The sequence below is a fragment of the Nocardia sp. NPDC050408 genome, assembly GCF_044458905.1.
Lineage (GTDB): Bacteria > Actinomycetota > Actinomycetes > Mycobacteriales > Mycobacteriaceae > Nocardia.
On record NZ_JBITIL010000003.1, the window covers coordinates 297,694 to 355,158 of the forward strand.

A 57,465-nucleotide genomic window follows, 5' to 3' on the forward strand; every position below is an offset into this window, starting at 1 on the left:
GCTTCGCCAATACACGCAATTAGGTGGCCGCGCATTGTTATAAAAATGTGGTTTATACCCATGCCTGGGGGCGCCACCCGCCTCATTTGCGGCGGTCCCCGCACCGAGTCAAACGGGTGGCTGACGGGACTCGAACCCGCGACAGCCAGGATCACAACCTGGTGCTCTACCAACTGAACTACAGCCACCATCGCCGGTGAATCACCAGCGCGGTCGATATTAGCGTGTCAACCCCTCGAGTCCCTAATCGGTTTCTGACGTGGCGTTTTGCGCGGTCTCCTTGTCGCCGCCGCTGAGTTCGTTCGCGACGGCGGTGATCTCCGCGGTCGACGGGCCCGGTGCGGCGACGAAGGCCGTGCGCCGGTAGTACTCCAGTTCGCGGATGGATTCCTTGATATCGGCCAGGGCGCGGTGGGTCAGGCCCTTCTCCGGCTGGCCGAAGTAGATGCGCGGGTACCAGCGTCGGCACAGCTCCTTGATGGAGCTCACATCGATCATCCGGTAGTGCAGATGCGCATCGAGTGCGGGCATATCGCGGGCGATGAAACCGCGGTCGGTTGCGATGGAATTGCCGGCCAGCGGAACCGTGCCCGCGGTCGGGGCGTATGCCCGGATGTAGTCGAGTACCTGCTGCTCGGCTTCGGCGAGGGTGACCGTGGAGCGGCGCACTTCCTCGGTCAGGCCCGAACGTGCGTGCATGTCGGCGACCACCTGCGGCATGGCGGCCAGGGCCGCATCGTCGGCGTGAATGACGATATCCACGCCGTCACCGAGAATATTGAGGTCGCTGTCGGTCACGAGCGCGGCCACCTCGATCAGCTTGTCGCTGTCGAGGCGCAGACCGGTCATCTCGCAATCCATCCACACCACGTATTTGTCGCTCACTGGACACACAGTAGCCGTTTGGTCGTGACCGACGGGGCTCACCCGGCTGCGTTGCCGCAGCGTAGGCCGTGTATCAAAAGCTCCGAATTCGACACCACGTATTTGTCGGACACCCCGGCAACATCAGCTGTATTTATTGGCGAGCCTTCGGCAGTGCATATCCCCACTGGGTCGAACCGTCTCAGTGGGAGTAGCGGCGATAGAGTTTGCGGAAGATCGGCGTATGCGTTTCGGCACGACAGCTAACACTGCGAAAGCAGTCAGGGTCAGACCAGACGGAGGACGCGATGGACGCAGGATCGCGAAGCGATTCGACGGGGGGCGGCGGTCGGGAGACGGGTGGGCCCACCCCTCAGGAGAAGGTGGTCGCGGCTCGGAAAGCAGCCGAGGAAGCGGCGCGCGTGGCCGAGGAAGCCGCCGCTGCGGCCGAGGCCGCCGAACGCGAGTTGGCCGAGCAGGAGGCCGCTGCCGCGAGCGCGGATCCGAATGCGGTGAATGCCGTGGCGCAGGCCGAGGCCGCGCAATCCAAGGTCGCCGCGACCGTGGAGACCGCGGCGGCCAGCGCTGCCGCGGCGGAATCCGCGCAGTTGGCGGCGAACAAGACCGCGCAGGACGCGCAGCAGTCGGTGGCGCAGCAGATCGCGGCCGGGTATGCGTTCGACGGGGCAGCACTGGAATTGGGCACTGTTGTCGTGGATGGCGCAGTGGATCCGACTGCGCGCGTGCGGATTCCGATGCGCACCATGAACCGGCACGGGTTGGTCGCAGGCGCGACCGGTACGGGTAAGACGAAGACACTGCAGGGCATTGCCGAACAGCTATCTCGGGCTGGGGTTCCGGTGGTGCTCGCCGATATCAAGGGTGACCTGTCGGGCCTCGCGCAGCAGGGGCGCGGTGGTGAAAAGCTCAGCGCCAGGGCCACCGAGACCGGTGCGCAGGACTGGGCGCCGAGCGGCTATCCGACCGAATTCGTCTCGCTCGGTACCGGTGGTGTCGGGGTGCCGATCCGCGCGACCATTACCGCATTCGGTCCGGTGCTGCTCAGTAAAGTGTTGGGGCTCAATGAAACTCAAGAGTCCACCCTCGGGCTGATTTTCCACTGGGCGGATAAGGCGGGCCTCGGTCTGCTGGATCTGAAAGATCTGCGCGCGGTCATCACCCATCTCACCAGCCCGGCGGGCAAGGAGGATCTCGAGGGCATCGGCGGGGTTTCGGGCGCGACGGCAGGTGTGATCCTGCGCGCGCTGGTGAATCTCGAGGCCGACGGCGGTGACACATTCTTCGGTGAGCCCGAACTGGATCCGGGCGATCTGTTGCGGACCGAGGGCGGTCAGGGCGTTATCACGCTGTTCGAACTCGGTGCGCAGGCGGCGCGGCCGGTGATGTTCTCGACCTTCCTGATGTGGGTGCTCGCCGATCTGTTCCAGACACTGCCCGAGGTCGGCGATGTCGAAAAGCCCGAGCTGGTCTTCATTTTCGACGAGGCGCATCTGTTGTTCGCGGATGCCTCGAAGGCATTCCTGGAGCAGGTGGAGCAGACGGTCAAGTTGATCCGGTCCAAGGGCGTGGGCGTCTTCTTCTGCACACAGCTGCCCACCGATATCCCGAATTCGGTGCTCTCCCAACTGGGTGCGCGCATTCAACACGCACTGCGTGCCTTCACTCCCGACGATCAGAAGGCGCTGTCCAAGACGGTGCGCACCTACCCGAAGACTGGTGTCTACGACCTGGAGCAGGCGCTCACCTCACTGGGGACGGGTGAGGCGATCGTGACGGTGCTCTCGGAGAAGGGTGCGCCAACTCCCGTGGCGTGGACCAGGATTCAGCCGCCGCGCTCGCTGATGGACACCATCGGCGAGGATCAGATCAAGTCACGGGCGCTATCCAGCGCGTTGGCGGCAAAGTACGGCCAGACCATCGATCGCGAGTCTGCCTATGAGATCATGGCCGCGAAAGCCGCTGCGGCACAGCAGGAACCGGAGGCAGCTCGGGCGCCGGGGCGCTCGAAGGCCGCCCCAGAGGAGGAATCCGCCGCCGAGCGCATTATGAAGAATCCGGCGGTGAAGAGCTTTCTGCGTTCGGCCGCAACCGCCGCGGGGCGCGAGATCAGCCGTAGCATTTTCGGTACCCGCAAGCGCTGAATACGAGTGATAGCCCCCGACTCACCGAACGGGCAATTGGTGGGTCCGATTGTTTTCGAGTAGTCGGTACTCGATACATCGTCGCAGGTCGGCGCTAATTTTGCGATGGTGTTCGGGCGGTCACAGATAAGGAGTCGTCATGCCTACCGCAAATTTCGGGACAAAGAATGATCCTGGTTTTGTGTTGGAACAAAGCCCGGACCTGATCGCGGTCCGAACCCAGGACAGACGTCCGCTGCCCCGCTCCATCGGATCGGTTCGCATCCCGCTGAGCGGTGAGCTGGATGACACGGCACTGGTGGTGTCCTATCCGGAGGCGGGCGTCGAGGTGTTTCGGGTGCCGCCCGATACGCGCTCGGTCGCCCAGCGCAAGTCCGTGCTCGCCGCCGCGCCGGAGGTGCGTTTCGCTGGTCATGTACTCGTGGATCCGGTGAGCGGCGAGCCCGTGCTGTACACGGAGAACGTCTTCGTGAAGTTCACCGATGACGCGGACCCCGAACGGTGTCGGGCGGTGCTCGGCGAGGCCGGTCTGCGGATCAAGGAGACGGTGGACTACGCCGTCAACGCGTACTTCACCGCCGCGCCCGAGGGGACCGGCCAGCAGGTATTCGATATCGCGAACGGGCTACTCAGCCGCGACGATGTCGAGTACTGCCATCCCGAGTTGATCCGGCGGCGTGCCCGCAAGACGATCTTCCCGCAGCAGTGGCATCTGAAGGCGACGACCATCGGCGGCGCCACGATCAATGCACACGCGAATGTCGAAGCGGCCCACGCGATTACGCGTGGCGGTGGAGCGACGATCGCGCTGATCGACGACGGTGTCGATATCGACCACCCCGAGTTCGGCGGGACAGGCAAGGTCGTCGCACCGCGCGATGCGACCCGACAGACCAACGATCCGCGTCCGCGCGATACGCACGGAACCGGCGCCGAAAGAGGAGATAATCACGGAACCGCATGCGCGGGTGTCGCCTGTGCCAATGGCACCCTCGGCGCCTCCGGAGTGGCTCCCGAGGCCCGGTTGATGCCGATTCGGCTCGCCTCCGATCTCGGATCGCAGGCAGAGGCGAGCGCCTTCAAGTGGGCCGCCGACCACGGCGCCGACGTCATATCGTGCAGTTGGGGTCCGGCCGACGGGCTCTGGTTCCAGCCGGGCGATCCGGCGCACAGTCAGGTTGTGCCGCTGCCGGCGAGCACCCGCCTGGCGATCGAGCACGCGGTGACGAACGGACGCAATGGCAAGGGGTGTGTCGTGCTCTTCGCGGCGGGCAATGGCAATGAGCCCGTCGACAACGACGGATACGCGAGTTTCTCGAAGGTCATCGCGGTCGCGGCCTGCAATGACACCGGAAAGCGCAGTGTCTACAGCGATTTCGGCAAGGCCGTCTGGTGCGCTTTCCCTAGTAACGACATCGGACATCCGGCGTTCCATCATCCCGATGCCCTGACCGCCGGCATCTGGACTGTCGATCGGCACGGTCGCGCCGGATACAACGTGGGCACGACCGATGACGGCGATGCCGCGGGCAATTTCACCAATAGCTTCGGTGGCACTTCGAGCGCCTGCCCAGGGGCGGCCGGTGTTGTGGCGTTGGTGTTGTCGGTGCATCCGGATCTCACGTCGAGCGAGGTCAAGGACTTGTTGAAGCAGTCGTGCGACATGATCGATCCGCAACACGGCGCGTACGGTGCGGACGGGCGCAGTGACAAGTACGGCTTCGGCCGTCTCAATGCGCTGACCGCGGTGCAGACGGCCAAGAAGCTGCGGGGGCCGCAGTGAAGTTCAGGTGACGCTGCGCAGCGAGCGTTCCACCATCGCGAAACCGTAATCGAGCATTTCGGTTTCGTAGGCATGCACCGCATCGCGCAGTGAACCGGTCCGCTCGGTAATGCGGCGACAGAGCAGGGCGGCATCCCGCAGGGCTGTCGCCGCGCTGCTCCCGGCGGGGATCATGGTGTGGATGGCGTCGCCCATCAGTGTGACCGGCCCGGTTTCCCAGTGCCGCAACGGTTTTGCGGTCCGGATGGTGGTGTTGTGGACGGATTCCGGATCGGCATGGCGCACGAGTGCGGCGAGATTGTCGGGCCAGTCGTCGATCAGCTCGGTGGCGATCTTCTGCAGTTGCTGCTTGTCCATTGCGGACAGGTCGCCCGGAATCAGTGTGGTCGGCGCGGCGACCACCCACATGACGTAGTCGTCGCCGTCGCCGGAGGCGAATTCGTGGGCGGCCAGCGACATGAATCGTCCGTCGGTACCGGAGACGACGCTGAATCCGTCCAGTGCTGCCTCCGGGGTGAGCGCGCGGATCTCGTCGGTCAGCGCTGTCTTGCCGTAGATCTCCGCTTGGCCGGTTTCGACTACCTCCGCCTCCGGCAGCCATTGGGCCCGGATACGGGAATGCGTGCCGTCGGCGGCGACGAGTAGATCCGCATCGGTGACCGTGCCGTCGTCGAAGTAGGCGCGGACCCGGCCGTCGTCGAGCAATTCGAAGCGTTGGAAGGATGCGCCGTGGTGGACATCGATGCCGGTGAGTAGGAGCTTGCGCAGCGTGAGTCGGTCGACGGTCAGGTGTCGCCCGTGCACATCCTCCTCCGCCGACGGCGGAACCAGTATTTCCCGGACGACGTGCAGTTGCGGGTCGAGGAACCGCACGCCCGTCCCGCGCTTGCCCGCGGTGGCGACGATTCGTTCGTAGCGGTCCGACGGCAGACACGCACGCAATGCGAGGTCTCCCTCCGGATCGAGGTGGATGCGATAGCCCTGGCTGTGGTGGCCCGCGGCTTCGCGTTCGTAGAGTTCGACGGTGATTCCGGCTCGGCGCAGGCCCTGTGCGAGCAGGGGGCCTGCCAGCCCGGCTCCCACAATAGCAATATTCATGAATCAAAACTATCTGAATTCAGACGATCTGTCATCGGTTATAGTTTTGTCTGTGGCGGACACTTCGGAGCAGCTCGGCGCCCAGATCGGTGGTCAGCTCTATCTGGCGCACCGCTATGCGCGCGCGGCGGCCAATCAAGCACTGCGGGAACAGCGGCTCGAGCTTCGTCATCTCGGGGTGCTCAGCTGTCTGGCCGCCGTAGGGCCGCTAAGTCAGCGCGCATTGGTCGATCGGCTGCAGCTGGACAAGTCGTCGATGGTCTACATCATCGATGAGCTGGAGCGGCAGGGGCTGGCGGAGCGCCGCAAGGACGAGCGGGATCGGCGTAGCTATGCCGTGCACATCACCTCTAGCGGGCGGGAGCGCCTAGCGGCCGCAAATCGCACCGCCGACGCGGTGGTGGTCGAATTGCTCGCGCCGTTCTCGGAGGCCGAACGCCGCCAGTTGCACGAACTGCTCGGCCGGTTCATCGAGCACGCCGCCGGACAAGCCTGAGATCGGCCCATCAGTTGCCGATATCGCGGGCGAGTAGATCGTCGGTGGTTTCGCGGCGGATCAGCTGGCGGGCGCGTCCGTCGCGGACCGCGATGACCGGTGGCCGACCGACGCTGTTGTAGGACGAAGCGAGGCTGTGGTGGTAGGCGCCGGTGCACGGCACCGCGAGCACCTCGCCGGGGCGCAGGTCTGCCGGGAGTCGGATATCGGTGGCCAGCACATCGCCCGCCTCGCAGTAGCGACCCGCCACCGTGGCGGTCATCTGTGGGCCGCAGGGATGCCGATTGGCAACGACCACTTCGTAATTCGCTCCGTATAGCGCGACGCGGGCGTTGTCGCCCATGCCGCCGTCGACTGTGACGTAGGTGCGTCCGCCGTCGATGTGCTTGACCGAGAGCACGCGATACAACGTCACGCCTGCGCGTGCGACGATGGCGCGCCCCGGCTCCAAGGCGATATTCGGGCGTGGGAAGTGGTTTCGCGCGCAGGCCGCGTCCAGGGCGTCGTCGATGATGTCGGCGAGTTCGGTCAGATTCATCTCGGCATCGCCGCTGCGGTAGGCAACCGAATGTCCGCCGCCGAGGTCGAGATCAGTGAGGATACGACCGTGTTCCGCACGGACCCTGGCCATTTCGCCGATCATCCGGCGCACCGCCTCGCCGTAGTGATCCGGATCGTGGATTTGCGAGCCCAGGTGGCAGTGGAAGCCGATCAATTCGAGGTTCGGTTGGCGCATGATGCGTTCGACCGCCTCGGCGGCCATAACGCTGCCGAGCGGAAAACCGAATTTCTGATCCAACACACCGGTTTTCACGGCCGGATGCCCGTGCACGTCGATGCCGGGCGAGAGTCGGAGCAGGACTTGCTGCGGTCGGGTAGCCAGGGCCGAGAGCAAAGTGATCTCGGTCGGTGAATCGACCACGATCCGGCCGACGCCGCATTTCAGGGCGGCTTCGAGTTCGTCGAAGGATTTGCCGTTGCCGTGCAATACGATTCGCTTCGGGTCGACACCGGCCGCGATGGCGATGGCGAGTTCACCCGCCGAGCATACGTCTACCGAAAGTCCTTCCTGGGTAACCCATTCCGCGACCGCGCGGATCATCAGCGCCTTGCCCGCGTAGATGATCTCGGCCTCCGGGAAGGCCTTCTTGTAGGCGCGGCAGCGGGTGCGGACCTCGTGCTCGTCGAGCACATAGGTGGCGGTGCCGTACTGGTCGGCAATATCGGCGAGGGCGACTCCGCCGAGGGTGATTCTGCCGTCGCCGTCGTAGTGGGTATCTCGCGGCCAGACCGCGGAGTCGAGGCGCGAAGGCATTCCCGATCGCAGCGACGGGAAGATTTCGAGCAGCGTCACGTGGTTCTCCTGGGTGCGCCCCCGCTTTCTCGGCATGCGGGGCCGATATCAGGACTACGCCGGTTCCTACTGCTCATGGGCGATGCTGACGGATCCTTGACGCACCCGAAACGTTTCCTGACGGGTTGCTGACCGACACTGTTTTGCGGTCCACGCTCGCGCTGAACCGGACCGATGCCGGCGTTTGTGGTCGATGGATGGTTCGGCCACCACGGTGCTGTGTGCCCGCGAGAATTGCGCGGCAACGGCCGAGTTCGCGCTTCTCAGCCGCCGAGCTTCTTGTAGAACGCACCGGCGACGGGGGCGGTGAGGGCGCGAGGGCCGTATTGGCCTGCCACGCTCATGCCCTTGCTGATGAGGCCGGGAACGACGCGCATCTTGTTGCGTGCCAAGGCGTCGATGGAGATTTTGGCTGTGTATTCGGAGGTGACCCACATGAAGTCGGGCACCATTCGGTCGACGATGGAGGCCTCGGCCGGATCGGGAGTTTCGGTGCGGACCGGGCCGGGGGCGAGCAGGGTGACGTGCACGCCGGAGCCCTTCAATTCGCCGCGCAGCGATTCGGAGAAGGTGTTGGCGAAGGCCTTGCTCGCCGCATAGGTCGCATTGTTCGGAATCGGCATGTTGCCCGCCGCCGAACCGCTGATCAGGATGCCACCGCCACCCCTTGCGATCATGCCGGGCAGCACGGCCAGGGTGAGATCGTGCACCGCAACGGCATTGAGCTCCATCTGGTCCCGCTCATAAGCCGGATCCAATTCGGCGACCGCACCGAACGTCGCGATACCGGCGTTATTGCAGAGTATCGAAATATCGCGCGCCGCCAACTCCTCGACCAGCGCTCCCCGCGCCGTCCGATCGGCCAGATCAACCGCCCGCACCTCCGCGGTAATCCCATGCGCCAACGTCAACCGCTGCGCAAGCTCGGTCAATACCTCCCCCCGCCGCGCAACCAGGATCAACGAATACCCGCGCGCAGCAAGCTCAGCAGCAAGTGCAGTCCCGATACCTGAAGAGGCACCAGTAACAACCGCACGGTTCTCAGACGTAGGAGAGGGCAAACTCACGAGAAGAGCCTAGGCGATCCACCCAACCTCAACCGCCCAGGCCACGCCGCACCTCCACCGAGTCGGATCGAGAATGCAACCCTGGAGGGGCGCTCTCGACGTTTGCCTCCCCACGCATGGCGTTCAACGGCCCAGGACCCGACCGCAGGGCACAGTGGGGAGGGACACGCTCGCTCGGCGCCTACGTCGGCACCTGCCGCTGCCTGGTCCGACACCTCGCCCCCGCCAAGCCCGCATTAGCCCTGGCGTCGAGAATGCGCTGGTGGAGGGGTGCCTTCGGGCGTCTGCCGCTACCAGCGCATGGTGATCAACGGTCCAGGTCTGCGTTACAGGCGGGCTGCTAGGCGGGTGCCCTGGTCGATGGCGCGCTTGGCGTCGAGTTCGGCGGCTAGGTCGGCGCCGCCGATCAGGTGGATGTTGGCCCCGGCGGCGCGTAGCGGTTCTTCGAGTTCGCGGACGGATTCCTGGCCTGCGCAGATGATGACGTTGTCGACCGGAATCAATTGGGGGCGTTGGCGTTTCTCGCCGAAGCTGATGTGTAGGCCGTTGTCGTCGATGCGTTCGTAGTTGACGCCGCCGACGTGCTCGACGCCCTTCGCCTGGAGTGCCGCGCGGTGCACCCAACCTGAAGTCTTGCCGAGATCCTTGCCGAATGAGGTCGACTTGCGTTGCAGCAGAACGACTTCGCGGGCTGCCGGTGCGGGCTTGGGTTTGGTGAGCTGGCCGCGGGCCTGTTCATCCGCCGAGTCGACGCCCCACTCTTCCTTCCACTCGTCGAGCTTGAGTGTGGGGTGTCCGTCGACGGTGAGGAATTCGCTTATGTCGTAGCCGATGCCGCCCGCGCCGATGACGGCGACGCGCTTGCCGACCGGCCGCTCCTCGCGCACCAGTTCGGCATAGGACAGCACCATCGGGTGGTCGATGCCAGGGATGTTCGGAATGCGCGGGCGCACGCCGGTGGCCAGCACGATCTCGTCGTAGCGCGCCTCGAGCAACTGTGCCGCGGTGACCCGCTTGTTCAGGTGCAGGGTCACACCGGTGACCTCCAGCATCCTGGTGTAGTAGCGGATCGACTCGTTGAACTCTTCCTTGCCCGGAATGCGGCGCGCGATATCGAACTGTCCGCCGATCTTGTCGTCGGCCTCGAAAAGATCGACTTGGTGCCCACGTTCGGCGAGATTCACCGCCGCCGACAGTCCGGCCGGGCCCGCCCCGACCACCGCGACGCGCTTGGTGCGCCGAGTCGGGAGCAGCTTCAGCTCGGTCTCGTGGCCGGCGCGCGGGTTCAGCAGGCAGGACACGGTCTTGCGCTGGAACGCGTGGTCCAGGCAGGCCTGGTTGCAGGCGATGCAGGTGTTGATCTCGTCGACCCGGTCGGCGGCAGCCTTGTTCACCCATTCCGGATCGGTGAGGAAAGGTCGCGCCAGCGAAACCAGTTGCGCGTCACCGCGGGTGAGGATCTCCTCGGCGATCTCGGGCATATTGATCCGGTTGGACGCGCAGACCGGAATGTTCACCTGCTCGGTGATCTTCGCGGTGAATTCGACGAAGGCGGCCCGCGGTACCGAGGTGACGATGGTTGGCACCCGCGCCTCGTGCCAGCCGATATCGGTATTCAGAATGCTGGCACCCGCGGCTTCGAGTTCCTTTGCCAGCGCGACGATTTCGTCGAAAGTCTGACCGTTCTCGACCAATTCGGCCATGGATAAACGGAATACGATGATGAAGTCGGGCCCGACCGCGGCGCGGGTGCGACGCACGATCTCCACCGCCAGCCGGCGTCGGTTCTCCGGCGTACCGCCCCACTTGTCGGTGCGCTTATTCGTGCGCGGCGCGAGGAACTGGTTGATGAAATAGCCTTCACCGCCCATGATTTCGCAACCGTCGTAGCCCGCGAACTGGGCCAGCTTCGCACAGCGGGCGTAGTCGTCGATGGTTTGCTCGACCCCCCGCGCGGAGAGCTTGCGCGGCCGGAACGGATTGATCGGTGCCTTGATCGAGGATGCCGAAACACTGCCTGGCATATAGGAATAACGGCCCGCGTGCAGGATCTGGATGGCGATCTTGCCGCCCTCTTTGTGTACGGCCTTGGTGATCACCCGGTGCCGGTAGGCCTCGGACTTATTGGTGAGTTTCGCGCCGAACGGCAGCAGCCAGCCGGTGCGGTTCGGGGCGTAGCCGCCGGTGATGATGAGACCTACACCGCCGCGGGCGCGCTCGGCGAAATAGGCGGCGAGCCGGTTGGTATCCCAGGCACGATCCTCCAGGCCGGTATGCATCGACCCCATGATCACGCGATTGCGCAGTGTGGTGAAGCCGAGATCGAGGGGCTCGAAAAGATGGGGGAACGAACTCATCGCTGAGTCTCACCTTTCTTCGGGTCCGCGTGCGGGGCTGTTGCACGAGGTTGCAGGGCTTGCAGTACTTCGTCGCACCATTCGACGAATCCGGACTCCACGCGGATGCCCGCGCGCAGCACGAGGTACTGGTGCAGTGGGGTACCGGAGAGCTGATCCCCAGCGGGGAAGTCACGTTTCTCGATGAGTCGGAACAGTTCGAGGCGCTGACTGTGCTGCTCGCGATGCCGGACGACCTCGTCGCAGAGCGCGCCGATATCGCCGTGCGCGGCGGCGCGAATCTTCACGCCGAGTTCGTTGCGCGGCATCGAGGTATCGGTCGGCGCGGCGATCCAGCGCGCCAGTTCTGTCCGGCCGGCCTCGTTCACCGAGTAGACCTTCTTATCCGGCCTGCCCTCCTGGGCCACCGCCTCGCTGCTGAGCCAGCCGGCTTCCTCCATGCGCTTGAGCACGCGATAGATCTGCTGATGGGTGGCCCGCCAGAAGAAGCCGATCGACTTGTCGAAGCGGCGCGCCAACTCATAACCCGAACCGGCGCGCTCGGTCAGCGATACCAGCAGCGCATGTTCGAGTGCCATGACGCCAGGTTATCGTTACACCCGGTACTATGCAACTGGGTGCATAGCCGAGGCGGTATCGAGTGTTGGCCCGCCCGCCGAGGAAATCCGCACTAGGCTGCGCCCATGAGCGCCGCATCGCGCAGCGATTCGATGAGGGTGGTGGCCGGGTGACGGGTGAGTCGGAAGTTGACGCGCGGGCGACTGTCGGGCAGTCAGCCGGGCGCGGACAAGTGGTGGCGTGGGGGTTGTGGGACTGGGGCTCCTCGGCATTCAATGCCGTCATCCTGACCTTCGTCTTCTCGGTGTACCTCACCGATAAGGTCGGCGACGATCTACCGGGTGGAGTTTCACCGAGCGCGTGGCTCGGCTGGGCTCTGGGCACCGCGGGTTTCGTGGTCGCGCTCACCGCGCCGATCAGCGGTCAGCGCTTCGATGCGAGCGCGAAACGTAAACGCTCACTTGGAATGTTGACCGCGCTGACCATCCTGACGATGGCGTTGATGTTTTTCGTGCACGACGACTACCACCACTTCTGGTTCGGTCTGGTCCTGCTCGGCTTCGGTTCCGCATTCTTCGAATTGGCGGGCGTGCCCTACAACGCCATGCTGCGCCAGGTCTCCACCCCGGCCGATGTCGGTCGGGTCTCCGGATTCGGTTGGGCCATGGGCTATTTCGGCGGGATATTCATCCTGCTGATCAGCTACTTCGGCTTCATCTCCGGCCACGGCGACAATCGCGGTCTACTCGGCGTACCCATCGATGACGGTACGAATATCCGATTGGTCGCGATGCTGGCCGCGGTCTGGTTCGCCGCCTTCGCGCTGCCGGTGCTGTTCGCCGTACCCGAATTACCGCATACCAATGCCGATCCCGGTGCGGACAAGGCTGGATTCTTCGGTTCGTACCGGGTGCTGTGGCGGGATCTGCGCGAGCTGTGGTCCGTGGACCGACGCACCGTCGGTTTCCTGATCGCCAGCGCTATCTTCCGCGACGGTCTTGCCGGGGTATTCACCTTCGGTGCCATCCTGGCGGTGCGGGTCTACGGCATCGCCGACTCCGATGTGCTGCTGTTCGGCATCGCCGCGAATGTTGTTGCGGCACTTGGTGCGATCACCGCTGGTCGATTCGACGATCGTCTCGGTCCGAAGATCGTGATCGTGATCTCGCTGGTCGCCATGGTGATCTGTGGCATCGCGCTGTTGATCGTGTCCGGCCCGGTCATGTTCTGGATCTTCGGCCTGCTGCTCACCATCTTCGTCGGCCCCGCCCAATCCGCCGCCCGCTCCTTCCTCACCCGCCTGGCCCCACCCGGTCGCGAGGGCCAGATGTTCGGCCTCTACACCACTACCGGCCGCGCCGTATCCTTCCTCGCTCCAGCGCTTTTCGGGTTCTTCGTCTGGGCGTTCGACGCCGACCGCGCGGGCATTGTCGGCATTGTGGTAGTCCTCGCCGTCGGTTTGGTGGCGTTGCTCCCGGTCCACAAGCCGGATCGCGCCATTGATCCCGCCGAATAGAGTCGTGCCGCGAGGTCGGCCGCCTAGCATCGGATTGTGGCTGTTTCGTATGTGGTGACCGGCGGTGGCCGGGGGATCGGGCGGGCCATCGTGCAAAGCCTGCTCAGCACCGAGAACACGGTGGTGGCCATCGAGCGTGACGCTGCGGCGCTGGCATGGGCGGGCGACCGTGTGCTCGCCGTGATCGGCGACGCATCGTCGGTCGAGACCGCCGAGCGCGCCGCGGATCTCGCGCAGGCGGTAGGCCCGCTGGTCGGATGGGTGAACAATGCGGCGGTTTTCCGGGATGCCGTGGTGCATACCGCGCCCGCGCCGCAGGTGCTCGAGTTGATCAATGCCAACCTGTCACCCGCCGTCATCGGCTGCACGACCGCGGTGCGCCGGTTCCTCGCGGCGGGAGCCGGGGGCGCGATCGTGAATGTCAGCTCGCACCAAGCACAGCGGGCGGTGCCGGGTGCACTGCCCTACAGCACGGCGAAGGCGGCGATCGAAGGGCTGACCCGGGCCATCGCGGTCGAATATGGGCGCAACGATATTCGGTGCAATGCGGTCGCTCCGGGCTCGGTGGATACCGAAAGGTATGCCGAATTCCTGGCCGGACTGACTCCTTCGGCATCGGCGAAGGTGCAGCGGGAAATGGCGGTGCTGCATCCGATCGGGCGTGTGGCCACGACGGGTGAAGTCGCGGCAGCGGTTGCCTTTCTCTTATCGGCGGATGCGAGCTTCATCAACGGGGCGGTGGTCCCGGTGGACGGTGGCCGCTCGGTGCTCGCACTCGATCCGGAAGCCGGCTAGCGCTCCTTGCTCGGCCACCAGGCGGCCATGCCGAGTGCGATGAGGCGGACCTGGCGGATGGTGCGGTCGATGATGGCGGGTTGGTCGCGCGGGGTGGCGGCGACGTAGTCGGCAATGCAGTCGGCGACCGTGGAGACGATCAGGTCGGCGGCCAATTCGAGGTCGTCGGGGGACCAGGAGTCCAGGGCGGGGACGCGGGACAGGTCGACGACCAGTTCGCGCACGATCAATTGCAGTTCGAGCGCGATGGCATGTTGCAGGGCGGCCGAGCCGCCGCGGCGTTCGCGGGTGATGAAGCCGAAGAGTTCGCGTTTGGTGGCGACCTGATCGAAAACAAACCGCACGGTCTCCGATAGTCGGGCATCGGGCGTGCGACGCAGTTGACGCAAGGCCAGGCGCAGCGCTCGGATGCCCTCGTCGACCAGGGCCGCGCCGAGATCGTCGAGTGAGGCGAAATGCCGGTAGAACGCGGTCGGCACAATGCCCGCGGAGCGGGCGATCTCACGCAGGCTCAGCGCGCCGAAGCCACGCTCGGCGGCCAGCGCGAGCGTGCCGTCGAGTAGGGCCTGCCTGGTGCGCTCCTTGCGCTCGCCCCGGGTAGCTGTGGTCTCGGTCATCACAGTGAGCATACAGCCGTTCACCATTCGTCCATTCCAAGGATGTAGTTCGGGTCACATCAGTTCCTGGTTGACACTGGACCCGGTCCATCGGTCACACTAGTTGAGTGTACAGACGTGCACTGAATTCTTCACCGATGAGGGTTCAGGAGTACGTCGCAGCCCGAAAGCAGAGGCAACCACATGGTGGGACTCATCGACTTGGTGCAAACCCTGACCACACCGCACCCGCTCGACCGCTACCTGGAACTCGTCCGCCCCACGCTGACGGTTCGGGAGTTGCGGGCGCAGATCACCCACGTCCGCCGCTCGGTTCCGGGTTCGGTGACGCTGACCCTGCGCCCCACCCGGCAGTGGCGCGGCCACGTCGCGGGGCAGTATGTACAGATCGGCGTCGTGATCGACGGCGTCCGGCACACCAGATGCTATTCACCGGTAAATTCGGCGGGGCGGCGCGACCGCCACCTGCAACTGACGGTCAAGGCGCATCCGGGCGGCCTGGTATCGCAATATCTCTACCGCAATGCCGTACCCGGCATGGTGGTCAGCCTGGAACCGGCCGCTGGTGTCTTCCGACTGCCTGAACCGCGTCCCGAACGAGTGCTGTTGATCAGCGGCGGCAGCGGCATCACCCCGGTGTTGTCCATGCTGCGCACGCTGGCAGATGAGGGCTATCCGGGTGATCTCGCCTTCCTGCACTATGCGAAATCACCGGAGACGGTGCCGCATCGGGCCGAGCTGGAGTCGATTGCGCAGGCGCACAAGAACTTCCGCATCGAACTGCGTTATCCCGGTGACGGTTCAGGCCATTTCGACTACGACCAACTCGAACGAGTCGCACCTTGGTTCGCTGACGGCGAGACCTACGTCTGCGGTCCACCGGGCCTGATGGACGCGGTGCGCAAGATCTTCGAGGCCGAGCAGTTGGAGGAGCGGCTGCATACCGAGGAATTCACCCTGTCCGCCACCCCCGTCGACGCCGACGAGGCCTTCGGCACGGTCAACTTCTCGGCCAGCGGCCGCAGCGCTGAGAACAACGGTGCCGTCCTGCTGGAGCAGGCCGAGGCCGCGGGGCTGACACCGGAATATGGCTGCCGGATGGGCATCTGCTTCTCCTGCACCGCGGTTCGCCGCTCCGGCTGCACCCGCAATGTGCGCACCGGCGAAACCGACAGCGACCCGGATCAGCCCATCCAGCTCTGCATCAACGCGCCCGTCGGCGACGTCGACATCGATATCTGACAAAGGGGACTGAGCAATGACAATTCTGACCGAAACGAAAGACGGCCCGCTGGTACTGAGCCCGGACCAGGTCGAGGAACTCGGCCGGGCCCTCGACGAGCTGCGTGCCCGGGTCGTCGCCGATCTCGGCGACGCCGATCGCGAATACATCTACTCGATCATCAAGGCGCAGCGCGGTTTCGAGATCGCCGGACGCAGCCTGATGTATCTCGGCTTCCTGCCGCCGTTCTGGCTGGCCGCGGTGGCCGCGCTGAGTGTGTCGAAGATCCTGGACAATATGGAGATCGGCCATAATGTCATGCACGGCCAGTACGACTGGATGCGTGAGCGCGGCCTGAATTCCCGTGAGTTCGAATGGGATACGGTCTGCCCGGCGGATCAGTGGAAGCATTCGCACAACTACATGCACCACACCTTCACCAATATCCACGGCATGGATCGCGATATCGGCTACGGCATCCTGCGCATGGACGAAGCCCAGCAGTGGAATCCGCTGCGACTGGGCCAGCCGCTCTACGCTTTCGCGCTGATGGTGCTGTTCGAGTGGGGTGTGATGGGCCATGACCTGGAGGTGGAGAACATCATCCGGGGCAAGAAGAGCTGGTCGGACATCAAGCGATTGGTGAAGGGCCAGTGGCGCAAGGCCGGTCGGCAGGTGCTCAAGGACTACCTCGTCTTCCCAGCGCTGACCGGTCCGCTGTTCGTCAGCACACTCGCCGGAAACACCGCCGCGAATCTGGTGCGCAATCTCTGGGCCTTCTCCATCATTTTCTGCGGCCACTTCCCCACGGGCGTACAGACGTTCACCGAAGCGGAGACCGCCGAGGAGACCCGTGGTGAATGGTATGTCCGGCAGATGCTCGGCTCGGCCAACATCACCGGCAGCAGGCTCTTCCACATCATGTCCGGCAATTTGTCGCACCAGATCGAGCACCACCTGTTCCCGGATCTGCCCGCGAACCGCTATCCGCAGATCGCGCCGGAGGTTCGGGATCTGTGCGAGAAGTATGGATTGCCCTACAACACCGGTTCGCTCGGTGAGCAAGTCGGATCGGTGTGGCTGAAGATTTTCAAGCTGGCACTGCCGCCGTTCTTGGTCGGGAAGGAGTCCACGCCCGGTGTTATCGTAATGCGACAGCGGAACACAACCGAAGTGGGCGTGTGAATGATCGGGAAATTCGAAAGCAACAAGGATCTAATTCAAGAATTGACTTCCTCTGGTGCGCGACATGTCGGAAATATTGCGAATATCATCACCGGCACCGTCGCGGAGGTCACCCGGGAGATCGGTGAGTGGATCACCGACGCCATCGAGATGAACGAGGCCGCGGACGCCGCGCGTAAGGATGCCGCGGCGCAGGATACGAACGATTTCGTCGATGAGGCCGATGTGTCCTATGACGCGGAGGTCGAGCCGAGCGCGCCGTTCGTCGAGGCGGAAGTGGTCGAGTCGGAGATGGACAAGCCCCGGTGATCACCACACCGGCAGCCTGCGCCGGTGCTCGATCACATCGGTGATCAGGTCCTTGTACCCGTCGGCCAGTTCGGCCAATCGGCTCCACTGCAGTTGGGCGTAATCGTCCAGCTGCAGTGGATGCGGTGGCCCCACGGGTGCCGAAATGCCCAATGCATGTTGTGCCGCAACCCATTTCGCCGCCATTCGATCGATAACGGCACCCAGGGTCTCGGTGTGCAGCGAGGCGCCGGCACGGTGCTCCACATTGCCGGCAACCCAATTGTCGATATGGCCGACCAGTTCGGTTCGGTGTGCGTCGAGGTCATCGACGAGCTGTAGGTACTGTGCTACGCGGCCGCTCGGCGTGTCCGGCGCATGTGCCGCCTGCAGGGCATTGCGCCTGCGTTCATGACATTCGACCAGTGCGCGTCCAGCGGCCAGGACACGGTGCCGGTGTCGATTCGGATCGTGCGGATCGCGAAATGCGCGCAGTAGCGCCGATGGCGATGGCAGCTCGTCGGCTTCGATACGACCCGCTGCGTATTCGGTATGCATGATGCACGCCCCTGCGGTGGCGATGGGTGTGTCTTTGGATGCGCCAGGGCCGAGGAGGATTTCGGGGAGGGGCACCCCTCGGCTCCGGCGCAGCCCCGCACTCGGATCGCCCTCCATACAGTCCACCAACACGGCAAAGAAACCGGGAAATCCGCGACGATGCGATGAGGAAGACGGCCCGAGATAATCGGGACCTTTTCAGGAAAGCGCGATAGTCGAATCGGCGCAATAGAATGGTGTAGAAACAGATGAGCTGCCGGGAAATCGTTATGATCCGTTACGGATCGGTCACATAACCGCCGACTTTCCTACCTTCGTGAAATCGCTGAGCGCATGAGCAGCAACCACTTCCGGCGAGGTGCGAGCGAGACCTCGTTCGATCGACTAGCCTCGGTGTTCGTGCCCGCCTATGTGTCTTCGCCCGAGCTGACGTTCGGGTTCATGTTCGCGCTGGAAGATCCGGAGCGAATCGCCGAGGTGGTGCGCACGCTCATCCTCCGCAAGACGGTGTCGGTGTTCCGACTCGCGCGCCTGTCCGACGACGACGGGCCGCCCGAACGCTATGTCGTGAACTGGGCGGTGATTCCGCAGATCTCGATCACCACCAGCGCCCCGGACCCGGACGAGTTGGAGGCCGGACAGATCATGCTGGTGAACGCCTTCCTCGGTGAGGAGGGGGAGGTCAGTCTGTACTCGGCCCAGGGGCAGGCGCCGGGCTGAGGCCCGGTGGTCGCATTCTTCGCGATTCTGATCATCGGTAACTTTCCGCGCGCACTGTTCGACTTCAAGGTCGGCGTCATGCGCTGGCGTTGGCGGGTCGGCTTCTACGCCTACTGCTCGGCCTGCACCGGTGGTCCATCCGGGGTTGCCTACGCCTCGCCGATGCGTGACGAATATCCGCCGTTCCGACTCGACCAGGACGCCCGCGCACTCGAAAACAACTGAATGTCAACCGAATCCGGAGCCGGACCGCGGGTCGGTCACCAGGCGGATTCATAGATCCGCCGGACCACGTCCTCGATGTCCGGCTCCTCTATCGACAGGTCGCGCACCTCGGCGCGATCGGCGACCGCCGCCAGAACCTGTGCGGCGGTGGTGGATTCGGCATCGAAGGCCAAACGCTGTCGCATGCCCCCGCCCTCGCTGGTCAACAGTTCGGCGCTCGGCAGATCGTCGAGATCGCGGGTCGGTTCGGCCAGGTCGACGACCAGCACCCGCCGCGCGCCAACCCGCACCGCCAGACCGGTCAGTGAACCGTCGTACACCAGAGTGCCGCGGTCGACGACAAGCACCCGATCACAGAGCCGCTCGATATCACCCATATCGTGGGTGGTCAGCAACAGGGTGGTGCCGCGCTCGGTGCGTTCGGCGCGCAGGAATTCGCGTAGTCGCTGTTTCGACAGCACATCGAGGCCGATGGTCGGTTCGTCGAGAATGACCAATTCCGGAGAGTGCAACAGTGCCGCGGCTACCTCCGCCCGCATGCGCTGGCCGAGCGAGAGCTGGCGCACCGGGGTGTCCAGTGTCTCGGCCATCTCCAGTTGTTCGACCAACTCGTAGGTACGTTTTTGCGCGACATCGGATTCCAAGCGGTGGATCGCTGCTAGAATCGAGAACGATTCGCGCAGTGGTAGGTCCCACCACAGCTGGGAGCGCTGCCCGAACACCACACCGATTCGGGCGGCGAGTTCACGACGCCGTCGCACCGGGTCCAGGCCGCAGGTGCGCACGGTGCCCGAGGTGGGGACCAGGATGCCGGTCAGCATTTTGATCGTGGTCGACTTGCCCGCCCCGTTCGCGCCGATATATCCCACCGCCGAACCGCGTTCGATGCGAAATGTCATCCGGTCCACCGCGGTGAGTGTTTCGCGGCTGCGTCGCCAGCGATGCCCGTTCTTGCGGTACAGAATGAATTGTCTTGTCAGGTTCTCGATCTCGATGATCGAGTCCGATAACTCGCTGTCCGCCACGCTTATCCGCCGCCTCCCTGATAGTGCCGAGTGCCTAGTCGCCACAAACCAAACGCAAGCAGCCACACCCACAGCGCGGCCAGCGGTGCGCACCAGGCCAGCCAGGGCGGCAGCAGCGGCGGGCCGGGTAGGTGTAGCAGTGCGATGGTCGGTAGATACGCCGTGAACGCGACCGGAATGGCGAAGCCGAATACCAGCCTCAGCGACGTCGGAAACACCGAAGCCGGTTGCATGGCCGCGAAGGAGCCGCCGTAGGTGAAGCTGTTGGTCAATTCCGCACCGTCGATCAGATAGAACTGCGCGCCGGCGGCGCAGACGAACACTCCGCCGAACAGTGCGATGCCACTGAGCAGGGTGGTCACCAGCAGTACGAGAGTTCGCGGACCCCAGTCGAGATCGTTGCGAACGAGACCGAGTCCGAGCACGATGATCGCCACCGAGGCGCGGGCGAATCGGCGCAGCGAGATGTCGCTGGTGATGAGCTGCAACAGAAGTGGTTGGGGGCGCAGGTGGTAGGCGTCGAGCACGCCGAGCCGGATGAGTGTCGGCAGTGAATCAAGGTGGCCGAACAGGACTTGGGCCAGTGCGAATGCGGAATTGCTCAGGCCGAACAGCAGCAGTGCGCCGTCCAGATCGAGGCCGCCGAGCACCTGGACATTGTGGTAGATGACCCAAACCTCGGCGAATTCGACGATGCCGATCAGGAAGGCGCTGAATACCTCACTGGCGAAGGACAATCGATATGCGCGCTGGGCTCGCATCCGCGACCGCAGCACCGCCGCATACGGGGTGAACCAGGTACCGGCCGGTACGGGCGTATACGGGGGCTCAACCACCCTGCACCTCCAGCCTGCGGCGTCCGGCCATCAATAGTGCCCGGCCCACCGCACCGACCGCGAGTACCCAGAACACTTGTGCGGCAACGACCGTCACGGCGTCCATCCCGATGACCCGACCCGACAGGATGTCGATCGGCGACTGCAGGATCGACGGGAACGGAGTGGCCTGCGCGACGGTGCGCAGCCATGCCGGGAACATGTGGACCGGCACGAACAACCCGGCCAGAAACGTGCCGCAGATCTGGTATAGCACTCGCAGGCCGCGGGTTTCCACTACCCAGAATCCGATCAATCCGACGGCGAAAAGGCATAGAAATGACAACGCGACGGCCAGTACCACGCTGACCAGCCCCAGCACGTAGGGTCCGGGCGTGCCGGGCATGAGGAGCCCGAAAGTAAGCACGCCGACCAGTACGCTCGGCACCCCGCGCGGCAGGATCGTGCAGGACGCGCGGCCGAGATCCATGGCGAGATAACTGAACTGGACATCGACCGGACGCAAGAAGTCGATCGCGATATCGCCGTTCTTGACTCGATCCACCAATTCCAGTGGTGGCCCCATGAATTGAGTCGCACCGAGCAGTCCCTGTGACAGCCAGACGTAGGCGCCGATCGATCCGACGTCGTAACCACCGAAGCCGCCGGAGGCGCGCACCGCCGACATCATCACCGCCGCGCGCACGAATCCGAACACGCAGTTGGTGAACAGGCCCGCGAACATCGCGAGTTTGTATTGGGATTGGCGTCGGAAACCGGCTCGTACGAGGTAGAGGTACAGCCGCGCGGTCCGGAGTGGGTGCGCTACGGCGAGCTGCGAACTGTTGCCCTCCACTCTGCCGCGCACAAAAAGCTAACTCTACGGTGCGTCGGGGGACGCGCGGTAGGTAAGCGCGCGATTTTTGGAAAAGTGCGACAAACCTGCTGCACCAATGTTAGAAACACAGTCACTTCAGATTTGCCTCGTGGGCGCTCGCGCACGACAGGAAGGATCGTCGATGACTGTCGCCGCTAGCGACTGCTCGCAGGTCGCTCGAAACAGCACCGCATTGACCGTTTTCGAGACGCTCGAGTCGAATGTGCGCGGGTACTGCCGGGCCTGGCCGACCGTCTTCGACACCGGCAGCGGGTCCTGGTTGCGTGATGAGAACGGCAAGGACTACCTGGACTTCTTCGCGGGTGCGGGCGCACTCAACTACGGCCACAACAATCCGGTGCTGAAGCGGGCACTGCTGGACTACATCGTCGGCGATGGCATCACACATAGCCTTGACATGTCGACCGTCGCCAAGCGACGGCTGCTGGAGGCCTTGCGGGACACGATCTTCGAGCCGCGCGGCCTCGACTACAAGGTGCAGTTTCCCGGTCCGACCGGCGCAAATGCGGTCGAGGCCGCGCTGAAGTTGGCTCGCAAGGTCACCGGACGTCAGACCGTTCTCAACTTCACCAACGCCTTCCACGGTATGTCGCTCGGCGCCCTATCGGTGACCGGAAATGCCGCCAAACGCGCGGCTGCCGGTGTACCACTGCCGCATACGATGCCCATGCCCTACGACGGGTTCCTCGATGTGGCCGACGATCTGCGCTGGATGCGGCGGGCCCTGGACGATTCGTCCTCGGGGGTGGACAAGCCCGCCGCGGTGATCGTGGAGACGGTGCAGGGCGAGGGCGGGGTGAATGTCGCCCGCTCGCAATGGCTGCGGCAGCTGGCCGAATTGTGCAGGGCGCGCGGAATTCTGCTGATCGTCGACGATGTGCAGATGGGTTGCGGACGGACCGGCGGGTTTTTCTCATTCGAGTTCGCGGGCATCACTCCCGACATCGTGGCGCTGTCGAAATCCATCGGCGGTTACGGGTTGCCCATGGCTCTGGTGCTTTTCAAGCCCGAACTCGATCAGTGGGCGCCCGGTGAGCACAACGGGACCTTTCGCGGCAACAATGCGGCATTCGTCACCGCGCGGGTCGCGCTCGAGCACTATTGGTCAGATAGTGCGCTGGAGATTTCGACGGTGGCCAAAGGGGAGCGCACGGCACGCGCGCTCGCCGACATCGCAGCGGCATTTCCCGGTGTCTCGACGCGCGGTCGCGGGCTGGTGCACGGCATCGTGTTCGAGGAAGCCTCACGCGCGGGCAAGGTGTGCCAACTCGCCTTCGAGCGCGGGCTGCTCGTGGAGACCTCCGGTTCGGTCGACGAGGTGGTAAAGCTGATGCCGCCGTTGACGATCAGCCAGGACGAATTGGATCGCGGATTGACGTTGCTCGCCGGCGCGGTGGAGGCGATCTGCGGATAGTCACCTGCTGCCGATATTGATCACCGGGTGCGCGCTCGGATCCAGCCATCGCATAACGGCGCTGAGGTCGGCAGCCGGGATCGACACGCATCCGGCGGTCGGGCCTCCGGTCTCGACATGGAGGAAGAACGCCGAACCCGCGCCCGCGACGACGGGCTGACGGTTGTAGTCGATCACGACGGCGTGTTCGTACGCCGCTCCCGCCCGGCCGAGGTTCTCGCTCGCGTTTTCATTGAATTCACAAGTGCCAGTGGCACATTGCGCATAGCGGTTGTAATTCGGCGAGCTGCTATCGGAGACCCACCAGTCCTGCGTGCCGACCTGGCGATAAGGCAGCCGGGTCCCGTCGTTCGGCGCGATCCCGAACGCCTCGCTCAGCGTCCACACCCCGGCGGGAGTGTGCGCCGAATCCTCGCTGGCTCGGCCGATGCCGTCGCGCCCGACATAGGCCAGGAGCGGACCGATCTCGGCGCGCCAGCCGCCTGAAATACGTTGCCACGCAGTCAACGTCGCGGTGGTGTCAGCGGCGTGCTCGGTGACCACGGTGACGACTTGGTCGGCGTCGCCGTGGTACGGCAGGGGTAGATCGGACTTCGATGTGCTGGTGCACGCGGCGATGCCGGCCAGCAGAACCACGAGCAGCACTATGCGTTTCGACAATTGCAACCTCCCGACGGGCCTCGACCCTAATGCAGATTCCGCCCTTGCCATGGCAGGCGGGTTCGAGTGTCCCCGCGCGGGTACGCGATGAGCATTGCCGCGACAAATAGGAGGTCGAACGATGACGGAAGGCAAGGTCGGGAGTCTGCGCACAGTCGTGTTGGATTGTCCGGATCCGCCCAAGCTCGCCGAATTCTACGCCCGCCTGCTCGGCGCCGAACCGACCTACACCTCGGATGACACGTGGGTTGTCATCGAAGAACCCGGCGGCAGGCGCTTGGCCTTCCAATACGCGCCGCAGTATCGACCACCGCGCTTTCCGGATCCGGAAGCATCCCAGCAGATACATTTCGACGTGCTGGTGGACGATATCGCGGAGGCCGAGCCGAAGGCGCTCGCGCTCGGCGCGCGGTTGGTGCAGGCCAATGACGACGAGCAGTTCCGTGTCTATGCCGATCCAGTCGGACACACCTTCTGCCTCATCTGGCTGCATCGGCGCTCCTGAGCGCTGGACCTGCGGGTTTGTCCGTTTGTCCACGCGGCGCGTGGGTATGACGCAGGTGACTGCCGCCACCGGCAGTCGCTGAAATCAAGTCGCACGAAGCGGGCGCCCGTCCGGACGCCTGGTTCGGGAGAGGCAGTCACCATGGCCGCGCATCACGCGCAAACCTCCGCGCATTGGACGCCGCTGCGCATCGCGGCGGCGGCGGTCGGTGCGGTGTTCCTGGTGGTCGGCGTGCTCGGCTTCATTCCGGGCGTCACCACGAATTACGACAGCATGGAATGGGCCGGACACAGCTCCGACGCCCAACTTCTCGGGCTGTTCAACGTCTCGATCCTGCACAACATCGTCCACCTGGTATTCGGCGTAGCCGGCCTGCTGGCATCGCGCACAGTGCTCGCATCCCGGGCGTTCCTGCTCGGCGGCGGTCTTATCTACTTGGTGCTGTGGTTGTACGGGCTGGTCATCGACCAGCACAGCGATGCGAACTTCGTCCCGGTGAACACCGCCGACAACTGGCTGCACTTCGCCCTCGGCGTCGGCATGGTCGCAGTCGGGGCGGCGCTCGGTTGGTCGGGCAGCCGACGAGGCATAACCGGGCATCCGCGTCCGTCGATTCAATAGCTACGAGTCGATGAATCCCGCTTGGATGCGGCCCAGCGGGGTTTGTCCATATTCCGGTTCCGCCGATGCATCAACCGGCGAGTCGGGGGAATGCCCCGGGTAGGAGTCGCGGTCTGGAGCGGACCGTGGCTTCGTCGTAGGAGGTGATGAAGGTGTCGGAGCCGCCGATGTGGCCGGTGCGGAGCTGGCGGATGCAGCCCTGGAATCCCAGTCCGCTGATGCGGGTCTCTGATCGGGTGGAGGGGTTCGTCCGCATTCTGGCCGTCCTGATGCTGCTGATCGCCGTGCCGACCGCGGCGGCGGCCGGTACCGCGGCCTATAGCTCGGCATCCGCACGAATCCACACTGAGAATGCGACGAAAGTCGTTGTGACAGGGACCATTATCGGCACCCCCGCCCGGGTCACCGCACCCATAGCGGACCGCAACGCAACGGTCCGCGACCACTTCGAGGCGCAGGTGTCCTGGATCCACGACGGCAAGTCCGGCACCGCGACCGTCGGCGTCCCCGATGCCGCCGAACCCGGCCAGCCCGCTTCTGTCTGGCTGGGCCCGGACGGCAAACCGACCGCCCCTCCCGAACAATCCAGTGCCGCCGCCGTGCACGGCATCGGTGTGGGTGTCGCCGTTCTACTCGAAATCGGTTGCGGTGTAGCAGCGGTCGTCTGGGCCACCACATGGGCGCTGAACCACCGCCGACACATCCGTTTGGACCGGGAGTGGCGTCAATTCAGCCACCCCACCGGTCAGGGCAGCCAATGATGTACTCGGAGCTCCGGCAGCGAATTGCGACCCGAACGGCCCCGGGTTCCGCGCCGGGGCCGTTGTGATCACTTGCTCAGCGTCTTGCCGCCATTCGGAGCCACCGCGAACCACGTTCCGCCGACACCCTGGCCGAGCAGATCACCCGGCTTGATGTCTTTCGAGAAGTAGTACACAGGCCAACCGCCGATGGTGATTTGGCATGTGCCGTCGGCACGTTCGATGAATCCGACGAGTTGGGGATCGACGCCCGCGGCATAGAGCACTTGATCGCGGGTCACGGTCAGCGGCGGCCAGGTCACGGCGCACTGCCCGGCGCAGTTGGATACCGACGGTGCCGCCGTATCTTTGTCGAACCGGTACAGCGATCGGCCCGATCCGTCCGAAACATACTGTCCGACAGCAGGATTGCTGGTCACTTTGAGCTGCACCGCATTAGTGGTCCCGGTCGCAGCCGTGCCGTCGTAGATCTTCAGCCAGCCTTGCGTTTTCGCCACCGCGGGCGCCTGTGCCGCGGCGGGTACCGCTGCCGCGGCGGTCGACGTCCGCGCCACCGCCTCGGCACCCTTCTCGCCGCCACAGGCGCTGAGCAGGCCGGCGAGCATGACAGCGGCAGCCGCGACCGGCACGGTGACACGCTGAAAACGTTTGGCTGAACTCATCTTTGGAACCCTTCGTCGTTCTTCGACAAGGTGCACAACGCATCTCGTCCCCGTACCACGAGCGACCGCAAGCATTTGGTTCACCCGATCCGCCACAGTCGTGGTGTTCGCTAGCTCACAGTGGATTCGGGCGTGGTGCCGATCAGCTGGCCCAGTTGCGCCGATGAGCCGTCCGGATCCGGCTCTGCTCACAGCGTATCGATGAGCGCCGACACCTCGCGGGCGCAACCGTGGGCGATAGTTATGCCGGAGCCACCGTGGCCGTAGTTGTGGATCACGGGCACCGATGACGCGTCGGCCTGGGCGATCTCCAGGCGGACTTCGGCGCGCCCCGGGCGCAGTCCGACAAGTGTTTCGATGACCTCGGCACCCATCAGCTGCGGTACGAGATCTCGGCATCGACGCAGGATCGACTGTGTCAGTCGCGGATCGGGGGTGCGATCCCATGCTCCGGTCTCCAGTGAGCCACCGAGGATGCAGTCGTGGGTGCGGGGATGGACATAGGCGCGCCCGAGGGGATGCGCTTCGTCACGCACCGAGACCGAGATGCCCGGATTGGTGATGCGCACGATCTGGCCGCGGATCGGGTAGACCTCGGCGTCGTCGGCCAGCGGGCCGGCACGCAGACCCGCACAGTTCACGATCACATCGGGCGCCAGATCGTCGAGCTCGTCCAGACTCCGGATCGTCCGCCGAACCCAGTACGCGCCCGCCTGGCGAACCTGAGCAGCCAACCACGGCAGGAAGATCGGCATCTCGAGCAGCGGAACGGCGAATCGGAACCCGAATCGGTAGGTCGGCGGTAGTTCGTCCGGTCGCGCCAGCCGGAACGCTTGGACGGCCTCGGACCAGGACGGCGTCGCTGGTTCGTCGCGATATACGGCGAGCGACTCGCACATGCGCGCACCAGGTGTACCGGCGTGCGCGAGTCGTTCCAGATGGGTGAACGTTTCGACGCTCCAAGCAGCCACCCGATCGATCGGCCCGGCTGCGGTGGGAAACCATACCGCGGCGGCGAGAAACGATGTCGTCGAGTCGATGGGCTCCGCGCTTACTAACACGACATGGTGCCCGCCGCGCAGCAGCTCGAATGCCGTTGACAGGCCGACGATCCCGGATCCGACTATCACCGCTCGCACGCCGATTATTTTAACACCATTGAGTGTGCCGTTATTTGACGATACATTAATCAGCGATACGATTCGGGAGCGCGGGAGGCACTGTGACTGACGTATTGCACGACGAGGACGTCGGGTATCAGAAGAGTCTCCGCCCACGTCAGCTACAGATGATCGCGATCGGCGGTGCCATCGGGACCGGGTTGTTCCTCGGTGCGGGCGGTCGGTTGGCCAGCGCCGGTCCCGGGCTGGTGCTGGTGTACGCCGTGTGCGGGGTGTTCGTCTTCTTCGTGCTCCGCGCGCTGGGCGAGTTGGTATTGCACCGTCCGTCGTCGGGATCGTTCGTCTCCTACGCTCGCGAGTTCTACGGCGAGAAACTGGCGTATGCCGTCGGCTGGATGTATTTCTTCCACTGGTGCATGAGCGGCATCGTGGATATCACCGCCATCGCCACCTACGTCCACTACTGGTCGGCGTTCGGCGCGATTCCGCAGTGGGTCATCGCGCTGATCGCGCTGGCCGTGGTGGTGGCCATCAATCTGGTGTCGGTGCGCTGGTTCGGTGAGCTGGAATTCTGGGCCGCACTGATCAAAGTTGTTGCGCTGGTAAGCTTTTTGGTGATCGGTACGGTCTTCCTCGTCGGACGCTTCCGGATAGCGGGCGAGAGTACCGGGCCCGGTGTCCTGCGCGATCACGGCGGGCTGTTCCCGACCGGGCTGCTTCCGCTGGTCGTCGTCACGACCGGTGTCGTATTCGCCTACTCCGCAGTCGAATTGGTGGGCACCGCCGCCGGTGAGGCCGAAAATCCCGAGAAGATCATGCCGCGCGCCATCAACTCGGTAATCGCACGCATCGCCGTGTTCTATGTCGGTTCGCTGGTGCTGCTCAGTCTGCTGCTGCCCTACACAGCCTTCCGTGGCGGGCAGAGCCCATTCGTCACGTTCTTCGCCAAAATCGGTGTGGATGGTGCGGATTCCGTCATGAACCTGGTCGTGCTGACGGCGGCATTCTCCAGCCTCAATGCGGGCCTGTACTCGACCGGCCGAATCCTGCGCTCCATGGCTATGAACGGCAGTGCCCCCGCCCGCGCAGCCAAGCTGTCAGCGAATGGCGTTCCCTACGTTGGGGTTCTGGCCACCGGCGCGATCGCCCTGACCGGCGTCGGACTCAACGCGGTAGTCCCCGAGCAGGCATACGAGATAGTTCTGAACATGTCGGCCCTCGGCGTCATAACCGCCTGGGCGGCAATCGTCCTGTGCCAATTGCAACTCTGGCGTTGGTGGCGCGACGGCCGCGCAACCCGCCCCACTTTCCGCCTGATCGGCACCCCCTACACCAGCATTGCCACCCTGGTCTTCCTCGCCGGTGTAGTAGCTCTGATGGCGAGCAGTGGAAGCACCGAACAGCGCAGCGCAATCGTCGCCGTCCCGTTGATCATGGTCCCAGTGCTGGTCGGTGGCTGGTTCCTCAGACGACGAACCACCGAGGCCGTCCAGCCTGCGGCGGACTCCGAATCGTCTCATTAGCACGCTACGGCTATCGAGCTATTCGATCATGGTGGAGGGTCCAGCCGAGAGCGCTCGAATTGGCATTACGGAATATCCTGGGCCGCAGCGTACCTCGGCTATTGACGCAGCGTGGGTTGGTAGGACGGATCGGCGGCGTCGCGGGTGCCGGTCGGGTAGCCCTGGCTGGTGAAGAATGCCGATTGCATTACCTGGGCGTCGGCGGTGCACATGACTTCGGAGTCAACGAGACGGCGGTCGCGCGGTACAGATCCGCAGCCGCGAGTGCGGTCACGCCTCCGGTGTCGATCGGCACTGCGGCCGCCGGAATCGCCGTGACCAGTGCGGTCCTTGCGACACGCTCACCGAAGCTGTTCGATCACTTTTGCTAGAGCGGTCATATCCGTCTCGGAGACCGAGTAATGGGTGATCGAGTATGCGTCGCGGTAATGCCGCAGGGTGTCGGCGATGTGGTGTGCGGATCCGTGCAGTACGCCGGGCAGATAACGCAACTGGGCATCGGACAGGTCCGGATTGAACCTGCGGGGCAGCCACAGATCGGTCTCGGCGTGGCCCTGCACGTCCACTGCCTGCAACATCAGGCCCAACTCGAGGTGCGGAAAGCGTTCTCCGGCCGCGGCCCGGACGAACTCGACGCGCTGGGCGAGCGCGACGGTTCCGGCTTTCTCGGAATCGATGTCGGCGCTGACGGGCACCCCGGCCAGCGACACCGTGTCGGCGTGTTCGGCGGCAACCCTCACCAGACGGTCCCCGAGCCCGGCCACCAGCAGCGGAATCCGGCGGTGGACGGGTGGTTGGTGACCGTTCCCGAACAGTGTCCGGATTTCGCCGATGGTGTCACGCAGGTAGTCGATACGCTGCCGCCCGCTCGGGAACGGCAGCCCGGCCGCTTCGAACTCGGGTTTCGCGAAATCCGGTCCGGCACCGAGTCCGAACTCGAAGCGCCCATCGGTGAGCTGATCCACGCTGGCGACGTCACGAGCCAGCAGAGCAGGCCGGTAGAAGCCCGCATTCAATACCATCGTGCCGACGTGCACACGGTTCGTCGCCTCCGCCATGGTGACCACCGTGGGGAAAGGTGAAGTCATACCCAGATGGTCGGGAACCTGGATCACGTCGTAGCCCAGGTCTTCGGCTTGCCGTGCCTTGTCCCGCCACTCGGCGCGCGAGCCCGCGGCGGAGAAACCGACGGCGAACCGAAAAGGACGCTGTGTCATCTCATTTCGAGTCATCTCATTTCGAGTTTCTTCCACACCTCGCACGTTAGTCGATCATGCGGCATCTCGACCGGCGATGTCGGTCGGCCTGGCTGGCGGCGAGGTCACTTGCCGCCTGGTGAGGTTGTCGGCTTCGTCTGGCGTCCAGATGGCCGCGGGCTCCGAATCGTCTCGTAGAAACGCTGATCGGGTCTCGGCGAGTCGTTGAAGAAGTCTGATTTTCTCGTTTAAAGGGTGGTCTGGGGTGGTACCTATCCGACGGCAGGCCGTGAACTCTGCTTACTTCGGGCTACTCGGATGGGAAATCGGTCACAGATGTGACAACTGAATCGGTGAGTTCCTGGGCGGGCCTCGGGACGAGCCCTCGAACCTGGATCCGCGTACGGTCGACAGAGGGTGAGACGACGTGCGCGGTACCCGTCTGCCCGCGTAAACGCGAACGGACGGGCTGCGTGGCGCCCCCGGCAGGAATCGAACCTGCGACCTAGGGATTAGAAGGCCCTTGCTCTATCCAACTGAGCTACGGAGGCAGTGGGTTCCACCATGGCCGACATTGGCCGTGCTGTCCAGCGCGCCAAGTATAGCGACCGTCCAGATGGCTAGCTTCTTAGCGTCAGCAACATTTCAGCACTTGGGTGTGCGGGCCAAGCGAGTCGCGGGATGATCGACATCGCACCTCCGATCCGTTAGCCACCATATCGGCCCAAACCCCGCCGGGCCACGCATTAAGGGCCGACTACGCTCAGTGCCATGTCGTCACCGCGGGACCCGTCCGTCGCACCCGAGCTCACAGCGGGTAAGCCGGGCTACGGGGCGACCTTCGCGATATTGACCGTGCTGGCCGGTGCGATCGCGGCGGTGGTCGCCGCGATGATCGTCGGGCTCTCGGCGGCGCAGGCGCTGAGTCTGCTCGGCATTCCGGATCCGGGATCATTGACAACCTATGGCCTGCCCGCGGTGCGCGCACTCGCCGATCTGTCCGCCGCGCTGACCGTCGGCTCACTGCTGCTCGCCGCATTCCTGGTGCCGCCGCAGGCCAATGGGCTGCTCGATGTCGGCGGATATCGGGCGATGCGACGGGCTTCGAACTTCGCGTTGGCCTGGGCGTGCTGTGCGGCACTGCTCATACCGCTGACGGTGTCCGACACCACCGGGCAGCCGGTGCGGCAGATCTGGCGGCCGGAGCAGTTGTGGCACGCGATCGACCAAGTGGAGCTGGCCCAGGCGTGGCGCACGACGGTGGTGTTCGCGCTGATCGTCGCGGTGGGTTGCCGACTCGCGCTGCGTTGGGGATGGGCCCCGGTGTTGTTCGGCGGCGCGATCGTGACCATGATGCCGCTGGCACTGACCGGACATTCCTCCGCGGGTGGCGCGCACGACCTGGCCACGAACAGCCTGATCCTGCATCTGGTTTCGGCCGCGGTATGGGTCGGTGGATTGTTCGCGGTGCTCGCGCATGCGATGCGCGACGGCGAGCACACAGATACCGCGGCCAGGCGGTTCTCACTCACCGCCACGATCGCCTTCGTCGTGATCGGCGTCAGCGGTGTGATCAATTCCTGGGTGCGGGTGCCGTGGAGCGATCTGTTCACCACCAACTACGGCCGACTCGTGATCGCCAAGGCCTGCGCGCTCGCCGTGCTCGGCCTCTTCGGGTATCTGCAGCGCCGCGCCAGCCTGCCCGCACTCGCCGCGAATCCGCGTGACCGCGCCGCACTGATTCGATTCGGCGGGCTGGAGGTGCTGATCTTCGCGGCGACCATGGGTCTGGCCGTCGGGTTGGGGCGCACGCCGCCACCGCCGCCGACCAGCGTGCCGACACCCGCCGAGGTGGAACTCGGTTACAACCTCGACGGCCCGCCGACCGCCTCGCGCATTCTTTTCGACTGGCGCTTCGACTTGATCTTCGGCACGCTGGCCATCGTGCTTGCCGTGCTGTACCTGCTGGGGGTGCGGCGGTTGCGCGCGCGGGGCGATGCCTGGCCGATAGGGCGCACCATCGCCTGGCTCTCGGCCTGCGCAATCCTGCTTTTCGCCACCTCGTCCGGGGTCGGACGGTATTCGCCCGCGGTCTTCAGCGTGCACATGGGACAACACATGGCGTTATCTATGCTCGCGCCGATTCTGTTCGCGCTCGGCGGTGCCGTCACCCTCGCGCTGCGGGCGTTGCCAGCGGCCGGGCGCGGCGGCGTGCCCGGGCCGCGTGAGTGGATTCTGGCCGCGGTGCACAATCCGGTCTCGCGATTTCTGACCCATCCGATCGTCGCGTCGGTGATCTTCGTCGGCGGGTTCTATGCCCTGTACATGGGCGGTATCTACGACTCGTTCGTCGATTCCCATGCGGCGCATCTGCTGATGAATCTGCATTTCCTGCTCAGCGGCTATCTGTTCTACTGGGTTGTCATCGGCATCGACCCCAAACCGCGCCAGGTGCAGCCGCTGACCAAGCTGGGCATGGTGTTCGGTTCCCTGCCCTTCCACGCCTTCTTCGGTATAGCGCTGATGAGCATGACCACCGTGATGGGCGGATGGTTCTTCCGCAGTCTTGCCCTCGGCTGGAATAACGACCTGCTCGGTGATCAGCGCACCGGCGGTAGCCTGGCGTGGGCCAGTGGTGAGGTGCCGTTGGTCGTGGTGATGTTGGCGCTGCTCATCCAGTGGTCACGCAGCGACGCGAAACTCGCGAAGCGGACCGACCGGGCCGCCGACCGCGACCACGACGCCGAGCTGGCCGCGCACAATGCCATGTTCGCCGAACTGGCCAAACGTGATCGAGGAATACGTCATTGAGCTCCCATCGAGGTGCAAGCGTGAGTGAGCGGGGTACCGCGGTGGTGGAGAACAGGCACGCCCGACGGGTATATCGGTCCGATGTGCGGGCGGCCCGCAGACGGCTGGCCGGCCAGGTGCGCAGGACGCCGGTCTTCCATACCTCGATCATCGGCCCGAACGGGCCGGTTCCGGTCACGCTGAAACTCGAGTACCTGCAGCACGGCGGGACATTCAAGGTGCGCGGCAGTTTCAACGCACTGTTGGAGTCCTCGGCTCAGGTCGACCACGTGGTGATCGCCTCAGGTGGGAATGCCGGGATCGCGGCCGCGCTCGCCTCGGCTCGTCTCAGTAAGACGTGCACGGTGGTGGTTCCCGAGTCGGCGCCGCATACCAAGGTGGCCGCGATGTGGTCCTACGGTGCCGAAGTGCTCTGGCACGGAACGACTTACGGCGAGGCCTACAGGTACGCGACCGAGCTGGCCGAAGAGCGGGGCGCGCTGCAGCTGCATGCCTACGACCTGCCTGCCGTGGTTGCCGGTGCGGGTGTTGTCGGGCTGGAGCTGGAAGAGCAGGTGCGCGGGCGGCCGCCGGTGCTGGTCGCGGTCGGTGGCGGCGGGTTGGTCGCCGGTATCGCGGCGGCGTTGGGGCGGCGACAGCAGGTGGTCGGGATCGAACCGGAGGGCATTCCGACGCTGAACGCCGCGCTGCTCGCGGACCGGCCGGTAGATGTGAATGTGCGCAGCATCGCGGCGGATTCTTTGGGCGCCAATCGAATCGGGGATATCGCGCTGGATATCGCGCGACGCTATGAAGTCCGATCGCTGCTGGTGACCGATGACGCCATCTCGACCGCGCGCGAATATCTGTGGCGCGAGTTCCGGGTTGTGGTGGAACTTGCGGGGGCGACGGCATTGGCCGCCGTGCAGAGCGGTGCTTATGTGCCTGCCGAAGGGGAGCGCCCGGTGATCGTGCTGTGTGGGGCCAATACCGATCTGGCGGTCTTCTGACTCGGGTGTGTGAAGCGGCGACTGTCCACATGTCGCGAAGTTGTCCACATTCGGGAATCGGGGCGGCCGGAGGGGTTCGAAACCGTCAGGCTGAAAGGGCCTCTCAGTGAGGGGTGAGAGCCTGACGGATCGAAATATAAAGGGGCGCAACGATGTATGAATCGATGGTTACCGTGATCGGGACCGTGGTCACCCACCCGGTCAAGCGTGATCTGACCAACGGCGAGCAGGTCGTGACCTTTCGGATGGCGAGCAATTCGCGGCGGTTCAATCCGGAGACGAGTGAATGGGTCGACAGCGGGACTCTTTACCTCACCGTCAGCTGCTGGCGTCGTCTTGTGGTCGGTGTCGATGCCTCGTTGCGGCGCGGCGATCCGGTCATCGCCTACGGCCAGCTGCGCACCCACGAGTACCGAGCCAAGGACGGCGTGGAACGGCGTGATATCGAGATGCGCGCCACCTCGATCGGACCGGACCTGTCCCGCTGCACCGCGCAGGTGGTCCGGCGCGCGGTTTCGAGCGCGGCGTCCGGACCCAGTACCCTGGCACGGAATAGTTGTGACCGATCCAGCGCTGATGACCGTGCACGCGTCGATGGGGAGGGACCGGGGGAGGACGCGACGTCCCTGACTTCCGCACCGCCCCGGCTCGCGGATACCGAGCCCGTCGACGCTTGACCGCACGGCCGGATACCCCGGCGACAGTGGTGGCTCTGCTGCATTCCATCGATACCCACACCGATAGGCTTTCCTTTATGGCTGAGTTCATCTACCAAATGAAGAAGGTTCGCAAGGCGCACGGCGACAAGGTCGTGCTCGACGATGTCACCTTGAACTTCCTTCCCGGCGCGAAGATCGGCGTCGTCGGCCCCAATGGCGCGGGTAAGTCCAGCGTGCTGAAGATCATGGCCGGACTGGACCAGCCGAACAACGGAGATGCCTTCATCGCGCCGGGCGCCACGGTGGGCATCCTGCAGCAGGAACCGCCGCTGAACGAGGAGAAGACGGTTCGCGGCAATGTCGAGGAGGGCCTCGGCGAGGTCAAGGTGAAGCTGGATCGCTTCAACGAGATCGCCGAACTCATGGCCACCGACTACTCCGACGAGCTCATGGACGAAATGGGCAAACTGCAGGAGTACCTCGATCACGCCGATGCCTGGGATGTCGACTCCCAGCTCGAGCAGGCCATGGACGCACTGCGCTGCCCGCCGCCGGACGAGCCGGTCACCAACCTCTCCGGGGGTGAGCGCCGCCGCGTCGCACTGTGCAAGCTGCTGCTCAGCAAGCCCGACCTGCTGCTGCTCGACGAACCGACCAACCACCTCGATGCCGAGAGCGTGCTGTGGCTCGAGCAGCACCTGGCCTCCTACCAGGGCGCCGTCCTCGCCGTCACGCATGACCGGTACTTCCTCGACAATGTCGCCGAGTGGATCCTCGAACTCGACCGCGGTCGCGCCTACCCGTATGAGGGCAACTACTCCACCTACCTGGAGAAGAAGGCCCAGCGTCTCGAGGTCCAGGGCAAGAAGGACCAGAAGCTGCAGAAGCGGCTCAAGGAGGAGTTGGCCTGGGTGCGTTCCGGCGCCAAGGCCCGCCAGGCCAAGAACAAGGCTCGTCTCGGTCGGTACGAGGAGATGGCGGCCGAGGCCGAGAAGCACAGGAAGTTGGACTTCGAGGAGATCCAGATCCCGGCGGGTCCGCGCCTGGGCAGTGTGGTCGTCGAGGTCGCGCATCTGGACAAAGGCTTCGGCGATCGTCAGCTGATCAAGGATCTGTCGTTCACCTTGCCGCGCAACGGCATTGTCGGTGTCATCGGTCCGAACGGTGTCGGTAAGACCACGCTGTTCAAGACGATCGTCGGGCTCGAGTCGCCCGACAGCGGCGAGGTAAAGGTCGGCGAGACGGTCAAGCTGAGCTATGTCGACCAGAACCGCGCGGGCATCGACCCGAAGAAGAATGTCTGGCAGGTCGTTTCCGAAGGGCTGGACTTCATCGAGGTCGGCAACCAGGAGATGCCCTCGCGCGCCTACGTCAGCGCGTTCGGGTTCAAGGGGCCGGATCAGCAGAAGCCGGCCGGGGTGCTCTCCGGTGGTGAGCGCAACCGCCTGAACCTCGCGCTCACCCTCAAGCAGGGCGGCAACCTGATCCTGCTCGACGAGCCGACCAATGACCTCGACGTGGAAACGCTGGGTTCACTGGAGAACGCGCTCGAGCAGTTCCCGGGCTGTGCCGTGGTCATCTCCCACGACCGCTGGTTCCTCGACCGCACCTGCACCCACATCCTGGCGTGGGAGGGTGACAACGACAACGAGGCAAAATGGTTCTGGTTCGAGGGTAACTTCGAGGCCTATGAGGCCAACAAGATCGAGCGCCTCGGTCTGGAGGCGGCCCGCCCGCACCGGGTGACGCACCGCAAGCTCACCCGCGACTGAGTTTGGTGTCCGGCGGGGCGGTTGCGGTGTGCACTGCCCTGTCGGACGAGCCGGGTGCGGCTCAATCGAGCCGCCACACCATGTTTCGGCCAGGCTGAAGCGGCATGCGCGTTCCGGTTCGCACGCTGTCGCGTAGGTAGCAGGCGCAGGCCGAGCAATCCAGGAATCCCTATTGCCGAAGACCCTTCGGTGCCCAGTCGCCGCGGCGGGTTGCGGACCGGCACGGAGGCGATCACATTTGTGCATGACGACCTCGAAGGGGCGTTCTGCCGAAGGATTTGCGGCGAACACGCACCGCGCAGTGTCTTCATCGAAGGAAATACGGTCGACACACGCCGTTCCAAAGATCTGACTATGGTGGGGACCGTGCATGCGCAGGCGCAGTCCGGGCATTGGGTCGCTACCACCGCGATCGCGTCTACCTGACGTCGCCGGTCCGATCGGAAGCTGTGCCGAGACCATCGACCTCGGCTATCAAGCGGCGAACGCTGCGGTATCGGTGAACACCCTGCATTTAGAAGGGATTTCACCCACGCGTCAGCATGGCACAGCTACTCTCGGACCGGCGTCACTTTGTTGCGGAACCGAATCCGAGGAGTTGGCGAAAAAAATGACGGTCTCGTCCGAATTGTCCGATGGAGGACGGCAGCCGGCGCAGCCGGCGGGGCGGGTGAACACAGCGGCGTGGGCCGCGAGTTTGCCGCAGTCGCTGCGCGGCGAGCTCGCAACCCTCGAGGAGGCGTATTTCCGCCACGTCGATGCGGGCGATGTGGACTGTGCGATCACCGGGATCACTCAGATCTTCCGGCGGCATATGGAACTCGCGATGACCCGCCCCGTCGGGCGGGCGCTGGTGCGGGTCTACCACCCCGACGACGGCTCCGGCCTCGGCGCCGCGGTGCAGCTGGTCACCGACGATATGTCGCTACTGGTGGAGTCGATCACCTCGTCGCTGAGCCGGATGGGCGTCAGCGTGAGCGAGGTGATCCACCCGATCTTCGAGGTGACGCGCGATCCGGACGGACGGCTGACCAGCGCCGCACCGCACGAGGTCGACAGCAACGGGACCGACGGCCTGCGCGAATCATGGATGCACCTGCAACTGCACCCGTCGACCAGTCCGGCCCTGCTGGACCGGATCGAGCAGTCGATGCCGGATGTGGTCGCGGATGTGCGTCAGGTCATCGGCGATACCGAGGCCATCAAACAGGTGCAGAGCAACCTGGCCGACGAGCTGGAGGTGGCGGCGAAATCCGGCCATGCGCCGTTCTCCGATATCGATCTGGTCGATACCGCGAACCTGTTGCGCTGGTTGGCCAGTGGCAATTTCACCGTGCTCGGCTATGCCCGCTACCAGCTCAGCGCCGACCAGGGACAGACGATCTCGAACCCGCTGCCCGGCACCTGCCTCGGCGTGCTGCGCCCCGATGTCGGCACCGACTTCCGGGTGCCGATCAACGCGGGTGACCGCCAGCTGCTCATGCTCACCCAGGGCCTGGTGCCTGCCACCGTGCACCGCTCGGTGTACCCGTATTTCGTCGGCGTCGCCGACTTCGACGAGTCCGGCACGATTGTCGGCGAGCACCTGTTCATCGGTGTTTTCACCGTGACCGCCGTACACGAGAACGTCCTGGATATTCCGGTGATCGAGCGCCGGGTGCGTTCGGTGATCGAGGAGAGCGGCTTCGACCTGGATTCGTTCTCCGGGCAGGCCATGCTCGAGGTCATCCAGTCGTTCCCGCGCACCGAACTGTTCTCCTCCGATGTCGAGACCATGCGTCGCACCGCGACCGCGGTGCTGAATGTCGGTCTGCGCCGACAGGTTCGGCTGTTCCTGCGCTCGGACGGCTATGGACGGTTCGTCGCGTGCCTGGTCTATCTGCCTCGGGATCGCTACACCACGCGGGTGCGGTTGGAGATGCAGGAAATCCTGGTGCGCGAACTGGGCGGTGTCTCCATCGACTACTCCGCGCGGGTCAGCGAAAGCGAGCTGGCCAGTGTGTATTTCACGGTGCGCATGCCGGAGTCCGATCTCGGGTTGCCGCGCGAATCGATGGCCCAGGCCGACACCTCCGAGGCTAATCGGCTGCGCATCCAGAACCTGCTCGCCGAGGCGACGAATACCTGGGACGACCGCCTCAACGATGCGGTGAGTACCTCGACCGTGGTGGATCCCGGCGTCGTGCAGCGCTACGCCGAGTCCTTCCCGGAGGCGTACAAACAGGATTTCGCCGCCGAGCGCGCACTGGGCGACGTGGTCCGGCTGGAGGGCCTTGCCGCGGGCTCCATCGACCAATACTTGTATCGTCGCGCGGATTCGGTGCCGGGTTCGTGGCGGTTCACCCTCTACATCGGCGGTAGCGGCATCTCGCTGAGCCAGGTGCTGCCGGTGCTGCAGAGTCTCGGTGTCGAGGTGGTCGACGAGCGGCCATATCAGATTCTGTTGGATCCGGTGCCCGGCGATGACGGCGGGGAACGCTGGATCTACGACTTCGGCCTGCTGGCTCGCCCGGAACTGCTGCGTAGTTCGCTGGACCGGGATCTGGACGCCGAACTGCTGGAGTCATCGGCCAGAGCCGATGCGCTGGAATCGGAGGAGCGTGGTCTGCACGACCGGTTCACCGAGGCCTTCGAGGCGGTCTGGTTCGGGCGTGCCGAGGCCGACGGGCTCAATGAACTCGTGCTGCGCGCCCGGCTGACGTGGCGGGCGGTATCGATCCTGCGGATGTACGCGAAGTACCTGCAGCAGGCCGACTTCCCCTACAGCCAGGCGAATATCACCAGGGTGCTGCTGGCCTACCCGGATATCGCGCGGCTGTTCGTCGATCTGTTCGCGGCGCGGTTCGATCCGGATACCGAATCGGCTGAGCACGCCGCCGAATTGGAGACCCGGGTCCGCGGACGCGTCGACGAGGTCGTCAGCTTGGACGCCGACCGGATCCTGCGGGCGATCCTGTCGCTGGTCAAGGCGACGCTGCGGACGAACTACTACGTGACCGACGCCCAGGGCAATTCGCGCGGGTACATCTCGGTGAAGGTGGAACCGCGCGAAATCGCCGAATTGCCCAAGCCGAGGCCGCAATTCGAGATCTTCGTGTACTCGCCGCGGGTCGAGGGCGTCCATCTGCGCTTCGGTCCGGTGGCCCGTGGCGGGTTGCGCTGGTCGGACCGGTTGGAGGATTTCCGCACCGAGATCCTCGGCTTGGTGAAGGCACAGGCGGTGAAGAATGCGGTGATCGTGCCGGTCGGCGCCAAGGGCGGATTCGTGGTGAAGCAGCCGCCCGCGGCCACCGGTGATCCGACCGCGGATCGGCAGGCACTCGGCGCTGAGGGCGTCGAATGCTATCGGACCTTCATCTCCGGGCTGCTCGATGTCACCGACAATGTCGACCGCGCGACCGGTGCGGTACTGCCGCCCGAGCGGGTGATCCGTCGCGATAGCGACGACACCTACCTTGTGGTCGCCGCCGATAAGGGCACTGCGACCTTCTCTGATATCGCCAACGGTGTGGCGCAGCGCTACGGGTTCTGGCTCGGTGACGCATTCGCCTCCGGTGGTTCGGCGGGTTACGACCACAAGGCGATGGGCATCACCGCCAAGGGCGCGTGGGAGAGCGTGAAACGCCACTTCCAGGAGATGGATATCGACACGCAGACCACCGATTTCACCGTGGTCGGCGTCGGCGATATGAGCGGCGACGTCTTCGGCAACGGCATGCTGCTGTCCGAGCACATCCGCTTGGTCGCCGCCTTCGACCACCGGCACATCTTCCTGGATCCTGATCCCGATGCGGCCACCTCGTACCGGGAGCGGCAGCGGATGTTCGCATTGCCGCGCTCGTCCTGGGCCGATTACGACACCTCGCTGATCAGCACCGGCGGTGGCGTCTGGGATCGCACCGTCAAGTCGGTGCCGATCAGCCCGCAGGCGCGAAAGGCGTTGGGGTTGGCCGACGATGTGGTCGCGCTGTCACCGCCGGAACTGGTGCGGGCGATCCTGCTCGCGCCTGCGCAACTGCTGTGGAACGGCGGCATCGGCACCTACATCAAGGCGAGTACCGAGACCAATGCCGAGGTCGGCGACAAGTCCAATGACGCGGTGCGCGTCAATGGAAATCAGTTGCGGGTCAAGGTGATCGGCGAAGGCGGCAATCTGGGTGCGACCGCGCTCGGCCGAATCGAGTTCTGCCGCGATGGCGGCAAGATGAACACCGACGCACTGGACAACTCGGCCGGTGTCGACTGCTCCGACCACGAGGTCAATATCAAGGTGCTGCTCGACGGTGTGGTCAGCGCGGGTGTATTGCCCGAGGCCGAACGCAATCCGCTGCTCGCCTCGATGACCGATGAGGTCGCCCAGATGGTGTTGCAGGACAACGTCTCCCAGAACTTCCTGATGGGTATTTCCCGGGCCGAGGCGCCCAGGATGCTGCATGTGCACCAGCGGCTCATCGAGGATCTGGAGGCCCGTCGCGGGGTGGATCGTGAGCTGGAAGCGCTGCCATCGGAGGTGGAGATCAAGCGCAGGCTCGAAGAGGGCACGGGGCTCGCCTCGCCAGAATTGTCCAATCTCATGGCGCACGTGAAGCTTTCGCTCAAGGCCGATCTGCTCGAAACCGATCTCCCGGATATCGCCTACTTCGCCACCCGGCTGCCGGAGTACTTCCCGACACCGCTGCGCGAGCGCTTCGGCACCGCCATCAAGCGGCACCGCCTGCGTCGCGAGATCACCACCACCATGGTGGTGAACGAGATGATCGACTACGGCGGCATTTCCTACGCCCATCGGCTGAACGAGGAGATCGGCGCCAGCTCGACCGACGCCGTGCGCGCATTCGCGGCGGCCAGCGAGATCTTCGATCTGCACGATATGTGGGAGCGGATCCGGGCCACCGACGCCGCGGTGTCGGTGCGCGACGAACTCGAACTGGAGACCAAGCGGACGCTGGACCGCGCCTCGCGCTGGTTGCTGAGCAACCGCCCGCAGCCGATCGCGGTCGGCGCGGAGATCAATCGGTACAGCCGGGGCGTGCGGGAGCTGGCGCCGAAGGTGCCCGGCTGGCTGCGCGGACATCACGTCTCCACGCTGACCGATCAGTCCGCCGAAGTGATCGCCCGCGGCGCGCCGACCGACCTCGCCACCGAGGTCTTCGGGCTGCTGAATCTGTTCCCGCTGCTCGATGTGTTGGATATCGCAGATATCACCGATCGCAGCGGTGAGGAGGTCGGTTCGCTGTACTACGCGCTCAACGATCACCTCAAGATCGATTGGCTGTTGCAGGCGGTCAGCCACCTGGAACGCGGCGATCGCTGGCATTCGCTGGCCCGGCTCGCACTGCGCGACGATATGTACGGATCGCTGCGCTCGCTGACCCTCGACGTGCTCTCCGGGGGCGACCCGGAGGAGACAGCGGACGAGAAGATTGCATACTGGGAGTCGAAAAACCAGTCCCGGCTCGGGCGCGCTCGGGCCGCGCTGTCGGAGTTGTTCGAGTCCGGAACCCACGATCTCGCCACGCTGTCGGTTGCAGCGCGGCAAGTGCGAAGCATGGTGAGCGGGGTGGGCGCCCAATCGGAGGTACCGCGTTGACCAGTTCGATGAACGGTAATGGGAGGGCGCTTGGTGGCAGCCTGCTGCTGCCCAAGCGCTTCCACGCCAAGGTAGACGTCAGGTGGTCGGACATGGACGTGTTCCAGCACGTCAACCATGCCCGCATGGTGACGCTGCTGGAGGAGGCACGGATTCCATGGCTGTTCGAGGATGGACGCCCGACCGCGCCGTTGCGGTCTGGCTGTGTGCTGGCGGACCTTCGGGTCCGCTACCGCGGCCAACTGCGTCACGAGGACACCCCGCTCGACATCGCCATGTGGATCGAGCAGCTGCGTGCGGTCGACTTCACCATCGGTTACGAGGTCCGGGCCAATGGCGCGGCCCCGGACTCGCCGCCCGCGGTGATCGCCTCGACCCAGATCGCGGCCTTCGATATGCGCTCGCAGCGCCTGCGTCGGCTCACCGATAGCGAACGGGATTACCTCGCCGAGTGGAAAGAGTGAGCGACTGCCCGGATAGTTCGGGTGGTGGACTCGGATCGCTGGGCGGTAATGGCTGGCGTCGGCCGTCGAGCAGCGGTCGTCCGCGTCGGCTCGTATGGTGATGGCTGCAGCCGGTTGAGTAGCGGTGGTGGCGGACAGCGGTTGTCGCGCGGCGGCCGCGATGTGGTGATGTGGGAGCACTGATGTCGGGACAGCGCGTCCTGGAGGTTGCCGATCCGGCCGAGCGGGAGAATCTGGCGACTTTTCTGAGCCGGGCCATTCGACTGGACCCCGCGGCGGTGGTGCGTATGCGCCGCCGCGGGGAACGGTATGTATCCGCGTGGGTGGCAACGGGTTTCGAGGCGCTCGCGGTGCGTACCGTGGTCGCCGAACTCGGCGTCGACGATGTCACCGTCGGCGCCGATCTGGTGCTGGCCGGTTTGCCGTCCGGGAGTCCGATTGATCTCGGCTACTCGATGGATTCGGCTTGGCGCGGTGCGCTGCCGCCGGATGCCGGCTTCGAACACGTCGATGATGTGCCCGCGCGCACCCTCGTCGAACTCGCCGAACAGGGTGTGGCGCTGGCCAAGGAGCACGGCAGTAATCACGGCCCACCCGCCTCCCTGCTGGACCAGACGGTGCTCACGGTATCCGCGGCCGAGGTTCGGGTGCAGGTTCCGATGCGCGTCGTATTCGCCCTGACCGCAATGGATTTCATTCCACACTCCGGTGACAAGGCCGACTCCCGCCGCATCCCGCCCGCCGAAATCGTCCGGGTCCGCGCCACCAGAACCTGGCTCCGGTTGGATGCCCGCTACGGCTCCGTGGCGCGCCGCCTAGGCGGCGGAATCCCCCTTACTCCCAGCTGACCGGCCATCGACCTGTGGTGTCCACGCCAGGCAGCGCTATCCCGCTCGCCTGCTCGGGTTTTCGGGATCCCGTCGTGTGGAGCAGCCTAAAAGGGGTGTGCCGCACCCGTTGTAGCGGCTACACACCGTGTGTATCGGAGTGCAGCCACTACCCGAGTTAGGTGATGCCGACTAAACGCAGCAGAGCGGTCGTACCTGCCGCGGCAAGAATGACCACCAGCATCGGTTGGTTGCGCCATGCCAGGAGGCCGCCGACCAAAACCCCTGCGGGCAGGGCGAATCCGAGGTTGCCGGAGCCTATGGGCACAGTGGTGATGGCGACCATCGCCGCGAGCAGGACGACCGCGCCGATCTCCAGCAGTTTTGTTGCTCGCGCTGGGAACCGGATGCGGTTGCGCAGTGCCGGGCCCGATGAACGGAAGGCATATGTTCCGGCGGACAGCGCGAACATGGCCACCAGCAAGACCGGAGTACTCACGGCTGCGCCTCCGCAATCCTCGGTCCGGTCGGATGTGCTCCGCCGATGAATCGCTTGCTCATGCCGCCTGCGTTTCTTCAGATTCGGCCTTGCCGTCGCCTTCCCTCGAGATAGCGAAGAACAGCCCCGAAAGCGCAACCAGCACAGGCATTCCTGCGGGGAGGAACGGAGCACTCGCCACGGCCGCGATCGCTCCGATCAAAGCCGCGCGCAAAGTGCCACGCGCTCGCAAGGCAGGCATGATCAGCGATAACAACACCGCCGGGAACACCGCATCCAACCCGATCGCACCGGTATCGGGCACCATCGTCCCGATCAGCGCACCGATCGCCGCACCGCCGGGCCACGCAACGAGCACACCCAACCCGCTCACCCAATACGCGGCCCGCCGACGCGCCACATTGGGTTGGGCCAGTGCCAGTGCGACGGATTCGTCGTTCATCACATGCACGCCGATACGCCGCCGCCATCCGGTACCGACCACATCGGGCACCGACAGGCCATACGGCAGATGCCGCGCATTGACCAGCAGTCCGGCCAGTACCGCCGCGATCGGGCTGCCACCGGCGGCCATGATCCCGATGAACAGGAATTCCGCGCCTCCCGCGAGCACCACGATCCCGAGCACAATCGGTACCCACAGTGGAAAACCCGAGGTGACAGCGGTCGCGCCGTAGGAAACACCGATCAGCCCTACCGCGAGCAGTACCGCCGCGATCCCGGAGAGTGTGTCCCGATCGAGTGTTCGCCATATCGAACGCATGTAGCTTATAGTGAACATGGCGGGACGATTCGTCAATATGGTTCTCTGTTGGGCGGTCAGCTGTACTCACCGACCCCGGCCGGCTTCCCCGGCCTGCCATCCCTCTAGTCGACGGGAGCGGAAATGGAGCAGAGTCCGACGACGCCACAGGCGGTGATCGCCGCTGCCCTGCGCCGCGAGCGCACCCGCGCCGGGCTATCGCTCACCGAGGTCGCCAACCGGGCGGGTGTGGCTAAATCCACACTGTCCCAACTGGAATCCGGTACCGGTAATCCGAGCCTGGAGACCTTGTGGGCGCTGTGCGTCGCCCTGGACATTCCCTTCTCGCGGCTGCTCGACCCGCCACGCCCGACCGTTCAGGTGGTCCGCGCAGGGGAGGGCCCGGTGGTCGCAGCCGCGGAGTCCGAGTACCGCGCCACGCTGTTGGCAGCCGGTCCGGCCAACTCGCGCCGCGATCTGTTCCGAATCACGGCCGAACCCGGTCATGCCCGCAAATCCGATCCGCATATCCCGGGCGTGATCGAGCATGTACTGCTAGCCACCGGTCGCGCCCTCATCGGTCCGATCGACGCGCCCGTCGAACTCGGCCCAGGCGACTACATCTCCTACCCGGGCGATGCCCCGCACGTCTTCGAGGCGCTCGCCCCTGATACATGGGCAGCATTAGTCGTCGAATACACCTAGCCGGAACCTCGTCGCACGATCCTCGACGCTCAACGACGCGCTCGGCGCCATGCTCGCCACCGGTCAGGGTGTCGCGCTCGCAGCCGACAGCCGCAGCGCGGTCGTCGGTTCGCTCAGCCCTTCGGCCACGGCTGCGACGCACCCGCTGATGCGCAGCGATGGACTCTCTGCGGATGCGAAGAACATGCGCGGCAGGAAAATGAATCCCGCCCGAGCTGACGACGGAACCACTCCGGGCAAGGGACTAGGCCGCACCCTCACCGAGATACTGCAACCACACCGGATCCAGCTCGGTGGTCGTGGACAACAGCCGCCAATGCGGCCCCTTCGGCGATACCAGTGGCGAACGCAACGTCCACCCCAGTTCGCTGAGCAGCTTGTCGGCCTTGCGGTGATTGCACGGCGCGCAGCTCGCGACGCAGTTCTCCCAGGAATGTTCGCCGCCGCGGCTGCGCGGGATGACGTGGTCGATGGTCTCTGCCTTGCCACCGCAATAGCCGCAGCGGTAGCGGTCGCGGTGCATGAGGGCGGCGCGGGTCATCGGGACGCGCGCCCGATAGGGCACATGCACATAGCTGCGCAGCCGGATGACAGAGGGAATCGTGACGGCGGATTCGGCGGAATGCACCACCGAACCCTCGGCGTCGTGGTGGACGGTGTCGGCTTTATCGCAGATGAGAAGAACGACGGCCCGGCGCGCGGACAAGGCGGTGAGCGGCTCGTAGGTGGCATTCAGAAGCAACACCCGGCGCTTCAACCAGTTGGCGGCGTCGTTCTGGACCTGCGTGAGGTGTGGAATGTGGTGAGCAAGCTCACCGGTGCGATGGGCACCCGGATGGTGGTCGGACAAGATGTGCAGCGGAGTAGCCCCCGACCCACGATTGTGGACGTCGGCGGGCTGGAGTTGTCGGTGCGTCCTGGCCTCATGTGATCGGCCGTGCCGCTGCTTCATGGTGACCCCGGTTTCTTCGTAATCAAGATCATGTGGTATCTCGGCAGAGACTGCCACCCAGTTGACCATGGAACGCCTGCTATTGCACGGTGATTTCGCACAATGTCGGATGAACTGTGGTTGAAGGGCAGCCCGTTTGTGACGCGGGCACAATGGACGGCGGGCCGTAGCGATCGCTTGCGGGTCGCTCGAAAGGATCAGTAGCGATCGCTTGCGGGTCGCTCGAAAGGATCAGTAGCGATCGCTTGCGGGTCGCTCGAAAGGATCAGTAGTGATCGCTTGCGGGTCGCTCGAAACAACACAGCCTGGCCCCGATCGAGAGGATTTGATGACTTCCGGCGAGCAGACAGCCACGTCGTTCTACGAGGCGATCGGCGGGGCGGAGACGTTCCAGCGAATCGTCGCGGCGTTCTATCGCGAGGTGGCCGACGATGAGGTGCTGCGCCCGCTGTATCCGGAGCAGGACCTCGGTCCGGCCGAGCGGCGCCTGCGCATGTTCCTGGAGCAGTACTGGGGCGGGCCGCGCACCTACTCCGACGAACGCGGGCACCCGCGGCTGCGGATGCGGCATATGCCGTTCAAAATCGGTCCGGTGGAGCGCGACGCATGGCTGCGCTGCATGCACATCGGCGTGGCGGAAATCGAACCGGAAATTCTGGACGATGAACATCGCAAGGCGTTGCTCGACTATTTGGAGATGGCGGCAAATTCGCTGATGAATGCGGCTTGGTGAGATGCTTTCGTCCAGTTCGGGGTCAGGACCAGGGTTTCGGCTCATGTTGTGCAACGCTGAAAATTTGCCGAATGTCGCAGAACACAGTTGAGCCTGGGCGAATTTACCGAAAATCTTTGGCACTATTGCGGATGTGACTGATACACCTACCGCGCCGGCGTCGGTGGATCGCACCGCCCAACCTTGGTGGCGGTCGGCCGTGTTCTACCAGGTCTATCCGAGATCCTTCGCGGACTCCGACGGTGACGGGATCGGCGATCTCGGCGGAGTTCGCGAGAAGCTCGGCTACCTCGAACTACTCGGGGTGGACGCGCTCTGGATCTGTCCGGTGATGCGTTCGCCGATGGCCGACGGCGGCTACGACGTCGCCGATCCGCGCGATATCGACGCGCTGTTCGGTGGCATGGCGGCGATGGACGAGTTGATCGCCGAGGCGCACGACCGCAATCTCAGGGTCACCATGGACCTGGTGCCGAACCACACCAGTGACCAGCATCCGTGGTTCGTCGCGGCGCTGGCCGCCGCGCCCGGCAGCCACGAACGTGAGCGCTACATCTTCCGCGACGGCCGCGGTCCCGACGGCGCCGCGCCGCCGAACAATTGGCCGAGCATCTTCGGCGGACCTGCCTGGACGCGCGTCACCGAGCCCGACGGAACCCCGGGCCAGTGGTACCTGCACATCTTCGCGCGTGAGCAACCCGATCTGAACTGGCAGAATCCCGAGGTCGCCGCGGATTTCGAGCAGACGCTGCGGTTCTGGCTCGACCGCGGCATCGACGGCTTCCGCCTCGATGTCGCACACGGCATGGCCAAACCGGACGGCCTGCCCGATATGGAGCGCGTCGAGACCAAGATGCTCGTGCACGATGACAGCGATCCGCGCTTCAACAATCCCAATGTGCACGAGATTCACCGCCGCATCCGCAAGGTGCTCGACGAGTATCCGAACGCGGTCTCGATCGGTGAGGTGTGGGTCGACGACAACACCCGCTTCGGCGAGTACGTCCGACCGGACGAACTGCACTTGGCCTTCAACTTCCGCCTCGCCGAAGCGGAATTCCACGCCGACACAGTGCGGGCGGCCATCGACAATTCGCTCGCGGCCGTCGCGCCGGTGGGCGCCTCGCCCACCTGGACCCTGTCCAACCACGACATCGAGCGCGAGGTCACCCGATACGGCGATGGTCCGGTCGGGGTCGCGCGGGCCCGGGCGATGATGCTGGTGGAGTTGGCGCTGCCCGGTGCGGTCTTCATCTACAACGGTGCCGAACTCGGACTGCCGAATGTGGACGATCTGCCGGAGGCGGTGCTGCAGGATCCGGTCTGGGAGCGCTCCGGACATACCGAGCGCGGACGCGACGGCTGCCGGGTCCCGATTCCGTGGGAGGGTGCGGCGCCACCGTTCGGCTTCACCACGGCCGCGCAGTCCTGGCTGCCGATACCGCCGGAGTGGGCGTCGTCGTCGGTCGAGGCACAGTTGGAGGCGCTGGGCTCCACGCTGTCGCTGTACCGCTTGGCAATCGAATTACGCGGTGTCCGACCGGAATTCGCGGGACCGCGGATCGAGTGGTACGGCAGTCCGGCGGGTTGTCTCGCCTTCCGGCGACCGGGTGGACTGGTCTGCGTACTGAATACCTCGCCCGAGCCGATCCCGCTGCCACCGGGTGATGTGCTGCTCGCCAGCGCCCCACCGGTGAACGGACAATTGCCCGCGAATGCCGCCGCCTGGCTGGTGTGAACGAGCGCAGCGAGCCGACGGAAGTCACAGCCTGCATCGCGCACGACGGAGCCGATCGCCAGCGAGGCACAGTCGTGCGCGGACAACACGAGTCCGACCAGAACGCGAACTACTACAGAGGATCGTCTACCGTAAGTCCCGTGAGTGAGCGAAGCGAGCGAACCATGTGCCAGCGCGCCATGCGTATGACGGAGCCGAGCGTCAGCGAGGCGCAGTCATGAGCGTTCTCGAGACAGTGCTGATCTTCCTCGGCATCCCGCTGGTGATCTACGGCGCGATCGCCGGATTGTCGTTTCTCGGCAAGCCACTGCCCGGCGAGAAGCCGGTCCACTTCGACCTCGGTCAGAAGTGGACCCAGCCTGCCGTGCTGTGGAGTGCTACCGACGAGGTGACCGGATCGGGCCACCACGCTGACTCGTCGCATGGGCACCATGTGGCAATCGAATCCGCCGAGGTGGAGCTGATCGGAGGCCGGGCAAGTGGCAAGTTCTAATTGGCCTGCGGTAATCGAATCCGAACTGCCGCACGGTTCGGTGATCACCAGCAGCGGTCGCGTCTCTGGTGTGCACGAGGCCGGCGCGGTGTTCAAGGAAGCCCCGTTCAGCGATGACGAGCGGCTCACGATGGACAACGTACTCACCGAGGCGACCCGCGCGACCAAGGTGCGCTTCAACATCTACATCGGCGATCTCGGGGCGGATCCGGCCGCCGGTGCAGACGCGGTCTTCCCCACGACCCCCGAGGCCGCGCATTCGGTGCTCATCGCGGTTTCGCCCAATGACAAGGCCATCGAGGTGCGCTCCGGCCGCGAGGTCGCCGATCGCGCCAATGACCGCGTCTGCCAGCTCGGCGTCACCGCCGCACTGAGCTCGTTCCGGCAGGGCGAGCTCATCGACGGTCTGGTCTCCGCGGTTCGCGTGATGGCCGCGGCCATCGGTCGCTGATTCAGTAGTTGTATTCCGCGTGCTCTGGCGCGTTCACCGATGAGGTGGACGCGCCAGTTGCGTTTCGGCTGTCGAAACGTGAAAGGGGCGTGCGCACTGGATGGCACGCCCCGTCTCAGTGTCGCGAGGGCATTCAGTTCTGGGCATCGAAGGCGCGGGTGCGCAGCGAGCGTTCGATACCCGCCTTGCCCTCGCTCACCAGGCGGCGCAGGGCCGGCGGATGGTCATCGGCGAGGAATTTGTCCGCCGCCGCGACCGCTTCCTCGCTGATCGCCCAGGCCGGGTAGAGCCCGACGACCACGGTCTGTGCGACCTCGCTGGAGCGGCGCTCCCAGACGCCGGGAACATCGGCGAAATAGCGCTCCACGTACGGCGTCAGCAGCTCACCCTGGCCATTGGGCGCGAAGCCGCCGACGATCGAGCGGGCGGTGATATTCGGGACCGAATCGTCGGACATCACCGTCGTCCAGGCCTGCTCCTTCACCTCGGCGATCGGACGGGCCGTCGCTGCGGCCGCGGCATGGCGCTTACCGGCGGCGGTCGGATCGTTGGACAACTCTTGATCGATCGTGGGCGTGGCCAGACCGTCGACGTCGATCTCACCGCCCGCGGCCAGCGCGGTGACGAGCCGCCAGCGCAGATCGGTATCGACGATCAGACCGGGGAGGCCGACCTTAGCCGGATCGCCGTCGAGCAGTTCACGTAGCACCTCGGTATGCCAGGCCGACAGCTTGGCGCCGGTCAGCGCGTTGACGAAGGCGAGTTGGTGGTCCGAACCCGCCACGGCCTCGCGGGCGAGCTCCAGCACCCGGTTGGCGTATTCGGGCCAGCCCGTGATGGCGGCCCATTCCGGATCGGCGTAGCTGCCGATCGCGGTGTTCGCCTGCATCAGGAGTCGTTGCACCACACCGATTTCGGATTCGGCGCCGATGCCGCGCTGGACCAGAGCGACGAAATCGCGGGCCCGCAATTCGGCCTGCCTGGTCATCTCCCAGGCGGCAGACCAGGCCAGCGTGCGAGGGAGCGGTTCGGCGATATCGGCGATGCGGTTCACCAGCACGTCGAGCGAGTCGGCATCCAGGCGCACCGAGCAGTAGGTGAGGTCGTCATCGTTGACCAGCACGAACTTGCCGCGTGGCACACCGACGAGTTCGGGGACGTCGGTGCGCTCGGCGGCAGCGAGATCGAGCTCGACGCGCTTGGTGCGCACCAGCTTTCCGTCCTGGTCGTCGTAGACGCCGACGGCGAGGCGATGGACGCGACGTTCGCCCGCCCCGGGTGCGGCGCCCTCCTGTACCACGGCGAACGAGGTGAACTTGCCCTCGGCGTCGACCTCGAAATCCGGGCGCAGGATATTCAGGCCGGTGGTCTTGAGCCACTGCGCGCCCCAGCCGGACAGATCACGGCCAGAGGACTGCTCCAGCGCCGAGAGCAGATCGTCGAAAGTGGCATTGCCGTAGGCGTGTTCGGTGAAGTAGGCGCGCAGACCGGCGAGGAACGGCTCCAGACCGACATAAGCGACGAGCTGTTTGAGCACGGAAGCGCCCTTGGCATAGGTGATTCCGTCGAAGTTGACTTCCACCGCGTGCAGGTCCGGGATGTCTGCGGCAATGGGATGGGTGGAGGGCAGCTGGTCCTGCCGGTAGGCCCAGGACTTCTCCACATTCGCGAAAGTGGTCCAGGCACTTGTGTATTCGGTTGCTTCGGACTGGCACAGCACCGAGGCGAAGGTCGCGAACGACTCGTTCAACCACAGGTCGTCCCACCACTTCATGGTGACCAGATCGCCGAACCACATATGCGCCATCTCGTGCAGTACGGTCTCGGCGCGTCGCTCGTAGGAGGCGCGGGTCACCTTGGACCGGAAGACGTAGTCCTCCAAGAACGTAACGGCACCGGCGTTCTCCATCGCGCCCGCATTGAACTCCGGGACGAACAGCTGGTCGTACTTGCCGAAGGCATACGGCACACCGAAGTTGTTGTGGTAGAAGCCGAATCCCTGCTTGGTCTCGGTGAACAGGCGCTCCGCGTCCATATGCTCGGCGAGCGAGGCGCGGCAGTAGATGCCGAGCGGAACTGTGCCGTGATCGTCGGTGTAGGCGTCGGTCCATTCCGCGTACGGGCCCGCGATGAGCGCGACCAGATAGGTGCTCATCCGCGGGGTGGTACGGAACAGGTGCTTGCCGGGATCGGCGATGAGCGTATCGACCGCGGCTGCGTTCGAGATGACCTTCCAGCTCGGTGCGGCGGTGACGCTGATATCGAAGGTGGCCTTGAGATCCGGCTGATCGAAGCAGGCGAACATCCGCTTGGCATCGGCGGTTTCGAACTGCGAGTACAGGTAGACCGAGTCATCGGTGGGGTCGACGAAGCGGTGCAGGCCTTCGCCGGTATTGGAGTATTCGCAGTCGGCCTCGACGACGAGTTCGTTGCGCTCGGCCAACCCGGTGAGGGTGATGCCCTTGGCTTCGTCGTAGTCGGCGATGTCGATCGGCGTGCCGTTGAGCACGGCGGAGCGGACCCCGCGGGCAACGATATCGATGAACGTGCTCGCACCCGCGGACGCGGTGAAAGTGACCGTGCTGCGGGAGAAGAAGGTCTGCTCGCCCGGCTGCCCCGCCCCGTCGGTCAGGTCGAGCTCGATGCGATAGTTCTCGACCTGCACTGTCGAGGCGCGTTCGATCGCCTGGTCGCGAGTCAGGTTCGGTGCGGACATTGGACTCCTTCGTGGTTCGAAGAACATGCACGGGCGGCCCCCGGCGGGCACAGCACTCACCACAATGCCACCTCGGTAAGGTTGCCCGCGCGGGACTTTTTCCCATAAACCCTATCGACCAGGATCGGAGCTGCGACGTGAAGCACATCCACGCCGGAAAGGTGCGCGACCTCTACGAGGACGGCGACACGCTGCTGCTCGTGGCGTCGGACCGGGTATCGGTCTACGACGTGGTGCTGCCGACGCCGATCCCGGATAAGGGCGCACTGTTGACCCAGCTGTCGAACTGGTGGTTCGAATACTTCACCGATGTGCCCAACCATGTGGTCTCCGCGACCGATGTGCCCGCGGAATTCGCCGGTCGCGGCATCCGCGTCAAGCCGCTGAAGATGCTGCAGGTCGAATGCATCGCGCGCGGCTATCTGACCGGGTCGGGGCTGAAGGAGTACGAGCGCACCGGGACGGTTTCCGGCGTCGCACTGCCGCCCGGACTGCGCGATGGCGACATACTGCCCGAGCCGATCTTCACTCCGACCAGCAAGGCCTCCGAAGGGCACGACGAGCCCATCACCTTTGCGGATGTGGTGAATCAGGAGGGCCGCGAGGTCGCCGAGCAGTTGCGCGAGCTGACCTTGCGGATCTACACCCGCGGTGCCGCGCACGCCGCAGTGCGCGGTGTCATCGTCGCCGACACCAAGGTCGAATTCGGTTGGGACGGTGACGTTCTCACCCTCGGCGACGAGGTACTGACCTCTGACTCCTCGCGCTTCTGGCCCGGCGCCGAATGGGAACCGGGGCGTCCGCAGCGCTCCTTCGACAAGCAGTTCGTCCGCGATTGGTCCACCTCCACGGGCTGGAACAAGGAGTACCCGGGGCCAGAGGTCCCCGCCGAAATCGTCGATGCCACTCGGCAGAAGTACATCGAGGCATACGAACTCATCACGGGGCAGAGTTGGGGCGGAGAGTCCCGCTGATCATCAGGGCGACTCGGGCCGGCTCGCTAGCTACCCGGCACTGCGTCTCGATGTCGTTTGCAACCCGTTGTGGGGCCACCACTTTCAGGCGGTATTGCCGATGACCGGACTGCGGCCCTGTCCTCGGTCATCGCTGACGACCAGTTGCTAACGGCCGAGCCCGAGCAGCAGTTCGCTGAGTTCGGCCGGCATGGTGATCATGCAGTCGTGGCCGGTCGGCAACTCCCACACCTGCGCAGCGGAACCGTTGGGCTGGATCGAGGCAACGGGTCGCCGGGTGATGCCCTCCGGCGTTGCGCCGACGCAGTGGATGTGCGTGCGCGGGATCGCGTTCACGAACGGGTTGTCCAAGCGGACCGGTTGCTGCAGGCAACGCACCGGCTGATCTGAGAGCATCGTGCGCAGCCAGGCGATGTCGGCCGGGTCGGTGACACCGAACAGGCCGAAAGGTGACGGTTGCTCGGGCAGCGGGGGAATGCGCCAGCCGCTGCCCGAGCTTGCGGCGAGGTCGATCAGGCGCTGGCTTATGGGTTGGACGTCGATCGCGGTCTCGCCGTCCTCCGGGACCATCGCGTCGAGATACACCAGGTGCGCGATCCGGTCCGGAATCTGGTTGGCCGCCGACGAGATGACCAATCCCGCATAGCTGTGCCCCACGAGGACGACGTCGGTGAGGTCCTTTTCTTTGATCAGCTCGATGACGTCGGCGACGTGGGTGTCGAGCCCCACTTCGGGGCCCAGTAGATGCGCCTTGTCGCCGTAGCCGGTCAGCGAGGGCGCGTGCACCTGATGCCCGGCCGATTCCAGCAGCGGTACCACTCGCTGCCAGCACAGGCCGCTGTGCCAGGCGCCGTGGACCAGCAGAAATACAGACATGATCGTCCTTTTCGATGTGCGGTAGTGCACCGACATTGGTGGTTACTTTTCTTGCCTCGGTACACTTTAGGAACCACAATCAGTGTGGTGCGCGCGATATAGATCGCGCAATAAGGCACATTTCGGTGCCCCGGTTCCTGGGAGGTAACCATGACCGCCACAGCGGGCGAGCCGCCACAGAGCCACGACGATGCGTGCCGAACACGGGAAGTGCTGGACATCGTCGGGGACAAGTGGTCACTGCTGGTCGTGCGACATCTCAGCCAGGGACCACGCCGGTTTACCGAACTCAAGCGCGCCATCGACGGCATAAGCCAGCGCATGCTCACCGTCACCCTGCGCGCCCTGGAACGCGACGGCATCCTGACCCGGACCGTGCGCAACGTCATGCCGCCCCACGTCAGCTACGAACTCACCCCGATGGGCACGAGTCTCCGCGCAGCGGCCCTACCCCTGTTGGAGTGGAGCATTACGCACCTGGCACACATCGACGCCGCCCGTGCCGAATACGACACGCGCGCCGACGCCACGTCCACCTAGGAGTCTGCTGAATGACCGTGTGCTGTCCCCGGTCAATCTGCGGGCCGACCGGGACAATCGTGTGGTGCAGGGTAAGAGCGGTGTGGATCCGGAGCTGACGGATGCTGCGGCGTTGGTCGGTCGAGTCCCTTTCTCGAAGGAGCGAGAAAGCGCTGCCAGGACTGTGACGACCATCACAGACCTCGCCGTGTCGAGAACATTGCGCCAGCTCCGTCCCAGGGGCACGAGCGGCCACGACGGGGCCGCGTAGCACAGGAGGAACGATGATCTATCGGATGGATCACATCGGCGTTGTGGTCGAGGATCTCGCGGCTGCTATCGCGTTCTTCGTGGAATTGGGCCTGGAACTGGAGGGCGAGGCAGCAGTCGGGGGTGAATGGGCGGATCAGCTCCTCGGGTTGGACGGCGTTCGAGCGGATATCGCCGTCGTGCGGACCCCGGATGGCCACGGCCGGGTCGAGCTGTCGACGTTCCATACGCCGGTGGCCACCAGCACTGCACCGAGGGCGCCGGTGAACACCCCGGGCATCCCTCGACTCACGTTCGTCGTCGACGCTGTCGAGGACGTCCTCGACCGTCTGCGCGCCCACGGCGCCGAACTCGTGGGCGCGGTGGCACGGTACGGGGACATCTACCGGTACTGCTACGTCCGCGGCCCCGAGGGCATCATCGTCGGGCTGGTCGAGGAGCTCAACTGAAGTAGATCGCCAGTCAGCATGTTCCGTACCAGAATTCCGTTCCAGGAAGGACTTTCCGTCATGGCTGTCGCCGATGACCTTGACCACGCCACCGACTCGCAGTGGGACTGGGTCGCTGAGCAGACTCGTACGTATCTGGCCTCGGGTGGCACCGAGGGACACGAGTCGAACGGCGTCTACACGCTCGTGCTCGCCACGACCGGACGCAGGTCCGGCATTCCGCGCCGCACGTGCCTGATCTACGGCACCGCAGGCGAGGACTTCGTCGTCGTCGCCTCCAAAGGTGGTGCCGACGAGGATCCGGCGTGGTACAAGAACCTCCAAGCGGACCCGAGCGTCGGAGTGCAGGTCGGCGGCCGTCGGTTCACCGCTCGCGCCCGGGTCGCGTCCACGGCCGAACGTGCGCCCCTCTGGCTCCAGATGGCGCGCATTTTCCCGCTGTACGACGAGTACGCACAGAAGACCGACCGCGAAATCCCGATCGTCCTGCTCACTCCGCAGGACTGACCCGGCGACTGCCGTGAATGCCTTTCGATCAGACTGTGGAACTCTCGTGTTTCGCAATCGCGCTGCGGCATCTGCCAGGCCAGGCGGATGGTGCGAATTTGTTCGGGGTGAGTGGGTGCCGGTGTTCGGTGGGCAAGGGTCGGTCAGGCGAGGTGTTCGGCCAGCCGGGTGAGGTAGGGTCGCTGACCTGCGCCCAGTTTGTCGTGCGCGGTGGCGAGGTCGAACCATTCGACGCGGTCGATTTCCGGGAAGGTGGCGAGGCGACCGGATTTGGGCGGCCACTCCATTTCGAAGGTGCCGGGGACAACGGCGGATGGGTCCAGATCGCCCTCGACGGCCCAGACGGTGAGGTTCTTGCTGGATTTGCCGCTGCCGTAGCGGACCTCGCCCAACGGCACCCGCTCGCCCTCGGGCACCGGCAGCCCGAGTTCCTCGAGGAACTCACGCGCCGCGGCCACCTCGGCACTCTCGTATTCCGGCTCGTACTCACCTTTCGGGATCGACCACGCCCCCGCATCCTTACGCGCCCAGAACGGCCCACCCATATGCCCGATCAGCACCTCGGTATCACCGGCGGTCCGACGGAACAACAGAATCCCAGCACTGAATTTGCCTGCCACACCGAGCAGTCTGCCGCCTAGCGCCGCCCTGGCGCGTACAAGACACGGCGGATCCAGCAGTCCTGGGGAACATCGAGCATGGCAGGACAAGCGATCACGTGGAGTCCCTTTGGTACAGATGGATCTTGTGGTGAGCCCCATCTACCAGGGACTCCACGGCCATATCCAGCATCCAATCGATTCGTCACCCAAGGACTTCCGTGACGGCACGCGAAACCCGTTGCTACATTGCTGAGATCACCTTAGTGCGAGGGTGAATTCTGTCCCGCTTCGCGATGTCGATGCGGCACAGTCAAATCGCATTCCGATGACCGGGACGGCAACGCGCGAATCCTCTCCGGGGATCGGGTTTCGCTCGACCTCTTCCGCCTTTCGGACCACCGCCTTCGCTAGCGATTGCCAGCAGTACATTGCCGCGGCACGCACGCAACGTCACTGGAGATGGCGCTCTAGCCAATGCCTTTGGCGGGGCTGTCGTCGCAAACAACCGGGGTCTTCGCGCCCTGCTGCTAGAAGAGGAGAAGAAATGTCCGTAGAAAATCGCGGTCGGTTCCGGGCCGGAGCGGGTGGGCGGAAGCGGTCCGGCATACTGTGCGCCGCTGTGGCGTTCAGTGCGGCGACAATGCTCGGTACCATCGGTATCCCGACCGCCAACGCAGAGTCATCGGGCCCGCTTCCCTCGTGCTATTCGCAACCTGCCGTCTCGGCGCCCGGCATCGAGGCGGTCCAGCAGCTCAAGCAAGACTATTTCCATGCCATCGATACCAAGAACTGGTCCGACCTGAGCACACACCTCGCGCCTGACGTCATAGTGGACACCACCGGCAGCGGCGGCCCCATCTTTCCCGACAGGGATTCGTTCATCGCCTTCCTGAAACTCACGCTCGGTAGCGCTACTACACACCACCAAGGCTACGACCCGCAAATCAAGATGACGTCCGCGACGACTGCCGCGGGTGTGTGGACGATGGATGACGTACTTGTCTGGGGCAATACGTTCGGGGTGCACGGTTACGGCCACTACTGGGAGTGCTATACAAACA

At 64.8% G+C, this 57,465-nt stretch carries 52 protein-coding genes, 2 tRNA genes and 1 pseudogene (1 of these 55 only partly in view); 32 read left to right on the plus strand and 23 right to left on the minus strand.

Annotated elements, in window-relative coordinates:
- Positions 1-115: 115 nt before the first annotated feature.
- Together ACIBJI_RS11125 and orn are read right to left on the minus strand one after the other, a co-directional pair.
- Positions 116-188: transfer RNA gene (locus ACIBJI_RS11125), tRNA-His, on the minus strand.
- Between the two features lie 55 nt (positions 189-243).
- A complete protein-coding gene (orn, locus tag ACIBJI_RS11130) occupies positions 244-885 on the minus strand; it encodes an oligoribonuclease (protein ID WP_364338818.1) in 642 nt (213 codons plus the stop codon).
- A gap of 287 nt (positions 886-1,172) precedes the next feature.
- Here orn and ACIBJI_RS11135 point away from each other — a divergent pair, with 287 nt between their 5' ends.
- Complete coding sequence (locus ACIBJI_RS11135) at positions 1,173-3,026, plus strand: helicase HerA-like domain-containing protein (protein ID WP_396955736.1); 1,854 nt, start codon at positions 1,173-1,175, stop codon at positions 3,024-3,026.
- 139 nt (positions 3,027-3,165) lie between these two features.
- On the plus strand, positions 3,166-4,809 hold the full coding sequence (locus ACIBJI_RS11140; RefSeq protein WP_396955737.1) for a S8 family peptidase: 1,644 nt from the start codon (positions 3,166-3,168) through the stop codon (positions 4,807-4,809).
- Positions 4,810-4,812: 3 nt separating this feature from the next.
- On the opposite strand, the gene ACIBJI_RS11145 is transcribed toward ACIBJI_RS11140, so the two are convergent.
- Positions 4,813-5,907: an NAD(P)/FAD-dependent oxidoreductase gene (locus ACIBJI_RS11145; RefSeq protein ID WP_364338822.1), complete on the minus strand. Its 1,095-nt coding sequence runs from the start codon at positions 5,905-5,907 to the stop codon at positions 4,813-4,815.
- 52 nt (positions 5,908-5,959) lie between these two features.
- Between ACIBJI_RS11145 and ACIBJI_RS11150 the strand changes: the two genes are divergently transcribed.
- Complete coding sequence (locus ACIBJI_RS11150) at positions 5,960-6,403, plus strand: MarR family transcriptional regulator (RefSeq protein ID WP_364338824.1); 444 nt, start codon at positions 5,960-5,962, stop codon at positions 6,401-6,403.
- A 10-nt stretch (positions 6,404-6,413) separates the two neighbouring features.
- On the opposite strand, the gene lysA is transcribed toward ACIBJI_RS11150, so the two are convergent.
- From lysA to ACIBJI_RS11170, 4 genes are all read right to left on the minus strand, one after another.
- Positions 6,414-7,757 (minus strand): diaminopimelate decarboxylase, encoded by a 1,344-nt coding sequence (lysA, locus tag ACIBJI_RS11155; RefSeq protein ID WP_364338826.1) that lies wholly within the window; start codon positions 7,755-7,757, stop codon positions 6,414-6,416.
- A gap of 263 nt (positions 7,758-8,020) precedes the next feature.
- Positions 8,021-8,824: a mycolate reductase gene (cmrA, locus tag ACIBJI_RS11160; protein ID WP_364338828.1), complete on the minus strand. Its 804-nt coding sequence runs from the start codon at positions 8,822-8,824 to the stop codon at positions 8,021-8,023.
- Between the two features lie 326 nt (positions 8,825-9,150).
- Entirely contained in the window at positions 9,151-11,181 is a 2,031-nt protein-coding gene (locus ACIBJI_RS11165; RefSeq protein ID WP_364338830.1) for an NADPH-dependent 2,4-dienoyl-CoA reductase, read from the minus strand.
- Positions 11,178-11,759, minus strand: a complete 582-nt coding sequence (locus ACIBJI_RS11170; RefSeq protein WP_364338832.1) for a PadR family transcriptional regulator — start codon at positions 11,757-11,759, stop codon at positions 11,178-11,180. The genes ACIBJI_RS11165 and ACIBJI_RS11170 overlap by 4 nt, the downstream gene beginning before the upstream one ends.
- A gap of 149 nt (positions 11,760-11,908) precedes the next feature.
- On the opposite strand from ACIBJI_RS11170, the gene ACIBJI_RS11175 reads away from it, so the two are divergent.
- Positions 11,909-13,255 (plus strand): MFS transporter, encoded by a 1,347-nt coding sequence (locus ACIBJI_RS11175; RefSeq protein WP_364338834.1) that lies wholly within the window; start codon positions 11,909-11,911, stop codon positions 13,253-13,255.
- 36 nt (positions 13,256-13,291) lie between these two features.
- Positions 13,292-14,050: an SDR family oxidoreductase gene (locus ACIBJI_RS11180; RefSeq protein ID WP_364338836.1), complete on the plus strand. Its 759-nt coding sequence runs from the start codon at positions 13,292-13,294 to the stop codon at positions 14,048-14,050.
- Here the strand turns inward: ACIBJI_RS11180 and ACIBJI_RS11185 are convergent.
- Positions 14,047-14,667 (minus strand): TetR family transcriptional regulator, encoded by a 621-nt coding sequence (locus tag ACIBJI_RS11185; RefSeq protein WP_364338838.1) that lies wholly within the window; start codon positions 14,665-14,667, stop codon positions 14,047-14,049. The two genes, ACIBJI_RS11180 and ACIBJI_RS11185, sit on opposite strands and share 4 nt — an antisense overlap.
- A 183-nt stretch (positions 14,668-14,850) precedes the next feature.
- Here ACIBJI_RS11185 and ACIBJI_RS11190 point away from each other — a divergent pair, with 183 nt between their 5' ends.
- Genes ACIBJI_RS11190 through ACIBJI_RS11200 form a run of 3 tightly spaced genes read left to right on the plus strand, consistent with a single transcriptional unit; the run spans position 14,851 to position 17,383 of the window.
- Positions 14,851-15,909 (plus strand): FAD-binding oxidoreductase, encoded by a 1,059-nt coding sequence (locus tag ACIBJI_RS11190; protein WP_364338840.1) that lies wholly within the window; start codon positions 14,851-14,853, stop codon positions 15,907-15,909.
- Between the two features lie 16 nt (positions 15,910-15,925).
- Positions 15,926-17,074 carry a fatty acid desaturase family protein gene (locus ACIBJI_RS11195; RefSeq protein WP_396955740.1) on the plus strand — a complete coding sequence of 383 codons (1,149 nt, stop codon included), beginning with the start codon at positions 15,926-15,928 and terminating at the stop codon, positions 17,072-17,074.
- A 42-nt stretch (positions 17,075-17,116) separates the two neighbouring features.
- On the plus strand, positions 17,117-17,383 hold the full coding sequence (locus tag ACIBJI_RS11200) for a hypothetical protein (protein ID WP_364338844.1): 267 nt from the start codon (positions 17,117-17,119) through the stop codon (positions 17,381-17,383).
- Here ACIBJI_RS11200 and ACIBJI_RS11205 read toward each other — a convergent pair whose 3' ends face one another.
- The gene (locus tag ACIBJI_RS11205) at positions 17,384-17,920 is read right to left on the minus strand and encodes a DUF4254 domain-containing protein (protein ID WP_364338846.1); all 537 of its coding nucleotides are present in this window, start codon (positions 17,918-17,920) and stop codon (positions 17,384-17,386) included.
- Between the two features lie 333 nt (positions 17,921-18,253).
- Between ACIBJI_RS11205 and ACIBJI_RS11210 the strand changes: the two genes are divergently transcribed.
- The gene (locus tag ACIBJI_RS11210) at positions 18,254-18,640 is read left to right on the plus strand and encodes a hypothetical protein (protein ID WP_364338848.1); all 387 of its coding nucleotides are present in this window, start codon (positions 18,254-18,256) and stop codon (positions 18,638-18,640) included.
- Positions 18,641-18,646: 6 nt separating this feature from the next.
- Positions 18,647-18,844: pseudogene (locus ACIBJI_RS11215) on the plus strand (hypothetical protein); the annotation flags it as partial.
- A 56-nt stretch (positions 18,845-18,900) separates the two neighbouring features.
- Here the strand turns inward: ACIBJI_RS11215 and ACIBJI_RS11220 are convergent.
- From ACIBJI_RS11220 to ACIBJI_RS11230, 3 genes are all read right to left on the minus strand, one after another.
- Complete coding sequence (locus ACIBJI_RS11220) at positions 18,901-19,764, minus strand: ATP-binding cassette domain-containing protein (protein ID WP_396955986.1); 864 nt, start codon at positions 19,762-19,764, stop codon at positions 18,901-18,903.
- A 128-nt stretch (positions 19,765-19,892) separates the two neighbouring features.
- Positions 19,893-20,726 (minus strand): ABC-2 family transporter protein, encoded by an 834-nt coding sequence (locus ACIBJI_RS11225; protein WP_364338853.1) that lies wholly within the window; start codon positions 20,724-20,726, stop codon positions 19,893-19,895.
- Entirely contained in the window at positions 20,719-21,573 is an 855-nt protein-coding gene (locus ACIBJI_RS11230; protein ID WP_364338855.1) for an ABC-2 family transporter protein, read from the minus strand. The genes ACIBJI_RS11225 and ACIBJI_RS11230 overlap by 8 nt, the downstream gene beginning before the upstream one ends.
- A gap of 151 nt (positions 21,574-21,724) precedes the next feature.
- Between ACIBJI_RS11230 and ectB the strand changes: the two genes are divergently transcribed.
- Positions 21,725-23,017, plus strand: coding sequence for a diaminobutyrate--2-oxoglutarate transaminase (gene ectB / locus ACIBJI_RS11235; protein ID WP_396955741.1), 1,293 nt, complete (start codon positions 21,725-21,727; stop codon positions 23,015-23,017).
- Here the strand turns inward: ectB and ACIBJI_RS11240 are convergent, their stop codons facing one another.
- Complete coding sequence (locus ACIBJI_RS11240; RefSeq protein ID WP_397083932.1) at positions 23,018-23,812, minus strand: L,D-transpeptidase; 795 nt, start codon at positions 23,810-23,812, stop codon at positions 23,018-23,020. It lies immediately after the preceding gene.
- On the opposite strand from ACIBJI_RS11240, the gene ACIBJI_RS11245 reads away from it, so the two are divergent.
- From ACIBJI_RS11245 to ACIBJI_RS11255, 3 genes are all read left to right on the plus strand, one after another.
- Entirely contained in the window at positions 23,799-24,182 is a 384-nt protein-coding gene (locus tag ACIBJI_RS11245; protein WP_364338862.1) for a VOC family protein, read from the plus strand. The genes ACIBJI_RS11240 and ACIBJI_RS11245 overlap by 14 nt on opposite strands.
- A 141-nt stretch (positions 24,183-24,323) precedes the next feature.
- Positions 24,324-24,803, plus strand: coding sequence for a DUF4383 domain-containing protein (locus tag ACIBJI_RS11250; RefSeq protein WP_364338864.1), 480 nt, complete (start codon positions 24,324-24,326; stop codon positions 24,801-24,803).
- Between the two features lie 152 nt (positions 24,804-24,955).
- Complete coding sequence (locus ACIBJI_RS11255; RefSeq protein ID WP_364338865.1) at positions 24,956-25,564, plus strand: hypothetical protein; 609 nt, start codon at positions 24,956-24,958, stop codon at positions 25,562-25,564.
- 68 nt (positions 25,565-25,632) lie between these two features.
- Here ACIBJI_RS11255 and ACIBJI_RS11260 read toward each other — a convergent pair whose 3' ends face one another.
- Together ACIBJI_RS11260 and ACIBJI_RS11265 are read right to left on the minus strand one after the other, a co-directional pair.
- The gene (locus tag ACIBJI_RS11260; protein WP_364338866.1) at positions 25,633-26,226 is read right to left on the minus strand and encodes a hypothetical protein; all 594 of its coding nucleotides are present in this window, start codon (positions 26,224-26,226) and stop codon (positions 25,633-25,635) included.
- 188 nt (positions 26,227-26,414) lie between these two features.
- Positions 26,415-27,365: an FAD-dependent oxidoreductase gene (locus tag ACIBJI_RS11265; protein WP_396955743.1), complete on the minus strand. Its 951-nt coding sequence runs from the start codon at positions 27,363-27,365 to the stop codon at positions 26,415-26,417.
- An 83-nt stretch (positions 27,366-27,448) separates the two neighbouring features.
- Between ACIBJI_RS11265 and ACIBJI_RS11270 the strand changes: the two genes are divergently transcribed.
- On the plus strand, positions 27,449-28,870 hold the full coding sequence (locus ACIBJI_RS11270) for an amino acid permease (protein WP_396955744.1): 1,422 nt from the start codon (positions 27,449-27,451) through the stop codon (positions 28,868-28,870).
- A 341-nt stretch (positions 28,871-29,211) separates the two neighbouring features.
- Here ACIBJI_RS11270 and ACIBJI_RS11275 read toward each other — a convergent pair whose 3' ends face one another.
- A complete protein-coding gene (locus ACIBJI_RS11275) occupies positions 29,212-30,123 on the minus strand; it encodes a TIGR03621 family F420-dependent LLM class oxidoreductase (RefSeq protein WP_396955745.1) in 912 nt (303 codons plus the stop codon).
- Positions 30,124-30,540: 417 nt separating this feature from the next.
- Positions 30,541-30,617: transfer RNA gene (locus ACIBJI_RS11280), tRNA-Arg, on the minus strand.
- A gap of 220 nt (positions 30,618-30,837) precedes the next feature.
- Between ACIBJI_RS11280 and ACIBJI_RS11285 the strand changes: the two genes are divergently transcribed.
- The 7 genes from ACIBJI_RS11285 (at position 30,838) to ACIBJI_RS11315 (ending at position 43,199) form a co-directional block, all read left to right on the plus strand.
- Positions 30,838-32,877 carry a cytochrome c oxidase assembly protein gene (locus ACIBJI_RS11285; RefSeq protein ID WP_396955746.1) on the plus strand — a complete coding sequence of 680 codons (2,040 nt, stop codon included), beginning with the start codon at positions 30,838-30,840 and terminating at the stop codon, positions 32,875-32,877.
- 20 nt (positions 32,878-32,897) lie between these two features.
- On the plus strand, positions 32,898-33,866 hold the full coding sequence (locus ACIBJI_RS11290) for a threonine/serine dehydratase (RefSeq protein ID WP_397083934.1): 969 nt from the start codon (positions 32,898-32,900) through the stop codon (positions 33,864-33,866).
- Positions 33,867-34,018: 152 nt separating this feature from the next.
- Positions 34,019-34,543, plus strand: a complete 525-nt coding sequence (locus ACIBJI_RS11295; protein WP_364338878.1) for a single-stranded DNA-binding protein — start codon at positions 34,019-34,021, stop codon at positions 34,541-34,543.
- A gap of 77 nt (positions 34,544-34,620) precedes the next feature.
- Positions 34,621-36,297, plus strand: coding sequence for an energy-dependent translational throttle protein EttA (ettA, locus tag ACIBJI_RS11300; RefSeq protein WP_364338880.1), 1,677 nt, complete (start codon positions 34,621-34,623; stop codon positions 36,295-36,297).
- A gap of 610 nt (positions 36,298-36,907) precedes the next feature.
- Positions 36,908-41,887, plus strand: a complete 4,980-nt coding sequence (locus tag ACIBJI_RS11305) for an NAD-glutamate dehydrogenase (protein WP_364338882.1) — start codon at positions 36,908-36,910, stop codon at positions 41,885-41,887.
- 8 nt (positions 41,888-41,895) lie between these two features.
- Entirely contained in the window at positions 41,896-42,351 is a 456-nt protein-coding gene (locus ACIBJI_RS11310) for a thioesterase family protein (protein ID WP_364339752.1), read from the plus strand.
- 182 nt (positions 42,352-42,533) lie between these two features.
- Positions 42,534-43,199: a hypothetical protein gene (locus ACIBJI_RS11315; protein ID WP_396955747.1), complete on the plus strand. Its 666-nt coding sequence runs from the start codon at positions 42,534-42,536 to the stop codon at positions 43,197-43,199.
- Positions 43,200-43,356: 157 nt separating this feature from the next.
- Here ACIBJI_RS11315 and ACIBJI_RS11320 read toward each other — a convergent pair whose 3' ends face one another.
- Together ACIBJI_RS11320 and ACIBJI_RS11325 are read right to left on the minus strand one after the other, a co-directional pair.
- Positions 43,357-43,677: an AzlD domain-containing protein gene (locus ACIBJI_RS11320; protein WP_364338886.1), complete on the minus strand. Its 321-nt coding sequence runs from the start codon at positions 43,675-43,677 to the stop codon at positions 43,357-43,359.
- A 58-nt stretch (positions 43,678-43,735) separates the two neighbouring features.
- Positions 43,736-44,440: an AzlC family ABC transporter permease gene (locus tag ACIBJI_RS11325; protein WP_364338888.1), complete on the minus strand. Its 705-nt coding sequence runs from the start codon at positions 44,438-44,440 to the stop codon at positions 43,736-43,738.
- Positions 44,441-44,563: 123 nt separating this feature from the next.
- On the opposite strand from ACIBJI_RS11325, the gene ACIBJI_RS11330 reads away from it, so the two are divergent.
- Positions 44,564-45,124 (plus strand): XRE family transcriptional regulator, encoded by a 561-nt coding sequence (locus ACIBJI_RS11330; RefSeq protein WP_364338890.1) that lies wholly within the window; start codon positions 44,564-44,566, stop codon positions 45,122-45,124.
- Positions 45,125-45,368: 244 nt separating this feature from the next.
- Here the strand turns inward: ACIBJI_RS11330 and ACIBJI_RS11335 are convergent, their stop codons facing one another.
- Complete coding sequence (locus ACIBJI_RS11335) at positions 45,369-46,076, minus strand: HNH endonuclease (protein ID WP_364339754.1); 708 nt, start codon at positions 46,074-46,076, stop codon at positions 45,369-45,371.
- 328 nt (positions 46,077-46,404) lie between these two features.
- Here ACIBJI_RS11335 and ACIBJI_RS11340 point away from each other — a divergent pair, with 328 nt between their 5' ends.
- The 4 genes from ACIBJI_RS11340 to ACIBJI_RS11355 all read left to right on the plus strand — a co-directional run bounded on the left by ACIBJI_RS11340 (position 46,405) and on the right by ACIBJI_RS11355 (position 49,491).
- Entirely contained in the window at positions 46,405-46,809 is a 405-nt protein-coding gene (locus ACIBJI_RS11340) for a globin (RefSeq protein WP_364338892.1), read from the plus strand.
- Positions 46,810-46,942: 133 nt separating this feature from the next.
- A complete protein-coding gene (locus ACIBJI_RS11345) occupies positions 46,943-48,547 on the plus strand; it encodes a glycoside hydrolase family 13 protein (protein ID WP_396955748.1) in 1,605 nt (534 codons plus the stop codon).
- 217 nt (positions 48,548-48,764) lie between these two features.
- Complete coding sequence (locus ACIBJI_RS11350) at positions 48,765-49,040, plus strand: hypothetical protein (RefSeq protein ID WP_364338894.1); 276 nt, start codon at positions 48,765-48,767, stop codon at positions 49,038-49,040.
- Positions 49,027-49,491, plus strand: coding sequence for a DUF5130 domain-containing protein (locus ACIBJI_RS11355; protein ID WP_364338896.1), 465 nt, complete (start codon positions 49,027-49,029; stop codon positions 49,489-49,491). Before ACIBJI_RS11350 ends, ACIBJI_RS11355 begins: the two co-directional genes overlap by 14 nt.
- 133 nt (positions 49,492-49,624) lie before the next feature.
- Here ACIBJI_RS11355 and pepN read toward each other — a convergent pair whose 3' ends face one another.
- Complete coding sequence (pepN, locus tag ACIBJI_RS11360) at positions 49,625-52,207, minus strand: aminopeptidase N (RefSeq protein ID WP_364338898.1); 2,583 nt, start codon at positions 52,205-52,207, stop codon at positions 49,625-49,627.
- A gap of 137 nt (positions 52,208-52,344) precedes the next feature.
- Here pepN and ACIBJI_RS11365 point away from each other — a divergent pair, with 137 nt between their 5' ends.
- Positions 52,345-53,181, plus strand: coding sequence for a phosphoribosylaminoimidazolesuccinocarboxamide synthase (locus tag ACIBJI_RS11365; protein WP_364338900.1), 837 nt, complete (start codon positions 52,345-52,347; stop codon positions 53,179-53,181).
- Between the two features lie 147 nt (positions 53,182-53,328).
- Here the strand turns inward: ACIBJI_RS11365 and ACIBJI_RS11370 are convergent, their stop codons facing one another.
- Entirely contained in the window at positions 53,329-54,057 is a 729-nt protein-coding gene (locus tag ACIBJI_RS11370) for an alpha/beta hydrolase family protein (protein ID WP_364338902.1), read from the minus strand.
- Between the two features lie 150 nt (positions 54,058-54,207).
- Between ACIBJI_RS11370 and ACIBJI_RS11375 the strand changes: the two genes are divergently transcribed.
- The 3 genes from ACIBJI_RS11375 to ACIBJI_RS11385 all read left to right on the plus strand — a co-directional run bounded on the left by ACIBJI_RS11375 (position 54,208) and on the right by ACIBJI_RS11385 (position 55,802).
- Entirely contained in the window at positions 54,208-54,597 is a 390-nt protein-coding gene (locus ACIBJI_RS11375; RefSeq protein ID WP_364338904.1) for a helix-turn-helix domain-containing protein, read from the plus strand.
- A gap of 263 nt (positions 54,598-54,860) precedes the next feature.
- A complete protein-coding gene (locus ACIBJI_RS11380) occupies positions 54,861-55,295 on the plus strand; it encodes a VOC family protein (RefSeq protein ID WP_364338906.1) in 435 nt (144 codons plus the stop codon).
- Positions 55,296-55,355: 60 nt separating this feature from the next.
- Entirely contained in the window at positions 55,356-55,802 is a 447-nt protein-coding gene (locus ACIBJI_RS11385) for a nitroreductase family deazaflavin-dependent oxidoreductase (protein WP_364338909.1), read from the plus strand.
- A 143-nt stretch (positions 55,803-55,945) separates the two neighbouring features.
- On the opposite strand, the gene ACIBJI_RS11390 is transcribed toward ACIBJI_RS11385, so the two are convergent.
- Entirely contained in the window at positions 55,946-56,422 is a 477-nt protein-coding gene (locus tag ACIBJI_RS11390) for an NUDIX domain-containing protein (RefSeq protein WP_364338911.1), read from the minus strand.
- Positions 56,423-57,023: 601 nt separating this feature from the next.
- Here ACIBJI_RS11390 and ACIBJI_RS11395 point away from each other — a divergent pair.
- Positions 57,024-57,465, plus strand: the 5' portion of a protein-coding gene (locus tag ACIBJI_RS11395; RefSeq protein WP_364338913.1) for a nuclear transport factor 2 family protein. The gene runs 140 nt beyond the window's last position; 442 of the gene's 582 nt are visible here — the first part of the coding sequence; it begins with the start codon at positions 57,024-57,026; its stop codon lies beyond the right edge, outside the window.

What these genes read in the sequence shown, in the direction of transcription:
- ACIBJI_RS11185 (WP_364338838.1), bottom strand. Translation starts at nt 14,667, where the DNA reads ATGACCGAGACCACAGCTACCCGGGGCGAGCGCAAGGAGCGCACCAGG.
- ectB (WP_396955741.1), top strand. Translation starts at nt 21,725, where the DNA reads ATGACTGTCGCCGCTAGCGACTGCTCGCAGGTCGCTCGAAACAGCACC.
- ACIBJI_RS11305 (WP_364338882.1), top strand. Translation starts at nt 36,908, where the DNA reads ATGACGGTCTCGTCCGAATTGTCCGATGGAGGACGGCAGCCGGCGCAG.
- ACIBJI_RS11340 (WP_364338892.1), top strand. Translation starts at nt 46,405, where the DNA reads ATGACTTCCGGCGAGCAGACAGCCACGTCGTTCTACGAGGCGATCGGC.
- ACIBJI_RS11260 (WP_364338866.1), bottom strand. Translation starts at nt 26,226, where the DNA reads ATGAGTTCAGCCAAACGTTTTCAGCGTGTCACCGTGCCGGTCGCGGCT.
- ACIBJI_RS11220 (WP_396955986.1), bottom strand. Translation starts at nt 19,764, where the DNA reads ATGACATTTCGCATCGAACGCGGTTCGGCGGTGGGATATATCGGCGCG.
- ACIBJI_RS11325 (WP_364338888.1), bottom strand. Translation starts at nt 44,440, where the DNA reads ATGCGTTCGATATGGCGAACACTCGATCGGGACACACTCTCCGGGATC.
- ACIBJI_RS11375 (WP_364338904.1), top strand. Translation starts at nt 54,208, where the DNA reads ATGACCGCCACAGCGGGCGAGCCGCCACAGAGCCACGACGATGCGTGC.
- ACIBJI_RS11165 (WP_364338830.1), bottom strand. Translation starts at nt 11,181, where the DNA reads ATGAGTTCGTTCCCCCATCTTTTCGAGCCCCTCGATCTCGGCTTCACC.
- ACIBJI_RS11370 (WP_364338902.1), bottom strand. Translation starts at nt 54,057, where the DNA reads ATGTCTGTATTTCTGCTGGTCCACGGCGCCTGGCACAGCGGCCTGTGC.
- ACIBJI_RS11385 (WP_364338909.1), top strand. Translation starts at nt 55,356, where the DNA reads ATGGCTGTCGCCGATGACCTTGACCACGCCACCGACTCGCAGTGGGAC.
- ACIBJI_RS11310 (WP_364339752.1), top strand. Translation starts at nt 41,896, where the DNA reads ATGAACGGTAATGGGAGGGCGCTTGGTGGCAGCCTGCTGCTGCCCAAG.
- ACIBJI_RS11350 (WP_364338894.1), top strand. Translation starts at nt 48,765, where the DNA reads ATGAGCGTTCTCGAGACAGTGCTGATCTTCCTCGGCATCCCGCTGGTG.
- ACIBJI_RS11170 (WP_364338832.1), bottom strand. Translation starts at nt 11,759, where the DNA reads ATGGCACTCGAACATGCGCTGCTGGTATCGCTGACCGAGCGCGCCGGT.
- ACIBJI_RS11330 (WP_364338890.1), top strand. Translation starts at nt 44,564, where the DNA reads ATGGAGCAGAGTCCGACGACGCCACAGGCGGTGATCGCCGCTGCCCTG.
- ACIBJI_RS11145 (WP_364338822.1), bottom strand. Translation starts at nt 5,907, where the DNA reads ATGAATATTGCTATTGTGGGAGCCGGGCTGGCAGGCCCCCTGCTCGCA.
- ACIBJI_RS11315 (WP_396955747.1), top strand. Translation starts at nt 42,534, where the DNA reads ATGTCGGGACAGCGCGTCCTGGAGGTTGCCGATCCGGCCGAGCGGGAG.
- ACIBJI_RS11190 (WP_364338840.1), top strand. Translation starts at nt 14,851, where the DNA reads ATGGTGGGACTCATCGACTTGGTGCAAACCCTGACCACACCGCACCCG.
- pepN (WP_364338898.1), bottom strand. Translation starts at nt 52,207, where the DNA reads ATGTCCGCACCGAACCTGACTCGCGACCAGGCGATCGAACGCGCCTCG.
- ACIBJI_RS11380 (WP_364338906.1), top strand. Translation starts at nt 54,861, where the DNA reads ATGATCTATCGGATGGATCACATCGGCGTTGTGGTCGAGGATCTCGCG.
- ACIBJI_RS11250 (WP_364338864.1), top strand. Translation starts at nt 24,324, where the DNA reads ATGGCCGCGCATCACGCGCAAACCTCCGCGCATTGGACGCCGCTGCGC.
- ACIBJI_RS11285 (WP_396955746.1), top strand. Translation starts at nt 30,838, where the DNA reads ATGTCGTCACCGCGGGACCCGTCCGTCGCACCCGAGCTCACAGCGGGT.
- ACIBJI_RS11140 (WP_396955737.1), top strand. Translation starts at nt 3,166, where the DNA reads ATGCCTACCGCAAATTTCGGGACAAAGAATGATCCTGGTTTTGTGTTG.
- ACIBJI_RS11195 (WP_396955740.1), top strand. Translation starts at nt 15,926, where the DNA reads ATGACAATTCTGACCGAAACGAAAGACGGCCCGCTGGTACTGAGCCCG.
- ACIBJI_RS11295 (WP_364338878.1), top strand. Translation starts at nt 34,019, where the DNA reads ATGTATGAATCGATGGTTACCGTGATCGGGACCGTGGTCACCCACCCG.
- ACIBJI_RS11210 (WP_364338848.1), top strand. Translation starts at nt 18,254, where the DNA reads ATGAGCAGCAACCACTTCCGGCGAGGTGCGAGCGAGACCTCGTTCGAT.
- ettA (WP_364338880.1), top strand. Translation starts at nt 34,621, where the DNA reads ATGGCTGAGTTCATCTACCAAATGAAGAAGGTTCGCAAGGCGCACGGC.
- ACIBJI_RS11205 (WP_364338846.1), bottom strand. Translation starts at nt 17,920, where the DNA reads ATGCATACCGAATACGCAGCGGGTCGTATCGAAGCCGACGAGCTGCCA.
- ACIBJI_RS11245 (WP_364338862.1), top strand. Translation starts at nt 23,799, where the DNA reads ATGACGGAAGGCAAGGTCGGGAGTCTGCGCACAGTCGTGTTGGATTGT.
- ACIBJI_RS11135 (WP_396955736.1), top strand. Translation starts at nt 1,173, where the DNA reads ATGGACGCAGGATCGCGAAGCGATTCGACGGGGGGCGGCGGTCGGGAG.
- ACIBJI_RS11335 (WP_364339754.1), bottom strand. Translation starts at nt 46,076, where the DNA reads ATGAAGCAGCGGCACGGCCGATCACATGAGGCCAGGACGCACCGACAA.